Source organism: Serratia proteamaculans (assembly GCF_004684015.1).
Classification (GTDB): Bacteria; Pseudomonadota; Gammaproteobacteria; order Enterobacterales; family Enterobacteriaceae; genus Serratia; species Serratia proteamaculans_F.
Window position 1 is genome coordinate 171935 of record NZ_SRIA01000007.1, and the last position, 56521, is coordinate 228455.

Here is a 56521-nt window from a genome sequence, read left to right on the forward strand (position 1 = left end):
TTACGGTAAATGGGCAGATGACCTTTATTACCGATACGATCCAGGAAGTGGTCAACCGTAACGGCACCCGTGCTGACCTGGTAATGGTCCCGGTGCAGGGCGTTGCGGTTCAGGCAGCCCCGGCAACCATGCCGTAAGCCGGCAGCACTGAAACAGTAAACTATCAACAGCCTTTGCGCTCCGGCCAAAGGCTGTTTTGTTATTACCAGCGCCAGCCGTAAACCCGCAGATCGACCGTGCTGTGCGTGCCGAAGATAATCCCCTCCTCAAGCAAGGCCTGGCGTTGACGCTGGAAGTCCTCTCCCTGCTGTGAAATTTGGCCGTGGCGGTTAATCACCCGATGCCAGGGCAGGCTGCTTCCTTCAGGCAGGCGCCTTAATACGCCGCCGACCTGACGCGCCGCACGCGGCGAGCCGGCCAGCCGTGCCACTTCGCCATAGGTCGTGACTTTGCCATAGGGAATGGCGGCTATCACGTGGAACACGCGTTGGCTGAATGAGGCATCTTCTGGCTCCATTTCTGTTTTCCTGCTGCGGCAAAAACCAAGGATGAAAGTGTGCCACAGTCGAGGTGGGTAAGAAAACAGCGGTTGGCCCCGGTTGGCTTGCTATTTGGCTGGCCATCACCGATAATGCCCACCGCTTCAGAGTACAGAAGCCGTCAATGGGGGCCCTGTTGGTTCTCCCGCAACACTAACTTGTGAACTCGGTCAGATCCGGAAGGAAGCAGCCGTAGCAGGTGACGTGTGTGCCGGGATGTAGCTGGCAGGGCCTCCACCAATTTTAGAAACTGACCAGGTAGACCGAAGGCGTGAGCACCGTTTTGTGCATCACTCGGGCTGCTAACCGGTTCTCAGCCAACCCAACCCAACCCAACCCAACCCAACCCAACCCAACCCAACCCAACCCAACCCAACCCAACCCAACCCAACCCAACCCAACCCAACCCAACCCAACCCAACCCAACCCAACCCAACCCAACCCATCCCAACTCGTTTCTATACCTTTTTCTCGCGCTATATCGCTGTTTATGTCGAGCTGCCAATGGGGTTCCGTTTAGCGGCCTGTAGGCGTTTTTTTAAGTTTAGTGCTTTAGTTATTCCATCCCCAGTCATAATCGTGGTTCAATCATCTGCATTTAAATCGATTAGTGGTTTTTTATTTTTAAGTTTAATCGATAGTTGAATGTGCTACTTATTTGTTATAACCCTACTTAATTTAGATTATTCATCCGTTGGCTTTTTTGTTTTTTGTCTTATCGATCTGAATGTTTTTTAAATGTTTACCCTGTGTTGCAACCTTGAATTTATGTGGCCTACTATATTAATGCATGCTTTATGCAATAATTTACTTTGGCACATTTTATAAAAGGGTATTGTCATGACTAATAAATTAATTATCTCTGCCGTACTTTTAGCCACCAGCTTTAGTGTTTTGGCCGCTAAAGAAATTCGATCGTCCGAGATGGCAAACATGAAAGAGAAGATAGGGGAGATATCTGTTGATGTTCGTGAAGGGACAATTGATGAAGCTCTCCAGGCGGTATCTAAAAAGGCCGATGAAAAAGGGGCAACTTACTTCCATATTACTTCAATTGGCAAGAGTGGGATGGGATCTGACGTTTCAGCAACCGCAGAAATTTACAAATAATAATCCGTTGTTCAAACTTTGTAGTCATAGTGAAATAATATTGATGCTATTTTTTAAAGGCGCCAGCAGGTAGTTGGCTGGCGGCCGTTTATTTTTCTATTTTCCTATCGTTTATCTTAATGTTTTGATGTGTTGTAAATTTGTGTATTCGTAATTTTATCAATGTGAACACAAAAATTAATTTATCATTTCACTGGGGATATTCTGAATGAAAGATTATAAAGTAAGCGTCAGTGCTATGCTGGCAGTATTAACCCTGTCGGGTAGTGCATACGCTGCATCTGAATTCAGCGGGCATCATGTCTATGTGAATACCAATGATGTGGCCAATAAAGTCATTCATTATGCACAGACAGTTGATGGGCAGTTAACGGAAATAAGTCGGCTGCCGACATCAGGGCGAGGCACTGGGGGATATAAAGCGCTCACCAACCAGGTTTCGGCACCCGATGATATTGTCAGCGCTGGAGCTGTAGCACTGAGTGATGACCATAAATGGTTGTTTGTGGTTAATGCCGGCGATAATAGTGTTTCAAGTTTTAGTATTGGGGATAATGGTGAACCGCACTTTGTTGACAGAAAATCGGCGGGGGAGAATAGTGGGGTAAACTCAGTATCCTATAACGATAAAAAGAATGTGTTGTATATCGGACATTCTTTTGGTCCCAGCCATATTACGGTGTTTAAAGTCAATGAAGGTAAACTTTCTTTAATGCCTGGAGCCAGTACCGTGAATACGCTCGCAATGAGCGATCGTGTACTGACTCAAGTGCAGCTCGATCCCTCCGGAAAATTCCTTCTGGCGAATGTGCTTTATGACAAACGTCCTGAAAAAGTAAATGGAAAGTTTCGCCTCTGGCCATCAAATAAATCTGAGAAGAATGCTCTGGCTGTCTTCCCGGTTATGAATGACGGCAAACTTGGGGAGCCACGATTCTTTGATGCGGGGGGGGAATCTCCTTTTGGCCTGCGGTTTATCGACGGTGGAAAAGGGGATTTTGTTAATACGCTGGATCAGGATCCCGGCTTTGCCGTTCTCAGCCATCTCAATGAGGATGGCACCATCACTAACCGCTCTATAGCGACCGCGCAAGTCGCCGTTGCGGGAAAAACTGGGGTGGGTGCTTGCTGGGTCAGTTTCTCCCCCGACGGGAAGACGGCCTTTGTCACCGGTTATGACACTGGTGAAGTCGTCAGCTTCAGTATCAATGGAAACCGTATTGCTTTTGCCAAAGGGCGTCAGGGAGTACTGGAAAAGTCAGACCTGTCAAATGAGTCTTCGGCGGTCTCTACCGGAGCTCCCGTTGGCAGTTGGTCATCGAAAAATGGCTATTTCTATCAACTTTATCCAGGTGCAGCCAAATTAGTAGCCTATAAGATTTCCGGTGAAAGTCTCCATCGCCTGGAAAGTTATGCCGTGCCCTTGAATAGCACTCAAGGCATTACAGGTTTCTGATGAATACAAACTGGATCGATTTTTATAAAACAGTCAATTTAACAGGGAAATAAAATGAAAAAGCCGATGAAGACACTTGCCATGGCCATTATGCTGACATTACCTACAGTGAGTTTTGCCAGCCACCATTTTGAATCGGCAGCGGCACTGGCTGATTCAACGATTAACCAACTGGATAACTATGTATTCCAGTCCACAACCAAAGGGAATACCGTTTTCTTGATGACGGTAAACAACTCACCCAAGGCCGGCCCTGGCGGAGTATTCAACCCCAACGCACTGTATAATATTCACGTTGCAAGTGATGATGCTTATAAGGTTGGGCATACCTTCTCATTTAAATTTGATAACGAAGGTAATTTCACTGTCTATGACCTGAACCAGCCGGATGCAGCACCAGGAGTGCTGGGCGATATTATCGGGAAAGGAACTGCGGGCCACTCCATTACTTTGGCTAACGGGATAAAAGTATGGACCGGGAGCGCGGAAGATCCATTCTTTGGTAATTCTCCAGGGTTACATGCCTATCGCGCGCAGCTGGCAGCCGGGAAGCCTTACGATGCCAACGTTTGGACATCAGAAAAAGGAAATAATATTTTCGCTGCGCGCACCAGTGGCGGGATTGTTATTGAAGTGCCGGATGCCATGCTGGGGAAATCAATCAAGGTCTTTATGACTACGGCATTGTCCAAAGGCAGCAGCTGGGAGCAGGTACAGTATTCTGCCAATCCGTTGTTTTCTCACTCGATGCTGTTTGAAAATGAGGCGCTTAAGCGTGAGCATGATCAAAGTCGGCCGGAAAATAGCGCCGATATGAAGAATTTTGTTTCTGCACGTACCGCCCGCGCCAGTTTCCTTGCCAATTCACAAAATAACCCGTTTGCCTATGGTGACAAAGTGGCCGATATGTTGGTACCGGATGTGCTGACATACCGTGTCGGGACGACGGCTCATTACACCATGTCGTCTCGTAATGGTCGTGGCTTGGGTGATGATGCCATGGGCGCGATGTTGTCGTTGTTGGTGGGTAAACCTGTCAATCAGGCCATTGTCGATCAAAAGCGTTATAGCAGTACTTTCCCGTATCTGATCCCTGCGGATCTGAAGAAGTAAGAACCATTATCCGCGCCACATTAGATGTGGCGCGGATTTATATTAATGAGAAATAAAAAGCCCATGAGACCTTTATTCCGTAACAACAGCTGTCATCCGGGAATCTCAGTATTTTCTGCACTGTTAGTGATGTTGTTTTTCATGCGTGGGGCGCTGGCGCACGAATTTTGGATAGTGCCTCATGATCCCGTGATGAAAAGCAATGAAAAGGTCGTGTTCGAACTGCGTATTGGTAGCGGCCTACCGGGTAAAAAAACGGCGCGGATCCCCGGATTAATCAAGACATTTTCGGCGTGGGATACCAGAGGCTCGGTGGAGGTTGACGGGCATGACAACTCTTTTGTGGTTGGGCATCTTGATACCCGGGTATCTGGGGCGACTGTAGCTGGCTTACGGACAAACCAGGCAAAAATCACCCTTCCGGCAAGTGAGTTTGAAGCGTATTTGCATGAGGAAGGTCTGACTAAAATCATCGATATGCGCAAGAAAGAGGGTGAGTCCATTCTTCCCTCAGTAGAGATGTTTTCCCGCTGCGCCAAAAGCATCATTCTGGTCGATGGGGAAAGTAACGGATTCGATCACATCCTTGGCATGCCGCTGGAGTTAATACCACTAACCGACCCATTACATTTCAGTCCTGAGAAGCCTTTTACCTTGCAACTTTTGCAGGATGGCCGCCCTTTTGCCGGGGCGCAGGTAAAGGCGCAGATCCCCGGTACCCAACCCATCAAATTAACCGCGATCACCGATGAGCAGGGGAAGGTGTCCTTTACGCTGCCAAAAACCGGGTTCTGGCTATTCAGTACCGTTGATATGCAGCGTTCCACCGACCTGAATGCGGATTGGGATAGCTTGTGGTCTTCGCTTTCAGTGATGTTGGGACAAGGATATTCGTCATGAAACAAATTTTAAATTCGTTACTGGTGCTGGCAACTACATCGCTGTTTTCCTTTGCCTATGCGCATACCGGCTCTTCAACCGGCTGGTTGCATCCGCTCACAGGCGTTGACCATCTGTTGGCGATGATTGCCGTTGGGGCGTGGAGTGTTCAGCTAGGCGGCCGTGCCGTATGGATAGTCCCTTCGGCTTTTGTCTGTTTCATGTTAATCGGGGGCATTATCGGTTTCGAGCACTTTGAGCTGCCGGCAACGGAAGTCGGAGTTTCGTTTTCTGTGGTGCTACTCGGTCTGGCTATTTACAAACGCAAAATCTTGCCTGTTGCTGTGGCCGCAAGCGCGACAGCACTGTTTGGCATATTCCATGGCTATGCACATGGCTACGAAATGCCGGTTCAGGAAAATAAGTGGCTTTACACCCTGGGTTTTATGGCGATGACGGCAACGTTGCATCTCGTCGGCGCCTTTGGCGCGCATTTCCTGCTTAAAGCAAAATCCGGAGACAGGATCCTGCGTGCGCTTGGGGGCCTGTCCGCGTTGTGCGGAGTCTGGTTAGTCAGCACTGTTATTTAACTATCTAAGGAGATCACTATGTCTGTATCTGATTCCAATACCCTTCACTTTGGCGATGTCAGAATTAAAATTCTGAGCAATAGCGATGAGTTGACCGTTTCCGAGCTGTATTTGCCGGCAGGGGCAGTCGCCAGCATTCATCATCATCCGCATGAAGAGGTCAATTACGTGGTGTCCGGTACGCTGGATTTCATGTGTGACGGAAAAACAACCACATTAAAGGCGGGAGACTCAATGCGGATCCCGCCGAATAAACCCCACAACATTACCTGCTGGACAGAGTCTGATGCCAAGGTAGTCAGTGTCTGGACACCGTCTCGTCAGGATCTCATCAGTAAGCTGTAATCATTAGCCGAAACATACATCACCGAATAGCGGTGATGTATGTTATTTCATCTGGAAAGGAATAAAAGAATGAAACATAAGATGGTTATACTGTCCTCATCAATTCTGACCGCATTGAGTTTACTGTGCTCAGCGCCATCATTGGCGAGTACAGGCAGCATGTCATCGGCTGAGTCCGCTTATACTTTCCCCTCCGCGCCCTCCCTGAAGGCGCATAATTATACTCAGAATGAAATAAAAACGCTGAAGCATTCCGCAGCATTCCATCGCAATTTTTCAAGCCATGTTTTTTCTGCTAATGCGCCTTTAGTTGCAGAGGATCTGAAATGGTACAAAAATGGGGAGCATATTGAAGGGCGCGAAGCCTTTGTTAAAGGTATTTCCAGTTTTGTCGCCATTTTCCCCGATGTCACAATCAGCGATATCTTTACCACGGTTGACGGTAATACGGCGACTGTCCGCTATGTCATTACCGGCACGCAAAGAAATGACTTTAACTCTCCCTGGGGAATGATTAAAGCCACCAATAAAGTGGTACACATTGATGGTATTGAAATTATGACTTTCAATAGCCATGGCAAGCTTCAGGAGTTAACGACCATTGAGGATTTGGATCAGATTAGGGCCCAGCTTATCGGTGAGTAAACCTCACCCATCGGCATAAGATACGCCTGTCTTTTTACGGACCGGCACGGCGGAAATCAGGAAATGACGCATACTCTGTGTGCAGCATCACACACTTGGCATTTTACCCGGAGCGTACCTGATGAATATCCGATCTAAACTGGTTTTAGTGACACTGGCTATGATGATGACAGCACCCAACGCGTTGGCTGCGTGTGATGCGCATAAAGCGGCGCGTAACGCGGCAATGGATGCCACTGTAGGAGTCTCCGGGGGCTGTAATGCCAAAAAGGCCACTAAAAATGCAGTCAGTGACAACCTCAATGTGGGTCATAAAAAAGATAATCTCACTGAAAAGAAAGACAATGTAAAAAGCGGGGCCTCCGATGTCCGTGATACTTCTAAAAAAGTGAAGGATGCTGTTGACGGTAAATGAGGAGTGCTCCCTAAGCCCGAAGTTAACCAATTTCGGGCTGATATATCAATATGTTCACTGATCTGGATTACTGACATTATCCTGTCAACTTTTCTGCTCTTGGGGTGTTCTGAATAATGTTTTCTGCCGCTGGTGGAAAGCATGCCCTGACGTTAAAACCAACGCCGTTTTTGTTTTCAAAGCGTAAGCCCATTTAAATCAGGAGAAGTTATGAAGGACCAAGAACCCGATAAGCTACGTCGTTTATTAGTGAAAATCCCCTTGCTTGCCCCTTTGCTATCCACGCTTTCCGCCTCTGCAAATGAAAAACTGACAGTGTCGCTCAGCGAGAACAAATCTCTGAGCGGGATCCCCGCAAGCGGGAAAACGCTTTTGCTAAAAAATGCCGATAGGGTTGTCACTATGGATAAAGACAGGCGGGAAATTAAAAATGGTTGCATCTTTATCAAGGACAATATGATCGTCGCAGTCGGAACAGAAAATGAAGTGCCTCAAACTGCAGATCGGGTTATCGATCTTAAGGGGCATATTGTTATTCCTGGCTTGATTAATACCCACCATCATATGTATCAGAGTTTGACCCGCGTTGTTCCGGCAGCTCAGGATGGGGAGTTGTTCACCTGGTTGAAGTCGCTCTATCCTATCTGGGAAAGACTTACCCCAGAAATGATGAAGGTGGCGACGAAAACGGCGATGGCGGAACTGCTGCTCTCCGGTTGCACCACTTCCAGCGATCACCAGTATGTTTACCCTAATGGCATTAAACTCGATCACAGCATCGAAGCCGCTCAGCAAATGGGTATGCGCTTCCACGCCTGCCGTGGCAGCATGAGCGTGGGTCAAAAGCAGGGGGGATTACCGCCGGACTCCATTGTTGAGGATGAAAAGTTTATCCTCAAAGACACGCAACGTGTGATTGAGCAATTTCATAATGCAGAGCGCGGAGCCATGGTCCGCATTGTTGTCGCACCTTGTTCACCGTTCTCGGTGAGCGAAGGGCTAATGCGTGATTCTGCGAAACTGGCACGTGCGCACGGTGTTTCATTGCATACCCACCTGGCGGAAAACGTCAGTGATATTGAGTACAGCAAAAAGACGTTCAACAAAACCCCCGCGCAGTACGTGGAAGACCTTGAATGGGTTGGGCACGACGTGTGGCATGCCCACTGCGTGAAGCTTGATGACTATGGTATGAAGCTGTTTGCCCGCACGGGAACCGGTGTGGCGCATTGCCCTTGTTCCAACATGCGGCTGGGTTCCGGCATTGCGCCCGTTCGTCATATGCTGAATGCAGGTATGCATGTTGGGCTTGGCGTTGATGGCTCTGCTTCAAACGACAGTTCAGACATGATAGCGGAAGTACGCCAGGCTCTGTTACTTCAGCGCGTGGGGTTTGGGCCGCAAGCGCTGACCGCGCGTGAGGCGCTGGAAATTGCCACGTTGGGAGGGGCGAAAAACCTGAACCGTGATGATATTGGTGCACTGGCGCCGGGTATGATGGCGGATATCGCGGTATTCAGCCTGAATGGCATTGGCCTTGCCGGCGCGCAGCATGATCCGGTTTCGGCGTTGGTGTTTTGTAATCCCGGCAAGGTGGCATACAACATCATTAATGGGCGTATTGTCGTTGAAAACGGCAAAGTGACTACTGCGGACGTACCGGTGATTATTGAGCAACATAACCGGTTTGCACACCAACTTGCGGCAGGTTAATTCGCGTAAGCCACGCAGCGCGTGGCTTACGGGTTATTGATGGGCTATCGATCACTGGCATACAGCCCCAGATAATTACCACGCTAACTGACGTCAGCCGATGAAGTCTAAATATGGACCAAAATCATCCGTGCCATAAAACACTTCGCTGTTATATAATTCAATTAATATATAACTAAGATGAATGATGCCGTGACCGTGTCCAATTTTACTTTTAGCGTTGACGATAAACTAAAAGCCGCTTTTACGGAGGCGGTAAAGGCTAAGGGCCAGACTGAAGAACAGCTCTTACGTAATTATATGCGCTATGTCATACAAAAGCAGAGAGAATCTGACGAATATGATATATGGCTCAGTAAGCAGGGATTGATCAGCATTGATGATGCCAAACACCAGATCCTTGCAGAGGATAAGACAAAACATGCCGCACGTAGGGAGGAGATTCGCCGTCGTCTAGAGGTGCTAATATAATGGTGTTTTGGTCGAAAATTAAGATCGAGGGCGTATATACATTATCATCCTGGTGATGATAATTAATGTAAAATGTGTTGGTGTGATAATTTTTAATTAAAATGTCAACTCAGTACCTTATAAGTAAATGTACGAACATTTAAAGGATTATCTGTTAGCACTCATAAAATAATGACCATTAACAGCTTCAGAGCATAAAATAAACCAGCTGGCATAACCCTCCATCGGTGTCACTCTCTTCCTACCATACATAAAATTCATGATCTCTCTAAGGGCCTGTTAAGCTTGGCAGAGTGGTTGATGAATGCCCTTCTGTCAGATATTCAATCTGACGGTTTTTTGTCTCCTATATATAATTGCAGTTGAATTGATGAAATAGCCTGTCTTGGTTGATGCCGTGTGTCTTTAATTCTACTCTTGCGGAATAACTACGGCGGGGATTAATTGAATTCCAGCATGCGTTCTTTAACTTAATTTAAAGCAAGCATTTCTAAGATATTAGAATTCTCTGATTTTTTTGATTTATAGATCAATTATATTGATGTCGAGGATTGTTATGATGATAATTGTCTTTAATGAACTGTTGGTTTTAAAGTTAACATAGGGCTTCATGTTATGGATTATCCGTTATTTTTGCTTGCCGTTTTTTTTACATTTACTTCATTTGTGTCTTTTTTACTTCATCTAAAAGAAATAAATAAGAAGCGAATCATCTTGACGAGGGGAGTAAGACGGGTGCGTTGCTATACATAATCAAATACCATCTAAGCAAAATAGACATCTATTTTCGATATCATATCCATTCATATAGGTAGTATTGTGAAGGGAAGTGTACAGATTCATCATTAATATTCAGGCGACAGGTGATGTTCTGCAGCAACATTCCCCATAGGAATGGAATGTTTGATTTTACATGAAGGCGGAGGGCTAGGATTTCTAATGTATTTTTATGCTTGGTAAATGATGGCTGCTAGATTATTCCAATAAAAATACAGGTGCCCAAGCTTATCAGGATTGAAAAAAACCAAGAGAGTATAACCAGATCGAAAATTTTAAAAGTCATTTTTATATCTTACCTTGTAATCAGTGTTATCAGTTAGATGAGTCCTCATCGTTTTTTCTGCCAGTGCCAAATCACTCTTATTTATAACGCCAAGCTTATTTAAAGCGCTTTTTTTATGATGGTAAGTGGTTTTGTTTGATATTTTGTAGATCCTGCTTATGTTATTTATACTCTGGCCAGTAAGTATTCTTTTTAAAACAATTTTTTCCATATTTGTAAGGTGGATATTTGGTGAGAAAAAGCTCCTTGTCTCCAGCATTGTTTTGTTTAAAATAGATGCCAGGTTATCTTGTGTGTCGATATTGTCGATAATAAACTTCATCTTTAGTGTGTCAGTAATAAAGTGGTAATAGTTTTTAGGAACAAGAACCAGTAGTTTTGGTGGTAACCACTTGCGAGCTAATAGCATGGCTAAATTCATATTTGATGTGGCCAAATGCATAATGTAGATGGTGTTAATTTCATTGTCAGGTTCTTTCTGAAGAATCGTCTCGAATGCTGACGAGTCTATTTTAAGGAAAGAATGCCCACTTGATTTTAACCTGGTTTCCAAACCAAAACTAAAAAAATTATCTTCAGTTATAATATATACGGTCACTTTCTATCCCCGAAAGGTTTGTAAAAAAATCACACTTAATGTTAGGATGGAGGTGAAACTTTATGATTTGTTTGCATTCCATATTTATTTACTATAGCTATAGAATGAAAAGGAAACCCCATGCTTATTATGACGGTGATACGTTAAATAAAAGTGAATTATAAGTCGGTATCGGTCTGGTTTGTAGTGAAATAATCTTATTCATCTTTTTCTGCCTGGAGGTGTGAGGAGGCGTATGCTCAGTGTTTCATTGATTAATGTTATCTATATCATTGATATTAATTAGCACCCATCTTAATAAGTTAATCTTTGGGTTGGTTGGTTTTTTAGCACTATGGTAGGGAGTGTAACTTTGAAGATGCTGACAAATTGACATAGACCTGAGGGGATAGAGATAAATTGAGCGGCTATTATAGGTCGATGTTATCAGTGTGGACCGATATGTTCATTTGTAATGAGCATGCAACGAATGAGACCTTTCCCAATCATTGCATTTGCACATTATAATGTGGTTTGAGTTATTATATTGTTTACTCTATCACGCAAACATATGCCGGAAGATCGCCCTCAAGAAAAGTATAAGTATTATCACTTGACTTTACTATATTTACTTCATATCCACGGTTTGGATAAATGAAGAAATCGGCTATCAGTGGTCGCAAAAATTTTATTTTATCTGCTTCCAATGTTGAATCAGAAGAAACCATTAGAACCGTGTCATCTTTTCTCAGATATTTAAAATTGAAATTGATATTTATTCTTGGGAAATAATTACTTTCATCCCGATACTCACTAATCGAGCTAAAGTGTCCTTTTCCTCCATCAAAAGTAAATTTTAGTAAAGTGAAGTAGTTCGCCTTTCCTCTGGTTAGGTATACTTTTGCTCGACAACTAAAGTGATTTTGTTGGTAGTGATTAAAAACACCAACGGATATTGACGATAAAAAAATCAAAAAAAAGATTACACTGAGAATCACTTTAGTCTTCATCTTTTAGCCCTGTATAAAATAGTGAAAAGCAAGTAGACATATCGCTTGGGTTGCTATCGCAGATAATGATAGTTAATTTTGTGTTCGTCGCGTTAGCTGTGACGTATGCAGATTGATTTGGGTTACAGTTAATGTTCATCTCGCTGAAGAATGACAGGTAGCCTTCATTTTTTCGATAGATGTCATTTTTTTGTGAAAAAATCTGGCAATGGTTTACTTTGCCGATCTGTTTATAATTTTTTAAGAGCATATGATTTCTGTTATGCGCCCTATCAAGCACTCCCCAGGTAAGCGTTGTTAATGCCATAAAAAAGGTGATCCATAGCATGTATGTGATTCTATTACTCCTTTTTGGGGGCGATTCTACGTAAGTATTGGGAATGAATTCCACTTCTGCAGCGTTATCATTTTTATTTGTCGGACCCTGTTTTCCTTCATGTGGCGCATCGTCATGTTTTATGGTTTCTTGTGGCGGTTTATCATGATGTTCGTTACCGGGTAAGTTACCGTAAAGCCATGGTTCTGAAGAAATGACTACATTTTCATCGGGTGTATCAATCTCGGCATTTAGTTCCGGGCTGGATGCAACAACATCGGCCATTAATTTAATGCCTTCTTTAGGAACAGTTACGATGATGTCTTCAGTAATACCTGCAATTTTTAGCGACTTCCTAATGATGGATATATTCTGATAAAGCGTATTGTTGGTGACGTATTGCCCATTTTGTTCCCAAACGTGTTTGAAAAACTCTCCCTGACTAACAACTTCCCTGGGTTTCATCAAGAGTAAAATTAAACAGCGACTTGCAGGTACCGTGAGTGTGGTCGCACTACCTGATACATTTATTGGTTTCAATTGACGTTGTTCCGAGTCGTAGAAAACCCTGCTGTTGATAATAAAGCTGTTCACATTTTTCATGCTGGTACCGGACGTCCTGATGTTCATGAGATGACTGACTCATTTGAGTATAAACACATAAAATCAAAAGCTCTTCATCTCAAAAATAAATCTTATTAAAGTTAAATTCATTGTAAATCAATATGATATGCCTGGTTGTTTTCTCTTTATCGGTTGATTAAGAAATGTACTCTGAGTGAATAAGACTATTTCACTACGAATTTATTTTAGCGGCATTTAGAATGAATTTGAGTAAAGGGCAATGTTCCTGCTGGTAGCGAAACATATGCAATTACCATTTTATTTTTTTGCACCTACGTTTGTTCTTCTTTGATAATGTGATTCCGGGGTTAGAATGCGTAAGACAACGAAGATATACCAAGGTTTCAAATTCTCATCTTTTAAAGATGCACTGTCCATAAAAGGACAGGGCATTCGGTTTGAGCCAGGTGAAGAAATTGTGATCCCGACAGGGATGATATATTTCCTGTCACAGGGTGAAATTTCAATTAGTCGACGTGGTACTGAGCATGTGTTATGTAACATGAATCATTGTGTTCCTATTGGTTTAATGGAGCTTTATTATGAAAACGACTCATTGTGCTATCAAGCCGTCAAAGATGTAACCATATGGGCTTTAACTAAAGACCAGTGGGAATCACATCTTCACCAGATGACAAGCTATGCTTCCGATATAACGAAAATGTTGACCTTCATGCTTACATTGGTCGTTGATACTTATCATGAAAGAAGTTCACAGTCTGGTTATCAAATTGTTAAGACAATGCTGCATCGTTACAATCATCATCTTGAAAGTGGCCTTTCGCCAAAAGAAGGCGTTGCCTCATATATTCTTGCCAGAACCAAGCTTTCACGAAGCTATGTTTTCCAGATCCTTTCAGCTCTTAGGTCTGGGGAATATATAACCATAGACGGTGGGAAGTTAGTTGCAATCAACAAACTTCTTCCTGAAAACTACTAACATGCATGACTAAATTATAATGATAGATTCTCTAATGCTCATGAATATGGGTAAATATCGATGTCTGCAAGTGAAAATGTGTTTGTTTCATATAAGAGGATAAACAGTTACGAATGGGGTGGAGTTCAATTAAGTGTTTAACATCGAGCTTTCTTAGTGCATTTGTTTTGTGTACGCTGATGGTCTTTTTTGATAAACATAATTTTTTTGCGAGGTTGTCAACTTGAATGCCGCTCAATAAGTAGCACAATACTTTAATTTCCTGGTTCGTTAGAAATGGGGCTTTCATTAGTGATCCTTTCTTGTGATGCGTTGATCTAAGGCCGTTCAAGAAAGTGCCCTTTATGGTCTCGAGTGACTCGCCAATGTAAATGCTGTAAATGGGCTCGACCACTGCAGGATTAATGTTTGTAGCGCGATCGGACGTAAATGCAAATATAATGGCATTTGGGCTTTTTTTTCTATAGTGATAAATGATTTCCAGTGCCATGATAGACAGTGAATCTTCAAGTTCTACTATTATAATCTCGTACTCCTGTGCCTCTTCTTCAGCTTTAAACTCATTGATTTTTATCTCATCAAAAACATCAACATAAAGTAATTCTTTCAGCAAGCTACTGATGGCTAACCTAACTGGCCAGGTTTGATGGACAACCAAAGTTCGTCTATTTAAAAAGTTCTCTTGCATGACCATTTTAGTTACTCCTTATAATAATGTATTTATACGTTTTAGCCCGAAAGTAATAAATGCTGTTGTTCACAATAGAACGCTTGGTAGACGGAAGTGCGGTAGGGCGAGCATTTTTAAAACATAGCCAACAATTTTGATAAGCACAACGGTCTATTTGTGGACGTTGTTTTTTCTTGTTTCATATGCTGGAGAATATTGTTTGGAAATTAATGCCAAATTAAATGACAGTCCACTATTGGATAGCATTGCACGTTGCCCACGGCCATCGATTTATATAAAGTTGCTGCGTGGTTTTAGTGCGGCAAGATTTATTTGTATATGTACAAGGAATCTCTTGCCATCCACAAGCACACTCACATATATACTTTTTATTTTTAAGGATTAAATTAAATGAAACTTGCAAAATTGGCTCTGATTGTTGGTCTGGGTATGGTTGGTATTAATGCAGCAAACGCAGCTGATGCAGGTCACGGGACTGTGACTTTCAAGGGCTCAATTATTTCTGCACCATGTTCAATTACTCCAGACACTGTTGACCAGACTGTTAACCTGGGTCAGGTTTCTGATGCAGCATTGGCAAACTACGGTACTTCTACTTCTGTGCCGTTCCAGATTTCTCTGGAAAACTGTACCCTGACTGATACTTCAGCTGTGACTGTGACCTTTACCGGTCAGGCTGATGCCACCGATGCCACTATGCTGGGTCTGAACGGTTCTGCACAGGGCGCTGGTATTGTTATTGCTGACCAGTCTAACAGCGTAATTACCCTGGGTCAGGCCACCGCGCCTCAGACTCTGCAAGACGGTAATAACACTCTGGCCTTCAATGCCTACCTGAAAGGCAACTCTGCTGCCGCGGCAACACCTGGTGATTTCCAATCTGTAGCTAACTTCACTTTAGCCTACCAGTAATCTCTTACTGATTTAAATCGGAATGAACATGTGTTCATTCCGTTTTTTTCAAAAAAAAAGAGAGGTTGCCAATGAAATGTATGCAACTTGCTGCATTAGCAATACTGTTTTCATCCCCGGTTGGATTCGCTGCAGATCAAGGCCATGGGCGAGTCACAATGAATGGTTCAATTATTGATTCAGCCTGCGCGTTGGATACAGAGAGCCGCTATCAAACCATTGATATGCTCACACAGCCTGCAAGTGAAATAATCAGTGAAGGTTTTGGTCACAGTCGGCCTTTCACTCTTCATCTAATTAACTGCCAATTACAACAAGCAGATAACCCAACAGAGAGTTGGCAACATTTCGCAATAACTTTTGATGGGATAAAAAGTAGCACTGGTTTTGGTATTAATGGTGATGCAGAAGGTATTGCATTACAAATCAGGGATGCCAACGGGAATATTGCTGAGCCAGGGATGTCGATGCCAGTAAGTGATCTTACTGCTGGTGAAATGTCTTTAAACTATACCATGAGGTTGGTTGGTAATGGTGAGAACCTAAAGTCGGGGTCTTATCATTCGGCTATTCGCTACAAGCTTGACTATTATTAAACTAGATCATATAAGGTTTGAAAATGAAGGTCAGACGCCAAGTTTGTAATAGCCCACCACTATCAATGCTGTCGGTTGTGGTATCTATTGCACTAAGTAGTTATGCTTCTTGTTCGTATGCGAGCGATGATATCCAATTTAATACAGACGTACTGGATGTAAAAGATCGCAGCAATATTAACTTAAGTCAATTCTCTAAAGCAGGCTATGTCATGCCTGGCTTATATCAGTTTGCTGTGAAAGTAAACGGTCAGCAACTGGCGGACGAACGAAATATTATTTATTTGGTGAAGCCGGGTGATGCTAACGACAGTATCGCCTGCCTGTCTCCAGATGTAGTAAAGGATTTCGGCTTAAAAGAGACTTACTTTAATAAATTACGCTGGATTAATGACGGCAAGTGTTTAGATATCACTAGCCTGGATGGCATGAGCGTAAAAGGGAATATGGCGACCTCGACACTTGAGGTTGGTATCCCTCAGGCATATCTCGAATATGTCTCTGACAACTGGGACCCGCCTTCGCGTTGGGATAACGGAATTGCCGGGCTGCTGTTTGATTATAACGTAAATGCCCAGGCAAATTTTGATAACAACGATTATAACGGCGGAAGAAACTATAATCTTGGCGGTAATGGCACTACGGGCTTTAACCTGGGGGCTTGGCGTTTTCGTGCAGATTGGCAGGGCAATTTGCAGCATTATACCGGCACAGGAGAAGGTACGGACACTAATTTCGATTGGAGCCGCTACTACGCTTATCGACCAATACCCAGTTTGAAAGCGAAATTGACCTTAGGCGAGGATTATCTTTCTTCCGATATTTTTGACAGCTTCCGTTTCCTCGGGGGGAGTTTGGTTTCGGACGATAGCATGTTGCCGCCAAACTTGCGTGGATATGCACCGGAGGTCGTTGGTGTCGCCAACAGTAACGCTCGGGTTATTGTCAGCCAGCAAGGTCGTATATTGTATCAAACCCAGGTAGCACCAGGTCCTTTCCGTATTCAGGATCTCAGCAGTGCAGTATCGGGTCGGCTGGATGTACGAATTGAAGAACAAAATGGCGATGTACGGACATTCCAGGTCAGTACCTCCAGTATTCCGTACTTAACGCGTCCTGGTACCGTTCGTTATAAATTGGCGCTGGGTAAACCTCAGGGTTACAACTATAACGACAACGTTAACACTGATGATAATTCTGATGATTACGGAGACAATTATACCGATCTCCATAGTACGAAAGACGCGCAGACATTTGCATCCGGGGAGTTTTCCTGGGGGGTCAACAGCGGTTGGTCGCTCTATGGTGGCGCGATTGGTAGCAGCGACTACAATGCTCTGTCTGCAGGTATCGGTCGTGACTTGCTGTCGTTTGGTGCATTGGCCTTCGACGTCACTAACTCATGGGCTAACCTGCCCGAGTACAGTGACAAGTTGTCCGGTAGTTCATATCGTTTAAGCTATTCGAAAAATTTCGATGAGTATGACAGCCAGGTGACTTTTGCTGCCTACCGTTTTTCTCAGCGTGACTTTATGACGATGAACGAGTTCTTGAATGCCAGGCAGAATAATGGGGTATTCAATGAAAACAGCAAACAGATGTATACCGTGACCATGAATAAGCAGTTTGCTGATTTGGGCATGAGTATTTACCTGAACTATAGCCGTGAAACCTATTGGGATAGTGAAGATACCAACCGTTACAACCTGACGGCATCACGTTACTTTGATGCGTTCGGTGTCCGCAATATGAGTTTGTCGCTGACGGCATATAAAAACCAGTATAAAGGCTCGGATGATAACGGGGCTTATTTAAGCTTCAGCATGCCGATTGGTGAAAGAGATACGCTTAGCGTTAACTCATCGATTAATAACGGTGATTTCTCTAATGAGGCCAGTTATTACCGTCGTCTTGATGATAACAACAATTACCAGTTAAGCGCTGGGCATGTGGGTGAGGATATCACCACGCGTGCCAACTATAACCATTTGGGGGATATGGCGGAGGTCAACACCAACCTGAATTATCAGGCAAATCAGTCAACATCCTTTGGTTTAACCCTACGTGGTGGTGCTACGGCGACAAGAAAAGGCGTTGCGCTGCACCGTACCAATACCATGGGGGGGACGCGCTTACTGGTTGATACCGACGATACTGCAGGGGTACCGGTTCAGGGGTATGGCGCAGTGACCCATACCAATGCGTTTGGTTATGCGGTGATATCGGATATCAATAGTTATTATCGCGATAAAGCCAGTGTTGACCTCACCAACCTGGCGGATGATGTGGAAGTTACGGATTCCGTGGTGCAGGCGACGTTGACGGAAGGCGCCATTGGCTACCGCAAATTCAAGGTGATTAGCGGCAAGAAAGCGATGGCGGCCATTCGCCTGCCTGATGGAACAAGCCCACCATTTGGCGCAACAGTCACTAATGCCAGCAAGCAAGAAACCGGCATCGTCAATGATAATGGCAACGTGTATTTGAGCGGTATTAAACCTGGAGGCAAGATGTTGGTGAAATGGAATGGCGATCAGCAGTGTGAAATTTCCATGCCAAATAAACTGCCCAACTTTGCTCAAAGCAATCTGCTATTGCCTTGCGTGAAAAGCTAAGTATCAAAAGAACAGGCATTGCAGTGACCAGTAGGCTATGTGCACTGCAATGCCGAAAAGTTAATATATTTTATTAGGTAATGTTATGAACTTTAAATTTAAAGCGGCCGTTGGCGGCGCGCTAATATTAATGATGTCGTCACAGTATGCATCGGCGGCCATCGCCCTGGACCGTACGCGTGTGATATTCAATGGCAGCGATAAGTCGCTGGCGCTTAATATTGAAAACAAGAATAAGGAATTACCTTATCTTGCTCAGGCCTGGTTGGAAAATGAAAAAGGGGAAAAAATTACTTCGCCTTTTGCCATCTTGCCGCCGATTCAACGGGTCGAACCTGGTGCTAAAAGCCAGATCAAATTACAAGGTTTGCCGGCGCTAAAATCGGAGCCGCAAGATCGCGAGTCGGTCTATTATTTTAATTTGCGCGAGATCCCACCGCGCAGCGACAAGCCGAATACGCTGCAGATTGCGCTGCAAACGCGTATTAAGCTGTTCTACCGGCCTAGCGGCATTGCCGTAAAAACCTCCGATAAACCTTGGCAGGAAAAAATCACGCTCTCGAACCAAAATGGGAAATATGTGGTGAATAATCCAACGCCTTATTTCGTCACTCTGGTGGGGGCCAAAAAATCGGCGTCTGGCACTGTATTGAGTAATTTCACGCCGTTGATGGTGCCACCTAAAGGTCAGGCTGAACTGAGTGTGAGCGCCAGTGCTTTGGGCAGTAGCCCGGTGCTGACTTACGTGAACGATTACGGTGGTCGCCCAGACCTGACGTTTAGTTGCAATGGCTCGACTTGTAATGTTGCATCCGCCACTAAATAACCCAGCGTATCCATAGAAAGCAGAAATAGGGAAATGACGATGAAAATGCAAAATAACGTTGTTCAAGGAAAGAGAATAAGACGGTTTCCCGTCGCCTTTGCCAGTTTGTTAATGTTTTCTAATCTTGCCTGCGCTCAAGTGGACAATTGGCAGGTCGATGGCGAGCACGGTGAGTTACAGGTGATTGGTGAACTGACCGAGTCCGCATGTCGTTTGGATATGGCTTCCGCCAACCAGACGGTAGACCTGGGGACGACGGCAACCGGCCAATTTAACCGAGTGGGTGAACAAGCCCAGCCCGTCGCTTTCCAATTGCGTTTTAGAGATTGTATTCGGGTGGGGTCAACCCAGACGGATAATCGCAATGGCGATCTGACCAGCAGTGCCATTCAACCGGTTGTCGCCGTGACCTTTATGGCCCCGGCGGATGCCGATAATGCCGAATTGGTTAAAGTGGCCGGTAATAATGTCTCTGGCATCGCCTTGCGTTTAACGGATAACCAACACCGGGATGTTCGCCTGGGTAGCCGTGGCTTGCCGATGTTTCTGACGCCGGGCGATGACTCGCTGACTTATTATGTGGTGCCGGAGCGGACTTCTGGGGTCCTGAAGCCAGGTGCCTATCGGGCCAGTGTGAATTTTGGTCTGAGTTATGATTAAAGGCATCGTTATGAATTTAAATCAGATATTTTTTCATTCAGTCTACCTGAGTATCGCCTGTCTATTTTTTGCTTTGGGTTCTGCTCCGGCACATGCGGCCACGGTGACGGTAACGGCTACGGTGCTGATGCCGCCTTGTGAGATCAATGCCGGTAATGCCATCGATGTGGATTTTGGTAACGATGTTATGACAACGCGCATTGACGGCAACAGTTACCAGAAACGAAAAGTAAACTATACGGTTGAATGTGAAGGCACACTGAGCAGTCCTGACCTCAAGTTGCGAATTAACGGATCACCGGCGGGTTTTGATAACAGCTTATTAACCACCAATAAGGCCGGTTTGGCTGTGAGATTTAGCAGCGACTCTTCTAATCTCGCACTGAATAGCGGCGTAATTACTTTCGATTACAACGCTACCCAGCCTGCGGTATTTGCCGTGCTGGCGAAAGATCCTGCAGTGACTTTAACCGGGGGGGCTTTTGTCGCGGCTGCCACCATGTCAGTTGAATATCAATAGAGGAGTCGTAATTATGCGTTATACCACCTTTGCGGGGGTTGCGTTGTTATTAATAACGACTCAATCCGTTTGCGCGGCTGGCAATCCAGTCCAGGTTAATTTACACGGTACGTTAATTGAACCGCCGCCGTGTACCATTAATAACGGCAATGTTATTGATGTGGATTTTGGCGATCGTGTCGGCACCAGCGGTGTTGACGGCAATAGCTATAAGCAGGCTGTTAATTACCAGATCACCTGTGAAGATAATCCGCAAAATGCCCCCTGGGTATTAGGCTTGACGGTATTAGGCACCTCGACCGATTTCGATGATGCGGCGATTGCCACCAGCATCGCTGGTACGACCAACCCTGATTTTGGCATCAAACTGCTTATTGGCGGCGACAACTTTACCTTGAATCAGCGTGTCGATATCAGTGCCGGCAATAAGGTTTTAGAGGCTGTGCCGGTAAAACGGGCTGGCTCCACCTTGCCGGAAGGGGTTTTTGACGCTTACGCCACATTACTTGCTGATTATCAATAGGGATAGAGTTATGCATAGTTCAGTTTATAAACCCTTGTTGAGCGCTGTGGCTTTATTGGTTGCGGCCTCAGGGAATCTGTTTGCCGCGCAGGGCGGGACGAGCATGCACCTTCATGGCGCACTGGTGGATGAACCCTGTTATGTCCAGCCAGGCGACGAAAGCATTACCCTGGACTTTGGTACCGTAATAGACAAATACCTTTATTTGAACTCCCGTACCAACAGCCAGCCTTTCACTATTCATCTGGTTGATTGCAATATTGACAGCTGGCCGGGCGGCGGCACGGTCACGGCCCGCTTTGAGGGGACCGAAAGCCCCGAGTTACCGGGGTATTTGGCGGTGAGTAATGCCAATAGCGGTGTGGCGATTGGGCTGGAAGAGTCGGATGGCAAACTGTTGCCGTTAGGGCAAAACAGTGCCGCTATTACGCTGGCCAATGGCAGCAATGCGCTTGATTTTAAAGCCTTTGTCGCGGGAGAACCCAGCGCACTGCAAAACTCGGCGTTGGCGCTGGGGGAGTTCAGTGCGGTAACCACCTTCTATCTGGAATATCCGTGAGTTAGGTAAAGGATAAGGTTATTTGGTGGTTAGAGCTGGTTACGTATTCCGTATGCCAAAAATTTAATGCAGTGCCAGGTTTGGTACGCAAGCAGGAAAAAATATATGTTCTACCTTAGGTTAAAAAAAATTGTTGTTTTGCTTTTCGCAATAACAACGCTGTGCTGCATTAGTAATGCGGCTTTTGCTGCAAGCACCACACAGTATGGACGTCCTACAGGTTGTCTTACCGCTGGTTTTTGTATGGTTGGCGAAGGGATGGTGAATTCGACCCTGACTGGGTCAACCAACTCAGCGGCCGTTAGTATAAACGACGTGTGTTCGGGAACAATGCAAAATAATGGTTCTGTATCCGTTGAGGTATCTTGTTCAATAGTTGTTTATCCTCCGGGCGCTACCTCAGGGACCTATTATGGAGATAGTTCTTCAATTTGGATCGGTTCAGGGCAAACTGGCACACTTAATACAACGGTTTCAGCGGTGGTACCCGACCTTTGTAACGGAAGCACTACAGGTACTTATAGAATTCTCTCTAGTATTCAAGGATACTTTTATGGCCTTTATACATATGGTTTTGCTCCAACAACATTCGTCCGTACCTGTGGCGAAGGTGGGATTGGGAAGCCGCCGGTACAATGTTCGGTCTCTAACGCGATTAATATCAACCATGGCCAACTCTCACCAGCCCAGTGGCCAAATCATCAAACCTCCAGTAACGCCCGGGTTTCTTGTACCGGCAATGCCACGGTTCGCGTGTCCTTATCTACAGGTAATTTGACGCTGCAAAATACCGCAGGCGGTACGGTGGGCAGCAGTACGTTGTCGCTTTCATCGACCGGAGCACAAACCACCAGGAATGTCGGGCTTACGACAGCCGGCCTTGACGTGCCGGTATACAGCACGCTGACCGGTGTGGCCCCTGCTTCTGGCACCTATTCCGGTTCCGCCACACTGACCATTAACATCATTTAAATATTGAGAATTATGCGTAAATATCTTTTGTTTTTTATTCCACTCTTGTTAATCACAGGGGCGCAGGCCGGAGTGATTAATCCGGATTGTACGGTAAAGAAAGCGGCAAAGAGCGCCGCGCTTGATGCCAGCGTCGGGGTTAGCGGTCGTTGCGATGCGAAGGAAACGCTAAAAGATATAACGCCGGAAAAGGTGAAGGATAGCGCCGATAAGGTCAAGGATACGGCTGGAAAAGTGAGTGATACCGCCGATAAGGTGAGTCATGGGGAGGAAGACGACCAGAATAAAAATAAATAAACTTTAAATGACTATATTGCTGCTGGGTAATATCCTTGTTTTACGAATGCAATTTGTATTTCCTTGTCATGCACTTTTGGTTTGTTTTCTATATTTGCATTGTTTGGCCCGCATGGTGTTGCGGGCTTTTTTTATGGATGCAAGTCCACTATTGCACATTGATTGAAGTTCATTAATTGGTATTATTGACGGGTAGTGATTTACCACTTGGCCCGCTGTCGCGGGCATTTTTTTATCTGTTCATAAAACATTATTATATTCTCTCACCGGTTTTTCCTCTATAACCTCTCCCACATGACCAAGAGTTAAATTTATTATCAGCGCACCGCTTGCAGATTAATGCCTCACCAGCGTGGCGAAATAGTACACCAGCGGGATCGCCAGGAAATAGAGCCCGAACGGCACTTCGCGCCATTTGCCGGCAATCACTTTGATAATGATATAAAACAGCAATCCCCCGGCGATACCAGTCCCAAAGCTGTTGGCGATCAGGGTGATCATCACCATCATCAGGACTGGCAGGCCGTCGGTGAAGTTGGCCAAATCAACTTTGCGCAGCCCGCTGAACATGTTCAGGCCGATCAAAATCAGCGCCGGTGCGGTGGCTTCTTTCGGGATCATCAGCGCAATCGGTGTGAACAGCAGCATCAGCAAAAACATCACCGCCGCCGCCAGTGCAGTTAGCCCGGTTTTGCCACCGGCTTCTGCCGCTGCGGAAGACTCGATCAGAGCAGTGGCAGCGGGAATACCGACGACAGGGCCAAGCGCCGCAGCGATCGAGTCCACCATAAAGGGCCGGTTGATGTGCGGCATATTGCCATGTTCATCCAGCAGCCCGGCTTCACCGCCCACGGCCAATGTGGTGCCCATGGTGGAGAAAAATTCCGAGGCGAAAAAGACGAACAAATAAGGCAGGAAGGCAATATTCAGTGCGCCGATTAAATCGACATGACCGAGCACCGGAGCCAATGAATGCGGCATCGCCATCAGGCTGGTTGGCAGATGGGTGACGCCGAACGGAATACCGACCAGCGTCGCAAACAGAATTGCCCACAAGATAGCACCGGGAATACGTCGGGCCTGCAGCGCGATAGCCAGGAACAGGCCACACAGGGCGATCAATGCACCGGGTGCGGTGAAGTCACCCAACATCAGCGCATTGGATTTGGCATTTGCCAGCACCAACCCGGCGTTGCGGAACCCCAGTATCGCCACAAACAGCCCGATAGAGGCCGTCAGCCCCAGCTTGATCGATTGCGGTACCGAACGGGTGACTACCTCACGTAGCCCAAGCCGGGTCAGGGCGAAAAACAAAATACCGGACCAGCAGGCGATGCCCAAACCAATCTGCCAACTGATGCCTTCACTGCCTGCCAGCGTCACGCCGACCAGCACCGAACCGCCGATGCCTGGCCCGACGATAAACGGCAGGTTGCCGTAAAACGCCATCAGCAAGGTGCCCAGCACGAATACCAGAATGGTACCGGTGGTCACGGCACCTTTATCCATGCCGCCGACGGCAAGCAATCCGGGGATCACTACCAGCAGATAGGCGGCCGCCAGAAAGCCGGTGATCCCGGCCAGGCATTCGGTTTTAACCGTGCTTTGCCGCGCGTGCAGTTGAAACCGCCGTTGCAGCCAGCCCCCTGGTGTTGGAGCAGATACTGAATTTTCAGCCATTTAAATTCTCTCCGTAGCTATCTAATTATTATGATTATTTTTATACCGGGGTTTCCCAGCAGGCGATCAGCGGATCGACAATCTGGCGTGTTGAGCCGTCGGTCAGGCCGAGATCGGTCAGGTGCGGCCCGGCGTTGCACGCCAGGCAGGTGCCTTCAATCGCCTTGAAAACCCGGTAAGGCGGTTCCCAGTCGGCGATTCGTGCGCTTAGATCGCGCAGGTTTTTAAACTGTTGTGCCAGCTCGGTGGCGGGCAGGTCGGAAAGCATGCCGGCAATCGGCATTGCCACCTGCGCCAGAATTTCCCCGTTTTGACTCAAGGCCATGCCACCGCCACTGGCGATCAGCGCGTTGGCGGCCCGCGCCATATCGGCAGCATCACGCCCCAGTACCACCAGATTATGTGAGTCATGCGAGTAGCTGGTGGCGATAGCGCCGCGTAATTCTCCCCAGCCTTCCAGCAATGCCAGTTGCGGTGTGGCCTGGTGGCGACCGTGACGATGTCGCACCCAGATCAGGCTGAAGCCGTCCGGGATCTGTACTTCGCCGTTACGCACTTCGACCGTCGTCTCATTCCATTGGGTAAAGCGCGCGCCCTTAATATGGCGCAGTGTGGCTTTGCCGTGGCGGATGGCCGGGACCTTCATCACAAAATCCCCGGCAGCCAAAGGCTGCAGCCGAAGAGTGTCACGCGGTGCTGTTACGTTGGGGTTAGCCTTGAGCGGTTTGAGCATCTTGCCTTGCTGCGCCGTCAGTTTTCCTGCGACGTAGACCTGTTGCGCCCTGAGCTGTTCCAGCGAATCGAACACCACCAAATCGGCCACTCGCCCAGCGGCAATCAGCCCAAGGTCGTTGCGCTGCAAGCGAATGGCGGCATTGAGCGTGGCCATCCGCAGCACATCAGTCACCGGCAGACCTTGTTCAATCAACATATTGAGTAACGCCACGATACCGCCTTTTTCCAACAAGATATCCGGCGGGACATCATCGGTGCAGACGGTGATTTGTGAAGACAGGTGCGGCAACGTTTTCAGTGCCGCGACGATTTCCGGTAGCAGGTAAGGGTGGGATCCTCTGATCTCCAGCGTCAGACCGGCACGTAATTTCTCCAGCGCATCGGCTCCGGAGGTCAGTTCATGGTCGGAAGTGACACCTGCGGCCAGGTAAGCTTGCAGGTCGGCGCCGCTCAGCCCGCGGGCATGGCCTTCAATCAATTTTCCGCTGTTGAGTCCGGCATTGAGAATTTCCAGCATGCGTTCGCTGCCGTTCAACACACCGTGCATGTCCATCACTTCGGCAACGCCACCGACTTCTGGCCAGGCCAGCATGGTTTCCATTTCCTGGCCGGCAAAATCAGCGCCGGACATTTCCAGCCCCGGCGTTGAGGGGACGCTAGAAGGGGCTGCGCAGATCACTCTGAGCGGCAAACCACGGCTGGCGTCCACCGCATAGCGCACACCGGCAACGCCGAGCACGTTGGCCAGCTCGTGCGGATCCCAAAAGATGGTAGTGGTGCCTTGGGCAACGACGATCTCGGCATAGCGTTCCGGCGGCAGGTGGGAGCTTTCAACATGTACGTGGGTGTCTATCAATCCGGGGCTTAAATAAGCGCCGGCCAAATCTTGGGTCTGCAAGGCGTTGCTCATCGTACCGCAAGGATGAACGCTGGCGATCAGTGCGCCAAGGATGCCAACATCGGCGTTACGGATTTCACCGGTCGCCATGTCAATTAACGCGGCGTTGGTCAGCAGCAAATCAAAAGGAAGTTGGCCTAATGCGGCCTTCACCGCACGCTGGCGTTCGCCCGCGTTGGTACAATGAGTGGTCATGGTCATTACCCGGCATGATGACAGGGTTGTTACTCTAGGGGGGCGGGCTGGCTTTGCACAGATGATTTAATTTATCGCCTGATAAGAAACGTTTATGCTGTCGCAAACGTTTACTTTTTAGAGGACGGAAAACCTGACATGTCTGAACCCTGGCGCCGATTACCCGCGCTTTCTCTCAAGCAGATCCAATATTTCGTCACCCTGGCGCAGCTACGACATTTTACCGATACCGCGAACCGTCTGGCGATCAGCCAACCGGCGTTGAGTAGCGCATTACGGCAGATAGAGGCGGTGCTGGGTGGCAAGCTGGTGAACCGTACCGCTTCAGCAGTGACGCTGACTGAACAGGGCGCAGCAATTTTGCCGCATGCCGAACGACTGCTTAATGTGGCGCAGGCAGCTTTTGACGATATGCAGCGCATTATGCTGGCGGGCGGGGACGGCACTTTGCGTATTGGGCTGGTGCCCTCGGTCAGCGGGCTATTATTTCCGGGCGTGCCGCAATTGCTGGCGGCGAATTTTCCGCGTCTGCGGATAGAATTTCACGATCAAACCAATGACTCGTTGTTATTGCAATTAGAGAACGGGTTGATCGATTTTGGCATTGGGGCGCTCGACAGCTCGGTGCCGGAGTCGCTGGAGATATATCCATTGCAGGAAGATCCGTTCGTGGTGGTGATGCGCCGTGACGATCCGTTGGCTGAATCTCATCATCTGCCATGGCGGCAATTAACCCGACGAGATATCGCGGTTTTTTCGAAGGGGAATATCAGCCGATTGGTTCTGGCGCTGGCGGAAAGCCACCGTCTGAATTTAACCGCCCGCTATCAGGTGGATTTTCTGGAGACATTATATGGTTTGGTGCGTTCGAAATTAGCCGTGGCTATTTTACCGCAGCTTTACACCACATATTTGAATGACGATGAATTAACCGTGGTTCAACTGCAGCAACCTATGCTCAGCCGTACCGTGGCGTTAATGCGTAGCACGCAGCGAAACCATCCGGCGTTAATTGAGGAGTGCTTCCAATTATTATTACAGGATTTTCAACAGCGGATGAAAGTGCAGTAAGTCAATGAGATAAATACGGATGCAGAGACAACATTGAGGCCGACAAATGCATCGGCTCAACGCATTTTAGCCGGGGTTATCTTACGAATTTCCAAACGGCCGTTGGGATTTTATCGTACAGCTTATTCATGGTGAGTTCAGCCAGGCGATGATCGGCTGCAGAGTAAAACAGCTCCAGTTCGTCATCTGAAAGCTCATACTTGTTTTTTTCGATAACGCGTTCAAGCGTGTCAATCGTGGTGCATTTACGTAAACGCATCAGATAATCAATTTTAGTCATGATAACCTTTGGTGTGATAAACCGTAGAGAAAAATAATTTGGGGATAATTATCCCCTAAGTTTTCATTGTCGTACAGATGTCCTCTCCTGAGAACATTCTGAATAATCGCGCCTTGGTCTTTTGCCAACGACGCAGATCGGAATCATTGATACCGTAACTGCTGAACAGCGTGTAGGTATCATCGAGATACTCTTCGACCAGTTCCGATAAATCACTTTCGTCCATGTATTTAATTTTATAACTCATCACAAACGAAGCAATATGTTCGATCAACTCATTAAGCTGGAGATTGACGGAAGATGTCGGATCGTTCACCCAGCCGTGGTGGCTGTCGCCCAGCGTGGCGATACCTTCATCATACAGGTTTTCACACAAGAATTTCAGCTGAGCAATATCGTGCCTTTTAGGCGAATACTCATCCATATCATCCCCTCCGTAAGTCTTAATTTCGGTGTTGATAACACTCTGTGAGTAAGCTGATTTACATCATGGACAGAGATAGCTTAAAGATGATGATAAAATAAACTTCCCGTATAATGAATATAAATCATTTCTTCGCATCTGGCCTGCTGTTATTACGTAAACTTACAATTCATCTGCGGTAGATGGACGGGAGTTATCAATGATGTCAAAGATGAGACCCGCTTCGGCCAAACTGAAAGTGACGCTATCGCTGATGTATTCTTCGGCGCTGATATCCAGACAGGCATTGAAAATAGCCCATTTGTAGCGGTAACTCATTGAATACTGGCTGTTGCTCAATTCATGAATATCAAGTATTTCTAATGAACCTTCGGCATAACGCGCGCTTTCCGAATAAAAACTCAGGCCGCTGGTCAATGCTGGCGCCAACTCTGATATTTTTTCGTTAATCACTTTCTTTAATTTTTTAACAGAAAGTGCTTCCGTCATTGTGTCGCAGCGAAGAGTTACTTGCATTTAATGCCTGACAGTATAGCAATCCTATCTATTAATCTTACTCCTTTTTTATCAATTCGTCGGTAAACTTTTCGTTAACAGTCAGCTTTTTTTACACAATCCCAACATTGTTTATCGATTAATAACCCTGATATTTCTCGGTATATCCCGGAAGGAGTAGCGCTGATGTTCCCAAACCGGTGAATTACCAACGAAAGTAGCGCATTCATTGTTACGTTCAGTTGCATTAATCGCAGCGTGGGGGGCTTGAGTCAGTGAAATGTTTGTGATGTTATAATATAACGATTAACTTTCCTTCCGTCTGGCCATGAAACTGACATCTACACCGCAAGATGGCGCTATGTCGTCCTTAAATTCATTGTTCACTGCCTCTGCCGGATTGCGCTGTGGCATCGCCATTTTGTTACTGGCCATACTCTGGGCAGGCATCTACTGGGCGGTGGCGCTGCCATGATTAGCCTTCAACAGGCTGTCGTGGGCTACGGCAGTACACCGCTTTTTCCGCCGCTCAGCGGTCACTTCACCGCTGGCTCTTTGACTGCCGTCGTCGGAGTAAACGGTGCCGGCAAGTCAACCCTGTTGAAAACGTTGGCCGGGCTTTTACCACTGCAAAGTGGGGGCCTGTCTTTCAGCGGAAATAAATTACCGCGCAGGGCTTATTTGCCTCAGCAGGCCGAGTTGGATCGCCAATTCCCCATAGTGGTCAGCGATCTGGTGGCGATGGGCTGTTGGCCGAAGATGGGGATGTTTGCCGGGCTGAATAAGCGCGCTGCACGGCAGATTGCCGAGGCTCTGGACACCGTTGGGATGACTTCGATGGCCCGCAGGCCGGTTGGTGAGCTTTCCGGTGGCCAATTACAGCGGGTGCTGTTTGCCCGCCTGCTGGTCCAGCAGGCGCCGCTGATTTTACTGGATGAACCTTTTACCGGTATCGACAGCGCCACTATCCAGCTATTGCTGCAAGTGATTGCTCAGTTGCATCGGCAGGGCAAGACGGTCATCGCGGTGCTGCATGACATGTCGATGGTGGCGAACCATTTCCCGCAGGCCTTGTTATTGACGCCACAGTGTTGCCACTGGGGGGCGGCCAATCGGGTGCTGGAACACATTCCTGCGTTGAATATTGCCAGTCTGCCGCTGTGTCAAATGGCGGTGGCGCAATGACGTTAGTTGATCTCCTTGTTGATCCTTTTGCCTCGTTCGGCTTTATGCGTCGTGCGCTGGTGGCTTGCTTTGCCCTGTCACTCAGTGCCGCACCTTTGGGCGTTTTCCTGCTGTTGCGGCGCATGAGTTTGGTCGGCGATGCGCTGTCCCATGCGGTATTGCCCGGTGCAGCAATAGGCTATCTGATTTCCGGTATGTCGATGGTGGCGATGGGCGTGGGTGGCTTTATTGCCGGGCTGGCGGTGGCCATGCTATCCGGGCTGGTCAGCCGCCGAACGCCGCTGAAAGAGGATGCCAGTTTCGCCGGCTTTTATCTGGGGTCGCTGGCGCTGGGTGTCACTTTAGTCTCGCTGCGTGGGTCCAGCGTCGATTTGCTGCATGTATTATTCGGTTCGATTCTGGCGGTGGATATTCATGCGATTGTGATGGTGGGGGCGATAGCCAGCTTTTCGCTGCTGGCATTGGCCGCACTGTACCGTGCCCTGGTGATTGAATCTTTCGATGCCACCTTTTTACGCGTCAGTGCACCGCGCTGGCTGGCGCTGATACATGGATTGTTCCTGGCGCTGGTGGTGGTCAATCTGGTCGCTGGTTTCCAGATCCTCGGCACATTGATGTCGGTCGGGCTGATGATGCTTCCCGCCGCCAGTGCACGCTTTTGGGCGCGTAATCTGCCGCATACGCTGGCGGTGGCTATGGGGATCGGCATGCTCTCAAGCCTTATCGGGCTGGAATGGTCGTACTACGCGTCATTGCCGGCAGGGCCGGCGATTGTGCTCAGCGCCAGCGTGATTTTCTTTGGATCAATTTTATTTGGGACGCGTGGGGGGATTTATTCCCTGGCGCGCCGTTGAGAAGTACCAAGTGCAAGGAGAAAGTATGAAACGTTTACCTATATCGCTGGCAGTGGCTGCTCTGCTGTCCAGCCCATTGGCCATGGCAAAGACAGTGGATGCCGTCGCCAGTTTTTCCATCCTCGGCGACATCGTCAAGCAGGTGGGGGGAGAACATGTCAATGTCTCTACGCTGGTGGGGCCGGACGGCGACCCGCACAGCTTCGAACCTGCACCGAAGGACAGCAAGCTGTTGTCACAGGCTGATGTGGTGTTCGTCAGTGGTCTGGGACTGGAAGGGTGGATCGATCGTCTGGTCAGTGCCTCGGGTTACAAAGGGCAGGTCATTACCGCATCGCAGGGGATCAACTCGCGTCAGATGAACGAAGACGGCAAAGAGATCACCGATCCCCATGCCTGGAACAGCATGAAAAATGGCGTGCAGTACGCCACCAACGTGATGAATGCGCTGATTGCCGCTGACCCTGAAGATGCCAACTATTTCCGTCAGCGTGGTGCAGAGTATATCCAACAGCTGCAGAAGCTCGACCTGTGGGCCAAAACGCAGTTTGCCGCAGTGCCGCAACAAAAACGCAAGGTGCTGACCAGCCATGATGCTTTTGGCTACTTTGGTCAAGAATATGGCGTCACCTTCCTTGCCCCGGTCGGTTTCTCTACCGAGGCTGAGGCGAGTGCCAGCGACGTGGCGAGCCTGATCAAACAGATCAAGCAGGAGAAGGTTAATGCCTACTTTATTGAGAACCAAACCGATCCGCGCCTGGTGAAGCAAATTGCCACCGCCACCGGTGCCAAGGCTGGGGGTGAACTGTATCCAGAGGCATTGTCCAAAGCTAATGGTCCAGCAGCCACTTACGTGCAGGCATTTAAGCACAATGTCGATACTCTACTCGGCAGCATGAAATAACGGATCCGCCCTGTCTGTCAGGCAGGGCATTTTGGGTGTTTCCGCTTTCTCCATAAAAAAAGCCCCGTTGAGCAGCAACGGGGCTTTGACAGACAGATGGTACTGCTTTACTTAGCGCTTTTTCTTACGTCCCTGTACCGCTTTGAAGCGGGGGTTGGTTTTACAGATCACATAGATACGACCTTTACGGCGCACGACCTTGCAATCCGGATGGCGATTCTTCGCCGAACGCAATGAACTCAAAACCTTCATGGTGATCCTCTGTTACTTATTGTCAGTAAAGAAGCGGCCAAAACGCTGCTGGAAGCGTGCGGTGCTGCCTTCTTTAGAGAACTCTTTCTGCTTGCCGGTGTAATACGGATGCGAAGCGGAAGAGATGTCGAGGGTGACATACGGCCAGCTTTCACCTTCAAGCTCAATGGTGCGATCGGTGTTAATGGTCGACCCCACCTTAAAGTAGGTATCGGCACTGACGTCGTGGAACACCACGGTACGGTAGTTTGGGTGGATGCCTGCTTTCATGATGCACTCCAATGTAATGTTATACTATAACAATAATTATGCGCCGCACGGCAGGGCGGATCAAGTACAAAATGCATCAGCCGATAAATTAATGAGAGTGGTTTGCATTAAGCCGATGAAGCCAAAGAAAAAGGCCGCATAAGCGGCCTAAGATGGCTGACGAAATTACTTGCGGTTAAAGCAACAACTTAAGAATCGCTATAACCAAAGGATGCTGTCTCCGGTTTACCCCAAACATCCGAAAACCACGTTTTTCGGGTGTTTGTCGTTAAGTTAAAGGCCGCATAAGCGGCCTTTGTATTCAGAGATTCGGGATCACTACTTTAATCAGTGATGATCAACCGGATGGCTGTGTTCTACATCGTCAGACTTCTTGCTGAAGCGGCGGCGAACCACCACGAAGAACACCGGAACGAAGAAGATGGCCAGCACGGTTGCGGTAATCATCCCGCCCATAACGCCGGTACCTACCGCGTTCTGTGCGCCGGAGCCTGCACCGCTGCTGATAACCAGCGGCAGAACCCCGAGGATGAATGCCAGAGAAGTCATCAGAATTGGACGCAGACGCATACGCACCGCTTCCAACGTGGCTTCTATCAGACCCTTGCCTTCTTTATCCATCAGGTCCTTGGCGAATTCCACAATCAATATGGCGTTCTTCGCCGACAGACCTATGGTGGTCAACAGCCCCACCTGGAAGTAAACGTCGTTGTTAAGGCCGCGCATGGTGGCCGCCAGCAACGCACCGATAACCCCCAGTGGCAGAACCAGCATGACCGAGAACGGAATTGACCAGCTCTCGTACAAAGCTGCCAGACACAGGAACACCACCAGAATCGAGATGGCATACAGTGCTGGAGCCTGGTTACCGGACAGACGTTCCTGATAGGACATACCGGTCCAGTCGTAACCAATGCCGCTCGGCAGCTTGGAGGCCAACTCTTCCATCAGGTTCATGGCTTCACCGGTACTCTTGCCTGGCGTTGCCTGACCCAAGATTTCCATGGAAGGCAGACCGTTATAACGCTCCAGACGTGGTGAACCGTATTCCCATTTCGCCGAGGCGAAGGCGGAGAACGGAACCATCTGGCCGCTGGTGCCGCGGACAAACCATTTATTGATATCTTCCGGCAACATACGGAACGGAGCATCAGCCTGCACGTACACTTTCTTCACACGACCGCGGTCAATAAAGTCGTTGACGTAAGACCCCCCCAACGCGGTGCTCAGCGTGCTGTTAATGGTGGTGATGCTAACGCCCAGTGCCTTGGCTTTTTCCTGGTCGATAATCAGCTTGAACTGCGGCGTATCTTCCAGACCGTTAGGGCGCATACCCACCAGCATGTCCGGATGTTTGGCAGCCATGCCCAACAACTGGTTACGTGCTTCGGTCAGTTTTTCATGCCCCAGGCCACCCTGGTCGATCAGCTGGAAGTCAAAACCGGTCGCGGTACCCAGTTCGATAATCGCCGGCAGGTTGAACGGGAATACCAGGCCGTCTTTGATTTGCGAGAACGCACCCATTGCCCGGCCAGCAATCGCCGGTACCTTATTTTCTTCGCCTTTACGTTCAGACCAGTCTTTCAGGCTGACGAACGACAGACCGTTGTTCTGGCCGTTACCGTTAAAGCCGAAGCCTGCAACGGTAAACACCGAAACCACGTTATCTTTTTCTTTGGTCAGGAAGTAGTCGGTGACTTCTTCCAATACCTTAGAGGTACGGGCTTCGGTCGCCCCTGCAGGCAACTGCACCATGGTCAGCAAAATACCCTGGTCTTCGTCCGGCAGGAACGAGGAAGGCAAGCGCAGGAACAACAGCGCCATGCCGACAACGATCAGCAGGTAGATCACCAGATAACGACCGGTGCTGCGCAGGATGTTGGCTACGCTGTCGGTATAGTGGTGGGTACTCTTTTCGAACATGCGGTTAAACCAGCCGAAGAAGCCGGTTTTAACCCCGTGGTCGCCTTTCGGTATCGGTTTGAGCATGGTGGCGCACAGCGCCGGCGTCAGAATCAATGCTACCAGTACCGACAGCGCCATCGCAGAAACGATGGTGATGGAGAACTGACGATAGATGGCACCGGTTGAGCCGCCAAAGAACGCCATTGGTATGAATACCGCCGACAGCACCATGGCAATACCGACCAACGCGCCCTGGATTTGTTCCATCGATTTCTTGGTGGCTTCTTTCGGCGGCAGTCCCTCTTCGGACATGACACGCTCGACGTTCTCGACCACCACGATGGCATCATCCACCAACAAGCCTATCGCCAGCACCATGCCGAACATCGTCAGGGTGTTTATCGAGAAGCCGAAGGCCGCCAGAATGGCAAAGGTCCCCAGCAACACCACCGGTACTGCAATGGTGGGGATCAAGGTTGCGCGGAAGTTTTGCAGGAACAAATACATCACCAGGAACACCAGGATGATGGCTTCGATCAGCGTTTTTACCACTTCGTGAATCGAGATTTTAACGAACGGCGTGGTGTCGTACGGATAAACTATTTTCATCCCCTGCGGGAAGAAAGGCTCCATTTTGGTCAGCGTGTCTTTCACCCCTTGCGCCGTGTTCAGGGCGTTGGCACCGGTGGCCAGTTTGATACCCAGACCCGCAGCAGGCTTGCCGTTATAACGTGCGGTCACGGCATAGCTTTCAGCTCCGCGCTCAATATGCGCCACGTCGCTCAGGCGAACCTGAGAACCGTCGGCATTCACCTTCAGCAGGATCTTGCCGAACTCTTCTGGAGAGGTCAGACGGGTCTGCGCAATGATGGAGGCGTTAAGCTGTTGACCCGGCACCGGTGGCAGACCACCCAATTGCCCTGCGGCAATCTGGTTGTTTTGCTCGGTGATGGCCGACGTTACGTCCGTAGTGGTCAGTTGGAAGTTATTGAGCTTGTTCGGATCGAGCCAGATACGCATTGCATACTGAGCACCGAACAGCTGCACTTCACCCACACCGGATGAACGGCTGATCGGGTCCTTGATGTTGGAGGCCACATAGTCCGCGATGTCATCCTGAGTCATGCTCGGATCGTCGGAAATGAAGCCGGCCACCATCAGGAAGCTGCTGCTGGACTTTTCAACTTTCAGACCCTGTTGCTGCACTTCTTGCGGCAGCAACGGCGTAGCCAATGACAGTTTGTTCTGCACCTGAACCTGCGCGATGTCAGGATCAGTACCAGAGTTAAACGTCAGTGTAATGGTCACGCTACCAGAGGAATCACTGGTGGAGGACATGTACATCAGATTATCGATACCGTTCATGTTCTGTTCGATAATCTGAGTCACGGTATCCTGCACCGTTTTTGCATCTGCGCCCGGATAGGTTGCGGAAATACTTACCGCTGGTGGTGCAATCGTTGGATACTGCGCAATGGGCAGTTTCATTATTGACAGCACACCCGCCAACATGACGATGATGGCGATTACCCAGGCGAAAATCGGGCGATCTATAAAGAACTTAGCCATGTCTTACCGGCTCCTTTTTATGACTTCTGCGCTTCAGACTGCGGCTGCTTTTGCGCCTGAGTGTCAACTTCCTGCACTTTTACCTGAGCACCTGGGCGAGCTTTCATCAGACCTGTGACAATCACGCGGTCGCCGGCTTTCAGGCCGTCGGTAACCAGCCATTTGTCGCCAATCGCCTGATCCGCTTTCAGTGTGCGCAATTCGACTTTATCGTCAGCGCCCACCACCATCGCGGTAGCTTCGCCACGCGGGTTACGCGTTACACCCTGTTGTGGCACCAGCAAGGCATCGCTGCGCACGCCTTCGTCCAAACGCGCGCGAACGAACATGCCCGGCAACAGCGTATCGTTCGGGTTCGGGAACACTGCACGAATGGTGATGGAACCGGTGGTTTCATCAACAGTGACGTCAGAGAATTCCAGCGAGCCTTCCTGAGCGTATTGCGTGCCATTCTCCAGCAGCAGTGTCACCTTGGCCTTGCCGTTTTCCTGTTTCAGCGCACCGCTGGCCAGTTCTTGTTTCAGGCGCAGGAAATCGTTGCTTGACTGAGTCACGTCGACGTACATCGGATCCAACTGCTGCACGGTGGAAAGCGCAGTAGTTTGGCCGTTGGTGACCAACGCACCTTCAGTCACGGCAGACTTGCCGATGCGACCGGAGATTGGTGAAGTCACTTTGGTGTAGGCCAGGTTGATGCGTGCGGTTTCCACTGCAGCTTTAGAGGCCACTACTGCGGCTTCTGCCTGTTGCAGGTTGGAAACGGCAGTATCGTAGTCCTGCTTACTGATATAGCTGGTACCCAGCAAGGGTTTATAGCGGTTTACCGTAACGCGCGCGATCGACGCGCTGGCCTGTGCTTTGGCCAGATCGCCTTTGGCGCTGTCATAGGTTGCCTGATAGGTAGCAGGATCGATCTGATACAGGGAAGTACCTGCCTTGATATCACTGCCTTCAACAAAGTTACGTTTCAGGATAATACCGCTGACCTGAGGGCGAACTTCGGCGATACGATACGCAGCGGTACGGCCAGGAAGATCGGTAGTCATATTGAGAGGCTCGGCCTTCAATGTCACTACACCCACTTCGGGAGCCGGTGGTTGGGCGCCTTGCTGTTGGGTTTCTTTATCGTTACATCCTGTAAGCATTAAGCTGCCTGAAAGCATCAGAACTGCCGCCAGAGGCGTTAACCCTCTGTTTTTGTTCATAGAAAAACCTCAAGTGTCCGATTTCAAAATGATCAATGGATCACAAGCTTTAAAACCCATTGCTGCGTTAATTATATGTGCGTGCTATGGTACATACATACGCGAATGTATGTAAATCACACTCCCCCGAAAAAACAACGTCATGGCACGAAAAACCAAACAGCAGGCGCTAGAAACTCGACAGCACATACTTGATGCTGCGGTGCAAGAATTTTCTGAACGTGGCGTTTCCGCAACGTCACTGACAGATATTGCCACTGCTGCCGGAGTTACCCGTGGTGCAATTTATTGGCACTTCAAGAACAAGGTAGACCTGTTTAACGAAGTTTGGGAATTATCAGAGTCAAAAATTGGTGATCTGGAACTAGAGTATCAGGCAAAGTTCCCTGAGAATCCACTGCGTATTTTACGAGAAATTCTGATTTACATTCTGACGGCTACGGTCGATGACAGCCGCCGACGAGCGCTGATGGAGATCGTTTTCCACAAGTGCGAATTTGTAGGTGAGATGATGCCGCTGCATGAAGCGCGTAAAGTCTTGTACCTGGCAGGTTATGAACGCATTGAGTCGGTGTTGCGTGACTGTATGGACCATGGTCAACTGCCGGTTGATTTGCACACCCGCCGCGCGGCCATTAGCCTGCATGCTTATATTACCGGCCTGATGGAGAATTGGCTGTTTATGCCGGAAAGCTTTGATCTGAAAGCCGAAGCGACGGCGCTGATTGACTCTTTCCTCGAAATGGCCAAATTCAGTCCTGCCTTACGAGTCAAGCCGGAAGAACTGGCGACGCAGCCATGCCGCGTTGAAATCCATCCTTTATAGGAGAAACACCATGTCATCCGTTGTATTGATTGCCAATGGCGCCGCCTATGGCCACGAATCCCTGTTTAACGCCCTGCGTCTGGCCATTACCCTGAAAGAGCAGCAAAGCGATCTCGACCTGAAACTGTTTCTGATGTCCGATGCGGTGGTGGCCGGGCTGGCAGGGCAGCAGCCGCGCGAAGGCTACCATTTGCAGCAGATGCTGGAAATTCTCACGGCGCAACAGGTACCGGTGAAGTTGTGCAAGACCTGTGCCGACGCGCGTGGCGTGAGCCAACTGCCGCTGGCGGACGGGGTCGAGATCGGGACTCTGGTGGAGTTGGCGCAGTGGACACTGGCGGCCGGGAAAGTACTGACGTTCTAATCCTGCGACATCTGTTCATCACCAGCAATGCTTTTCTTATTCTTTGGCTCTCTGCTGTCGTGATAACCTTTACGCTTCCTTATTGATTCGAAGCCAAATCATGTATCGCAGGTTAGCTAAAGGTTCTGTTCTGACGTTCCCCTCGTTTTTGAGTGCGGGTCTTTCCCGCACCCTTGCTCTGTTTTTACTGATCGTGGTTTGTGCGGTCTGCCAACCTGCGGCTTATGCGACGCTCAATGGCGATCTGCCATCACGTGGCGAAATCCAAAGCCAGCTTGAAGCGCTGAACAAGCAAAAGACGCTGACCCCGATCAATAAACTCACTCAGCAAGATTTAACCCGCACGCTTGAGCTGCTCGATGCCATTGACCGCACCAAACAAGATGGCGCTCAGCTTAAACAGCAGTTGCAGTTGGCGCCGGGAAAATTGCGTCAGGTCGTCGCCGATCTCGATGCACTGAAGACGCCAGTCGACAGCGCGGCCGCCAGGGCCGAATTGCTGCCGCTTTCGCTGCGCCAGTTAGAAACCCGCCTTTATCAGACGCTTGACGATCTGCAGACCGCGCAGGAAAACCTGTCGACCTATAACAGTCAATTGGTTTCACTGCAGACCCAGCCGGAGCGGGTGCAGAGCAGTATGTATACCGCTTCACAGCGCCTGCAGGAGATCCGCAACCAGATCAACGATCAGACGCCGGGCCAAAACTCACTGCGCGACAGCCAGTTAGTGATGTTGGCAACCGAACAGACGTTGCTCAATGCGCAAATTGATTTGCAGCGTAAAAGCCTGGAAGCCAATACCACCCTGCAGGATTTGCTGCAGAAACAGCGCGATTACACCACCGGGCACATTGATGCGCTGGATCATAACGTGCAATTGCTGCAAGAGGTGGTTAACAGCAAGCGCCTGACGCTGTCGGAAAAAACCGCCAAAGAGGCGCAGAACCCGGAAGACGCGACGGATATTCAGCACAATCAACTGGTGAGCAAAGAACTGGACGTCAATCGTCAGCTCAGCCAGCGGCTGATTGCCGCCACCGAAGAGAGCAATGTGTTGTTCCAGCAAAATATCCGGGTGAAAAACTGGCTCGATCGTGGCCTACAGGCGGAGCGCAATCTAAAGGAACAAATCCAGGTGCTGAAAGGCAGTCTGGTGCTGTCGCGCATTCTGTATCAGCAGCAGCAAAGTCTGCCGCAGGGCACGCTGGTGGCGGACATGGGAACGCGCATCGCCGATCTGCGTCTGGAGCAGTTTGATATCAACCAGCAGCGTGACGACCTGTTCAAAGGCGACGATTACATCACCAAGCTGGTTGCCGGCAGTAAAGAAAAAGCCAGTGCGGACGTGCTGGACGCTTTAAACGAAATCGTCGATATGCGCCGTGAGCTGCTGGATCAGTTGAACAAACAACTGAGCAATCAGTTGGCGCAATCTATCAGCCTGCAGATCAACCAGCAGCAGTTGACCAGCGTAAACAGTTCGCTGCGGGATACGCTGACCCAGCAGATTTTCTGGGTTAACAGTAACAAACCGATCGATCTGGCCTGGTTGAAAGCCCTGCCGGGGGCGGTCAGAGATCAGCTTGCCACCCTCGATTTTAAATTAGACCTTGGAAAAATAGTGCAGGGTGGTTTGAATTCACTGGTGGTGCTGATCCCGTTGCTGATGTTGCTCGGCCTGTTGCGCTGGCGCTACAAGTTGATCGACAAGCACTTGCAAAAACTGGCCAACGATGTCGGCCAGTTAAAGCGTGATGGTCAATTGCACACGCCCAAGGCCATCTTACTGACCTTGCTGAAAGTATTACCCGGCTCGGCGTTGCTGCTTGGCGCCGGTTTCTGGTGTTATCGTGCGGAAATCGGCCTCAGTGATTTTCTTTGGGCGCTGTCGCAGCAGTTGGCGCTGTTTTGGCTGATTTTCGGTTTCACCTACCGCATGTTGGCTGTGGGAGGTATTTGCGAACGGCACTTCAATTTTGCCGTTGAGCTTTGTGCGCATTACCGCCGTCAGACGGTGCGTTTGAGTCTGGCGCTGCTGCCGCTGATCTTCTGGTCGGTACTGGGTGAGAAAGCGCCGCTGCGGCTGGTGGAAGACGTGATAGGTCAGGTGGTGGTGATGCTGACTCTGGCGCTACTGGCCGTCCTGGTGTTCCCGTTGTGCCGTGACAGCTGGCGCGAGAAAGGCTCGCACGCGGTGCGGCTGGTGATTGTTACCGCCATTGCGGCCACGCCGTTAATCCTGCTTGGGCTGATGTTTGCCGGTTATTTCTACACCACGCTGCGGTTGGCCGGCCGCTGGATCGACAGTCTGTACCTGTTTTTCCTGTGGAATATTGTTTATCTGACCGCGATCCGTGGGTTGAGCGTCGCGGCGCGCCGTCTGGCCTATCGCCGTGCGTTGGCCCGTCGCCAAAGCCTGACGAAAGAGAAAGAGGGGGCCGAAGGGCTGGAGCCGGTTGAAGAACCGCCTTTGGCACTCGATCAAATCAACCAGCAGTCGCTGCGGCTGACTACCATGGCGCTGTTTATTATCTTCGCCAGCGCCTTTTATGCCATTTGGTCCGATCTGGTGACGGTGATCTCGTATCTGGACAGCATCACGCTATGGCATTACACCGCCACCGTTGCCGGCAGCAGCGTGGCGCAGGCGGTAACGCTGGGTAATATGATGGTGGCAGTGGCCGCGGTGATCGTCGCCTACGTCATGACGCGCAACTTGCCTGGGCTACTGGAAGTGGTGGTGTTGTCGCGGCTGCAGTTGCGGCAGGGGACCTCTTATGCCGTCACCACCATACTGACCTATCTGATCACCACCGTGGGCGCAGTGACCGCTCTCGGGTCGCTGGGCGTATCCTGGGATAAGCTGCAGTGGCTGGCGGCCGGTTTGACCGTCGGGTTGGGCTTCGGTTTGCAGGAGATTTTCGCCAACTTTGTCTCCGGCCTGATTATCCTGTTTGAACGGCCGATCCGTATCGGCGATACCATTACTATCGGTAGTTTCTCAGGCTCGGTCAGCAAAATTCGCATTCGTGCCACTACTATCACCGATTTTGACCGCAAAGAAGTGATCATCCCGAACAAGGCGTTTGTCACCGAGCGGTTGATCAACTGGTCGCTGTCAGACACCATCACCCGCGTATTAATCAAGGTTGGCGTAGCCTACGGGTCTGATCTGGACAAGGTGAAAGCGGTGCTGTTGCAGGCGGCGCGTGATAACCCGCGGGTGATGACCGATCCCGAGCCGCAGGTGTTCTTCCTTAATTTCGGCGCCAGCACGCTGGACCATGAACTGCGCCTTTACGTGCGTGAATTGCGTGACCGCAGCTATACCGTTGACGAACTGAACCGCTCGATCGAACGCCTGTGCCGCGAGAACGATATCAATATCGCCTTCAACCAGCTTGAGGTGTATTTGCACAATCAGCAGGGCAACGAGGTGCAGGAAGTGAAACGGACTTTATCGCCGGATGAAGGCGGTACGTCGGCAGGATAGTGGGATGGGGATCAAGGGTTCAGCGCAGGCTGTAAACCCTCCAGACTGCTGACAAACCTCATTCCTGCACAGAGCGAGTAGAGTTCGATAAATAAAAAATTAGGAAAATCAATTTATTGATTTTCGGCTGATCACCACAAAGTAGGAAAAACCACGTTTTTTCCTGCTTTGTCGGCAACCTAAACCCTTTTACTGGTCGACGGGCAGGTAAGGGGAGGTGACACCGTTGCGTTGCAATTTTTCCTGATAGTCCCGTTTGACAATATCCAGCGCCGCCAGCGCGGTAGCCGGATCGATCTCATTACATTCCAGCAGATAAATCAGATCTACCGCCAGTTGCAATTCTGCTGAGGCATTTTCCAGAGACATAAAACCCACGTTTAAATTGAGATGAATAAGTGATGCTTCGCTTCGGCTGAGTATAGTGAACAAGATCCGCGGAGGGGAATAATCATTAAAATATTGTGATAAATCTTCAAAAACCGTTTTCTTTACGTTCGATACTGCGCTCAATCCTTGCCAGCGCCTGACGGCAACGCATCAATCGACCTTCCAGCGCCGCCAGCTCATGCTGCAATTTTTGTTGTGCCGCCAGCGTGGTCTGCCTGCCCAACAGGCTTTCCCGATCCTGGATCATCGAAATGATCCGGCGCTCATAATCCTGATGCTCAGCCAGCTTATGGTACAAATCGGCTGCTGCGACTTCCTTGGGCTGATTTTTCCGGCGCAGTGCCTGGGTGGCCAATTCGCGTTGCAGGGCGGTAATCTGCGCCACCAGTCTCTCGGCCAAAAAGGCCACCTGGGTGGTGCGGCTGTCGTTGGCGGCGGTCTGCAACTGGGCGAAGTTCTTTTGTACTTCAGTCAGGTAATCGCGCAGCCGGGTGCCGCGATTGGAAAATAACGCAGCGTCAAAGCGTGCCTGAGGGATAGGTGCGTCGCCTTGCGGTGTGATTTCGCCGGCTAACACCGTAATCTGTTGTTCTAACACTTGTAAGAGACGCTGAGTGCTCACGTTGGCTCCATGATGATGATAGTGGGCTCAGCTTGCCCGCGTTCACGCCGCGAAACAAGCGCTGTGCGCATATTCCGGCCGTTGCGACTGGTGGCGCAGGTGATGCCGATGATAAAGTAACGTCAGACAGATTGATGGACAAGGACCCCCATGACGCGTTGGTTATTGATAATCCTCGGTTGGCTGGCGGTGGTACTGGCGACGCTGGGCGTGGTATTGCCGCTGCTGCCCACCACGCCCTTTCTGCTGTTGGCCGCCTGGTGCTTTGCCCGTTCGTCGCCGCGATTTCACGCCTGGTTGCTGTACCGTTCATGGTTTGGCTCCTATCTGCGCCACTGGCAACAGCACCGCGCCTTGCCGCCAGGGGCCAAATGGAAGGCCGTATTGATGATTGTACTGACGTTTGCGGTTTCGCTGTGGTTGGTGAAGCTTTGGTGGGTGCGTGGCTTACTGTTAGTGATGCTGGCCATTTTGCTGATCTTTATGTTGCGGCTGCCGGTTGTTGACCTGCCGCAACAAAAACAGCGCTGATCGCACACCGCCGGTTGCATTTGTCCGCCAGTTTGCATAAATTTGAGCGTTTTCGTGTGCGGGTTACAGATGACCTGCGCGCAAGTCATTCAGGCAGTTTTATCAGGCAACAATTATGACCGCTACTGCGCAGCAGCTTCAGTTTATTAAAGACAGTATCAAAACCATTCCGGATTACCCTAAGCCGGGCATACTGTTCCGTGACGTCACCAGCCTGCTGGAAAACCCGCTGGCCTATGCCGCCAGCATTGAATTGCTGGTTGAGCGTTTCCGCGAAGCGGGCGTCACCAAAGTGGTTGGCACCGAAGCGCGCGGCTTCCTGTTTGGCGCCCCGGTTGCGTTGGCGCTGGGCGTGGGTTTTGTACCGGTGCGTAAACCGGGCAAACTGCCGCGTGCCACCCTCAGCGAAAGCTATGAGCTGGAATACGGCACCGACAAGTTGGAAATCCACACCGATGCTATCAGCGCCGGTGATAAAGTGCTGGTGGTGGACGATCTGCTGGCCACTGGCGGCACCATCGAAGCCACCGCAAAACTGATCCGCCGTCTGGGTGGTGAAGTGACAGACGCCGCTTTCATTATCAATCTGCCGGATCTCGGCGGTGAAGCGCGTTTAAACTCCCTGGGTATTGAATGCTACAGCCTGGTCAACTTCTCCGGCCACTGATCTGCATTACCACAACGGCCTCGCGGATCGCCGCGGGGCTGTGTTAGCATGACCCTCCAGATTACTCGACTTTTCCGGTATTAATGAGCTATCAGGTTCTAGCCCGTAAGTGGCGCCCTCAAACGTTTGCAGATGTTGTCGGACAGGAACATGTCCTGACGGCACTGGCTAACGGCCTCTCGCTGGGGCGGATCCATCACGCCTATCTGTTCTCGGGTACGCGCGGCGTGGGTAAAACCACCATTGCGCGCCTGCTGGCCAAAGGCCTGAACTGTGAAACCGGCATCACCGCCACGCCGTGCGGTCAATGTGATAACTGCCGCGAGATTGAGCAGGGGCGTTTTGTCGATCTGATTGAGATTGACGCCGCGTCCAGAACCAAGGTGGAAGATACCCGCGATTTGCTGGATAACGTCCAGTACGCCCCCGCCCGTGGCCGCTTCAAGGTTTACCTGATTGACGAAGTGCACATGCTCTCGCGCCACAGCTTCAATGCGCTGTTGAAAACGCTGGAAGAGCCGCCTTCGCACGTCAAATTCCTGTTGGCAACCACCGACCCGCAAAAGTTGCCGGTAACCATTTTGTCACGCTGTCTGCAATTTCATCTGAAGGCGCTGGACGTCGATCAGATCCGCAGTCAGTTGGAAACGGTGCTGCAGGCAGAACAGATCACCAGCGATCAGCGTGCGTTGCAGCTATTGGCGCGTGCCGCCGATGGCAGCATGCGTGATGCACTGAGCCTCACTGACCAGGCGATTGCCATGGGACAGGGGCAGGTGACCACGGCCACCGTCAGCCAAATGCTCGGTACGCTTGACGATGAACAACCGCTGGCAATTCTCGAAGCGCTGGTCAGTGCCGATGGCGAAAAGGTGATGGCGCAGGTCGCGCAGGCTGCTTCGCGCGGTGTCGATTGGGAAAATCTGCTGATCGAGACGCTGGCGTTGCTGCACCGTATTGCGATGGTGCAGTTGCTGCCGTCGGTGTTGGATAATCATTACGCCGCCATTGAACAGCGGCTGCGTGAGCTGGCGCGCACCTTGCCGCCGACTGACGTACAACTCTATTACCAAACGCTGTTGGTTGGCCGCAAAGAGCTGGCCTTTGCGCCGGATCGCCGCATGGGGGTTGAAATGACCCTGCTGCGCGCGCTGGCGTTTCACCCGAAAGCGGTGATCCCGGAGCCGGTAGCCCTGGTGCAAACCGCACCAGTGCAGATGGCGCAGCCACAGGCTCAGGTGGCTCAGCCGCCACAATTTCAGGACGCACCGCCGCCGTTAGGGCAGGTTGCGCCGCAGAACCATCAGCAAGCGAATTTACCGGATGCCACCGCGCAATTATTAAAGGCGCGTACCCAACTGCTGAGGCAGCAGGGAGCATCCACAACAAAAAAGAGTGAACCGGCGGCGCCTGGAAAAGCGCGGCCGGCGAACTCGGCACTGGAGCGGTTGGCTTCCGTGACTGAGCGCAGCCAGCAGCGCCAGGCGGAAAAGCTCGTACAGGAAAAACCGGCCAAGCCGGAGGCTTACCGCTGGCGCGCACTGACCGAGCCGGAGGCCGAACCAGAGCCGCTGGCTACGCCGAAAGCGTTGCGCACCGCGCTCGAGCATGAGAAAACGCCCGAGCTGTCGGCCAAACTGGTGGTTGAATCGCTGGAACGCGACGCCTGGGCGGCGGAAATCGATAAGCTTAAAATTCCAAAACTGGTGCAGCAACTGGCATTAAACGCGGTTAAACAACAGTTGGAACCCGGTAAGATTTGTCTTCACCTGCGGTCGTCGCAGCGCCATCTGAATTCGCCTTCGGCGCAGAAGGTACTGACCGATGCGCTCAGCGAGCTGTACGGCAGCCCGGTTGAGTTGACCGTGGTGGAAGACGATAATCCGGCGGAGCGGACTCCGCTGGAGTGGCGACAAGCCATTTATGAAGAAAAACTGGCGCAGGCGCGCCAGTCGATCGTTGCGGATACCAATATCCAGACCCTGCGCCGTTTCTTCGACGCGGACCTGGATGAAGAGAGTATTCGCCCCATTTAAACGCTGCGTAAAGTGCGCGGCCCTAGCGACGAGAGACGACTATGTTTGGTAAAGGCGGTCTGGGCAACCTGATGAAGCAAGCCCAGCAAATGCAAGAAAAAATGCAGCAGATGCAGGAAGAAGTCGCCAAATTGGAAGTGACTGGCGAATCCGGTGCCGGCCTGGTGAAAGTCACCATCAATGGCGCGCACAACTGCCGTCGTGTGGAGATCGATCCGAGCCTGATGGAAGACGATAAAGATATGCTGGAAGACCTGATCGCTGCGGCGATCAACGACGCCGCACGTCGTATCGACGAAACCCAGAAAGAGAAGATGGCGTCTGTGTCCAATGGCATGCAACTGCCACCTGGCTTTAAGATGCCGTTCTGATGCAAACCAGCCCGCTCCTTGAAACACTGATGGAGGCATTGCGTTGCCTGCCGGGCGTTGGCCCGAAGTCGGCGCAGCGCATGGCATTCCAACTGTTGCAGCGCGATCGCAGCGGTGGCATGCGTTTGGCGCAGGCGCTTACCCGCGCCATGTCGGAAATCGGTCACTGTGCCGATTGCCGCACCTTCACCGAGCAGGATATCTGCACCATTTGCGCCAATCCGCGCCGTCAACAAAACGGCCAGATCTGCGTGGTGGAAAGTCCGGCTGATATTCACGCCATCGAGCAGACCGGCCAGTTCGCCGGGCGCTACTTTGTGTTGATGGGCCACCTGTCGCCGATGGACGGCATTGGCCCAGGGGATATCGGTCTGGATCGGCTGGAGCAACGGCTGGAAAAAGAAAGCATTACCGAAGTGATCCTGGCCACCAACCCAACGGTGGAAGGCGAGGCAACCGCCAACTACATCGCCGAGATGTGCGGGCAGTATGGCGTAGTGGCCAGCCGCATTGCCCACGGCGTGCCGGTGGGTGGCGAACTGGAGATGGTCGACGGCACCACGCTGTCGCATTCCCTGGCCGGTCGCCACGTGATCAAATTCTGATGCTGAGCGGGGCCATCGCGGCCCCGTTACTTTCCAAAAAAATTCCCACCACTCGCTTGAAAAACAACACCCTGACCCCCACTTGATCCTCATTGTCCGATTTTGGTAGCTATATCTTTGAGGTAATCAATGAGTATGAAAGGTCAAGAAACCCGTGGTTTCCAGTCTGAAGTAAAACAACTGCTTCATTTGATGATTCATTCGCTGTACTCCAATAAAGAAATTTTCCTGCGCGAGCTGATCTCCAACGCCTCAGACGCCGCCGACAAGCTGCGTTTCCGCGCGCTGTCCGCGCCTGAGCTGTATGAAGGCGACGGCGAGCTGCGTGTGCGTCTTTCCTTCGATAAAGACCAGCGTACGCTGACCATTGCCGACAACGGCATTGGCATGAGCCGCGAAGAAGTGATTGAAAACCTCGGGACCATCGCAAAATCAGGGACCAAAGCCTTCCTGGAATCTATCGGTTCCGATCAGGCCAAAGACAGCCAACTGATCGGCCAGTTCGGCGTGGGCTTCTACTCCGCGTTCATTGTGGCGGATAAAGTCACCGTGCGTACCCGTGCTGCCGGCGCAGCTGCCGATCAGGGCGTGTTCTGGGAGTCTCTCGGCGAAGGCGATTACACCATTGCCGATGTCGAAAAAGAAGATCGCGGTACTGAAATTACCCTGCATCTGCGCGAAGGCGAAGATGAATATCTCGACGCCTGGCGTCTGCGTTCGGTGATCGGCAAATACTCCGACCACATCGCACTGCCGGTTGAGATTGAAACCAAAAACGAAGAAGACGGCACCGTTACCTGGGAAAAAATCAACAAGGCGCAGGCCCTGTGGACCCGCAGCAAGGCTGACGTCACCGACGAAGAATACAAAGAGTTCTACAAACACATTGCTCACGACTTTACCGATCCGCTGAGCTGGAGCCACAACCGGGTGGAAGGCAAGCAGGAATACACCAGCCTGCTGTATATCCCAGCCCAGGCCCCGTGGGATATGTGGAACCGCGATCACAAGCACGGTCTGAAGCTGTACGTACAGCGCGTATTCATCATGGACGACGCTGAGCAGTTCATGCCGAACTACCTGCGTTTCGTGCGTGGTCTGATAGATTCCAACGATCTGCCGCTGAACGTCTCGCGTGAAATTCTGCAAGACAGCCGTGTGACGCAAAACCTGCGCGGCGCGCTGACCAAGCGTGTGCTGCAGATGCTGGAAAAACTGGCCAAAGACGACGCGGAAGGCTACCAGAAGTTCTGGCAGCAGTTCGGTCTGGTGTTGAAAGAAGGCCCGGCGGAAGACGCGAACAACAAAGAAACCATCGCCAAGCTGCTGCGTTTCGCCTCTACCCAGAGTGACAGCTCGGCGCAGACCGTTTCGCTGGAAGAATACGTTGGCCGCATGGCCGAAGGGCAGGAGAAGATTTATTACATCACTGCCGACAGCTATGCCGCCGCCAAGAGCAGCCCGCACCTGGAGTTGTTCCGTAAGAAAGGCATCGAAGTGTTGCTGCTTTCCGACCGTATCGATGAATGGATGATGAGCTACCTGACCGAGTTTGACGGCAAGCCGTTCCAGTCGGTCAGCAAGGCAGACGACGCGCTGGACAAGTTGGCGGATGAAACCGAAGAGCAGAAGGCCGCTGAGAAGCAGCTGGAGCCGTTTGTTGACCGCGTGAAGACCCTGTTGGGCGAGCGTGTGAAGGATGTGCGCCTGACGCACCGCCTGACCGATACGCCGGCCATCGTCATCACCGACGCCGATGAAATGAGCACCCAGATGGCAAAACTGTTTGCCGCTGCGGGCCAGGAAGCGCCGGCCGTGAAATACATTTTCGAACTGAACCCGGAGCATGCGCTGGTCAAACGCGCATCCGATGTGGGCGATAACGAACAATTCGCCGAATGGATTGACCTGTTATTGGATCAGGCGCTGCTGGCAGAACGTGGCACGCTGGAAGACCCAAATCAGTTTATCCGCCGCATGAATAAGCTGTTGTCCGCATAATTGTCACTTTATACGCCTCTGACCTAAAGGTTGGAGGCGTTTTTTTTTGCTTTTCTCACTGATTTTCAGCGTTTTATCCTCTTTCTTGCCCTTTCTGCTCCGCAATCGATTTCCTCGCGTACCTTGAGCCAGCCCCCCCTGAAATGGTATGGTTGAGCGTTTTCGCAATTTTATAAAAACTACATAGCAAGGGGATTTACGCAATGCGTATCATTCTGCTGGGCGCTCCGGGCGCTGGTAAAGGTACTCAGGCTCAATTCATCATGGAGAAATACGGTATTCCGCAAATCTCTACGGGTGATATGTTGCGCGCAGCCGTGAAGGCCGGCAGTGAACTGGGCAAGCAGGCGAAAGAAATCATGGATGCCGGCAAGCTGGTGACCGATGAACTGGTTATTGCACTGGTTAAAGAACGCATCACCCAGGAAGACTGCCGTAACGGCTTCCTGCTGGACGGTTTCCCACGCACTATTCCACAGGCTGACGCGATGAAAGAAGCCGGCATCAACGTGGATTACGTGCTGGAATTCGACGTGCCGGACGAACTGATCGTTGATCGCATCGTTGGCCGCCGCGTGCATGCGCCATCTGGCCGCGTGTACCACGTTAAATTCAATCCGCCGAAGGTGGAAGGCAAAGACGACGCGACCGGCGAAGACCTGACGACCCGTAAAGACGATCAGGAAGAAACCGTGCGTAAACGTCTGGTTGAATACCACCAGATGACGGCACCGTTGATTTCCTACTACAGCAAAGAAGCTGCAGCAGGCAACACCCAATACCGTAAAATCGACGGCACCCGTAAAGTGACCGAAGTGAGCGCTGAACTGGCGACCATCCTCGGCTGATCGGTTTTTCATTGCGGTGTATAGCGCCAGGCCTAACGGTCTGGCGTTTTTTTTCGCCATTTTCCAGCTGAACTGTGATCGCCGTGGCTTGTTGCGTCAGTGCGCTTTAATCACCCACGATAAATGGCGTATAACTGCCTCCATGACAACCCACGGGGACTCTCCTGATGCTCAGAACCACCAATTTGCTGGCCGAATCCACCGCGCGCCAGATAGTGCAGCGGGCGATGGGCATCATCAACCATTCCGTCAACGTGATGGACAGCAACGGTGTCATCATCGCCTCCGGTAATCCCTCACGCCTGTTCCAGCGCCACGAGGGCGCGGTATTGGCGCTAACCGAGAACCGGGTGGTGGAAATCGATGCGGTGACCGCCGCGCATCTCAAAGGTGTACAGCCAGGTATTAACCTGCCCTTTAGCTTTCGCAGTGAACAGGTGGGGGTGATCGGCATTTCCGGCGAGCCCACTCAGGTGCGTGCCTATGCCGAACTGGTGAAAATGGCGGCTGAACTGATGGTGGAGCAGGCGGCATTGCTCAGCCAAAACCAGTGGGAAAAGCGTTATCGCGAGGAACTGGCGAATCAGTTACTGCAGCCGCAACCGGCATCGGCCTCGCTGGAGGCGATGGCTGCTTACCTGGGCCTGGATCTGCAACTGCCGCGTATCGTCTGGATCCTGGCGTTACAGGATCCCCAGCCGAATTTGTTGCGTGAACTGTTGGCGGAGCTGGAACACACCCAGCGTGAAGCGCTGCTCGCCATCACTGGCCTTAACGAAATGGTCCTGCTGCGGCCCGCCAGCCTGGTGCAGGGTGAATGGAGTTTGAAACAGGAACGCAAGCAGGCACAACAGTTGCAAAGCCAGCTCCAGTCGCGTTTCAATCTGCGTTTGATTATCGGTGGCTTCTTTAGCGGTGAGGCGGGGTTACATCGTTCAAACCTGACCGCCCGCGCCACGCAGGCGATGGCGCAGCGGTTGAAACTGCGCCACAAGACGCTGTTCTACCAAGATTATCCGCTGCCGTCCTTGCTGTGCGATTTGGGTGACGACTGGCGTGCGCAGGAGCTTTCACGCCCCTGGCAGGTACTGGGTGCCAGCGATGAAAAAGGCGTACTGCGCAGTACCCTGCGGCACTATTTTTCGCGGAATTGTGATCAGACGCAGACCGCCGCCGAGCTGCATATTCACGTCAATACCCTGCGCTATCGCCTGCAGCGCATCGAGGCGATTACCGGATTTAAAATCAACCAGTTAACGGATGCTTTGCAGCTATATATCGGCATGCTGATGCACGACTGAGTTGTGTAAAACCACAATTTTCCGGCGCGCCACCCGGCGGGTTTTTGTGGCTTCCTCTCACGCTAATGTTCGACGCTCAGGATATGTTTTCCCCACACCAACAACGGGGAAAACAATAATGATAACGGTATCCACATTGGGGGCGCTGGTGGCATTGGTCGTCGCTATCGTTCTGATTTTACGCAAGGTTCCGCCAGCCTACGGCATGATTGCCGGTGCGCTGGCCGGTGGGCTGTGTGGCGGCGCCGATCTGGTACAGACCGTGACGCTGATGATCACCGGGGCTCAAGGCATCACCAACGCCGTGATGCGCATTCTGGCTGCGGGGGTATTGGCCGGGGTGTTGATTGAGTCCGGAGCGGCACACACCATTGCTGAAACCATTGTCCGCAAGGTCGGGGAAACCCGTGCGCTGCTGGCGCTGGCGATAGCTACACTGATCCTGACGGCGGTTGGGGTATTTATCGACGTGGCGGTGATCACCGTAGCGCCGATCGCGCTCTCCATCGCCCAGAAGGCCGGGATCTCGCGCGGTGCCATCCTGTTGGCGATGATCGGTGGCGGCAAGGCCGGTAACGTCATGTCACCCAACCCGAACACCATTGCGGCCGCCGATAACTTCCACGTGCCCCTGACCTCGGTGATGATGGCCGGCATCGTGCCTGGCCTGTGTGGGCTGGTGGTGGCCTATCTGCTGGCCCGGCGTTTGAGCAACAAGGGTGACAAGGTGATGGCAGAGGAGCTGACGCAGCATGCTGAAGGCTCTCGCCCAGGTTTTGCGGCGGCGATCAGCGCACCGTTGGTTGCCATAGTGCTGTTGTCGCTGCGGCCGATCGCCGGTATCGCTGTCGATCCGCTGATTGCGTTACCGGCCGGCGGATTGGTGGGGGCGTTATTGATGGGCCGTATTCGCCAGTGTAATCAATTTATGGTTTCCGGCCTGAGCCGCATGGCACCGGTGGCCATTATGCTGCTCGGCACGGGGACGCTGGCGGGCATTATCGCCAACTCGGCGCTGAAAGACGCGTTGATTAACGGATTGACCCACTCCGGCATGCCGGCCTGGCTGTTGGCTCCGCTTTCCGGGGCGCTGATGTCGATGGCGACCGCTTCCACCACCGCCGGTACCGCTGTGGCATCCGGCGTATTCAGCAGCACCTTGCTGGAACTGGGCATCAGTGGGCTGGCAGGGGCGGCGATGATCCATGCCGGTGCCACGGTACTGGATCACCTGCCACACGGCAGTTTCTTCCACGCTACCGGCGGCAGCGTCAATATGGTGGTTCATCAACGGCTGAAGTTACTGCCGTATGAAACCCTGATCGGCTTTACCATCGCGGCCGTCTCGGCGTTGATGTTTGGCGTATTTAATCTGGCGGGATAAGGAATACTGATGAAAACGCTGAAAAAAGTGGTTATTGCCCCGGACTCGTTTAAAGAGAGCCTGAGTGCGATGGAGGTGGCCGAGGCCATCGAACGCGGATTCCGCCAGATTTACCCGCAGGTGCAGTATGTAAAATTGCCGATGGCGGACGGCGGCGAAGGCACGGTGGATTCGATGGTGGCGGCCACCGGCGGAGAAATTGTCAGGGTTGAGGTTACCGGCCCACTGGGCCAGCCGGTATCCGCCTTTTACGGCTTGCTGGGAGAGGGGGAAACGGCCGTTATCGAGATGGCGGCGGCTTCCGGCCTGCATTTGGCACCTAACGGGCAGCGCGATCCGCGCATTACCACCAGTTACGGTACTGGCGAACTGATCCTGGCGGCGCTGGAGCGCGGCGTGAAGGCGATTATTCTGGGTATCGGTGGTAGCGCCACCAACGACGGCGGGGCCGGTATGATGCAGGCGCTGGGGGCCAGGCTGTTGGATGATCAACAACAACCGCTGCCGCCGGGCGGGGCGGCGCTGGCCCGGTTGGCGCAAATTGATCTTTCAGGGGTAGACCCACGTCTGCAGCAGGTGAGCGTAACGGCTGCCTGTGACGTGGATAACCCTTTATGTGGCCCTCATGGGGCTTCGGCGGTGTTTGGCCCGCAGAAGGGGGCCACGCCGGAGATGGTGGCGCAGTTGGACGCGGCACTAAACCATTTTGGCCGTTTGCTGCAGCAGGCCACCGGCCGTGAGGTGCTCAACGCACCGGGTGCCGGTGCCGCGGGTGGAATGGGGGCGGCCCTGCTTGGCATGCTCGATGCCCGTTTACGGCCGGGCATTGAGATCGTGATTGAAACTTTGCGGCTGGAAGAGGCGCTTCGCGACGCCTGTCTGGTGATCACCGGAGAGGGGCGACTGGACAGCCAGTCGATCCACGGCAAAACGCCGATTGGTGTGGCAAGGGTGGCCAAACACTATGGCTTGCCGGTGATCGGCATCGCCGGCAGCCTGTCGAAAGATTATCAGGTGGTGCATCAGCATGGCATTGACGCCGCTTTTTCGGTGCTTGACCGTGTCGTCACGCTGGAAGAAGCCCTGACGGACGCGGCCACCAACCTGGAGGTCACGGCCCGCAATGTGGCGGCAGTCTGGCAGCTGGCGCAATCCTGAGGTTCATACCCTTTACCTGTTGCTGATATCGGTTCCGATGAGGCGCTTTTCCGTTACAATGGGCGCCATTAATTGACGTTAACCCCCTGACCCAGAACGGGGGGTTAGCTTGCAAGGAACCAAGGGGAACTGTGATGAAGCAAGAGAAACACGGAGTATTGCTGGTGAACCTGGGCACGCCGGATGCTCCGACCTCGTCGGCGGTAAAACGCTATCTAAAGGAATTCCTCAGTGACGACCGCGTGGTGGATACGGCCCCTCTGATTTGGTGGCCGATCCTCAACGGCGCCATCTTGCCGATCCGTTCACCGCGGGTCGCCAGGTTGTATCAGTCGGTATGGATGGACGAAGGTTCTCCGTTGCTGGTTTACAGCCGCCGTCAGCAGCGTGCGCTGGCCGCACGTATGCCCAACACGCCGGTCGAACTGGGTATGAGCTACGGCTCCCCAAGCCTGGCCGAAGCGATTGACAAGCTGCTGGCGCAAGGGGTGACCAATCTGGTGGTGTTGCCGCTGTACCCGCAATACTCCTGCTCGACCAGCGCCGCGGTGTGGGACGGGGTGGCCCGTGTACTGAAGGGGTATCGCCGTCTGCCGTCAGTCAGCTTTATTCGCGACTATGCCGAGCACCCGGCCTATATTGCCGCGTTGCGTCAGAGCGTTGAGCGGTCGTTTGCCGAACATGGTCAACCGGATAGACTGGTCTTGTCGTTCCACGGCATTCCCAAGCGTTATGTGCGTCTCGGTGATGACTACTCGCAGCGCTGCGAAGATACGCTACGGGCTTTGACCGACACCCTGCCACTGGCAGCGGATCGGGTCATGTTGACCTACCAGTCGCGCTTTGGCCGTGAGCCCTGGCTGACGCCTTATACTGACGAAACCCTCAAAGGCCTGCCGGCTCAGGGCGTTAAGCATATTCAGCTGATCTGCCCCGGTTTCTCGGCGGACTGCCTGGAAACGCTGGAGGAGATCAAGGAGCAGAACCGCGAGATCTTCCTTAAGGCCGGTGGTGAGAAGTTTGAGTACATTTCGGCGCTCAACGACGAGCCGGCGCACATTGATATGATGCAGCAACTGGTGGCACAGCGCCTCTGATCCTCAGAACGCAAAATGGTGACAGCCATCATCAATCGGGCAGGAATGTGCTAACATTCTCTGCCTGTTAACTGCCACTGCCGCCAATTAAATGAAATTTCCTGGTAAACGTAAGTCCAAACACTATTTTCCGGTGAACGCCCGCGATCCGCTCTTGCAGCAGGCTCAGCCCGAAAATGAAGTCAGCACCTCTTATGTCGTCGGTATTGACCAGACGCTGGTGGATATCGAAGCCAAAGTGGATGACAGCTTTGTCCAGCGCTATGGCCTGAGTCTGGGACATTCTCTGGTGATCGAAGATGACGTCGCCGAGGCGCTATACCAGGAACTGCTAGACAATAACTTAATCACCCATCAGTTTGCCGGCGGCACCATCGGCAATACTCTGCACAACTATTCCGTGCTGGCCGATGACCGCTCGGTGTTGCTTGGCGTGATGTGCAGCAATATCAAGATTGGCAGCTACGCCTACCGCTATCTGTGCAATACCTCCAGCCGTACCGATCTTAACTACCTGCAGGCGGTTGACGGTGCTATTGGCCGTTGCTTCACGCTGATCGGTGAAAGCGGTGAGCGCACCTTTGCCATCAGCCCCGGGCAGATGAACCAACTGCGGCCGGAAAGCGTGACGGAAGAGGTGATTGCCGGTGCCTCGGCATTGGTACTGACGTCCTACCTGGTGCGCTGCAAGGAAGGGGAGCCTATGCCAGCGGCTACCATGCAGGCGATCGAGTTTGCCAAAAAGCACGACGTGCCGGTGGTACTGACGCTGGGCACCAAGTACGTGATCGCCGACAACCCGCAGTGGTGGCGCGACTTCCTGAAACAGCACGTTTCTATTCTGGCGATGAACGAAGATGAAGCGCTGGAACTGACCGGGCTAAGCGATCCGCTGACGGCTTCTGACATGGCGCTGGAGTGGGTCGATCTGGTGCTGTGCACCGCCGGGCCAAGCGGCCTGTATATGGCGGGCTACACTGAAGAAGCCAACAAGCGAGAAACTCAGCATCCGCTGCTGCCTGGGCATATCGCCGAATTCAACCGCTATGAGTTCAGCCGCGCGATGCGTCGTGAAAGCTGCGAGACCCCGCTGCGCATCTATTCGCATATTGCACCTTACATGGGCGGGCCGGAAAAAATCATGAACACCAACGGTGCCGGTGATGGGGCGCTGTCTGCGCTACTGCATGATATTGCCGCCAACGGTTTTCACCGTAATAACGTGCCGAACTCCAGCAAGCACGTTCGCAGTTACCTGACTTACTCCTCGCTGGCGCAGGTGTGTAAATACGCCAACCGCGTCAGTTATCAGGTGCTGAACCAGCATTCGCCGCGTCTGACGCGCGGCCTGCCGGAAAGGGAAGACAGTCTGGAAGAGTCTTACTGGGAACGGTAATAAAAGCAAAAAGGTCCGGCGAGCCGGACCTTTTTTACATCGTTTGTCACATCAAATCGGGCAGCCGCCCATTTTCTCTTCTTCAGTCAGCGTATCCAGCTTAAGGATATTCAGCATGCTGTTGGCGATTTCTCGTTCACCCATCACCACCTGATTGGCGCCACGATCGGAGATATACGACACTTCGTCATCGTAGTGCGCCCGGGCGATAATCTCGATGTTGGGCCGCTTGGTTCGTGCAGAGGCCACAATCTCACCGGCTTCGTAACCGTTGGGGATGGTCAACAGCAGCCAGCGCGCGCAGTCGAGCCGTGCCAGATCCATGACTTCCGGATTGGCAGCGTTGCCCAATACCGTTTTAATCCCCTGTTCACGCAATGCTTCCACCCGTGGTCGTGAGTTCTCGATCACCACCAGCGGAATACCGGCTTCGGCCAGCTTGGCCCCCAGCAGGCTGCCGACGCGGCCATAGCCGACCACCAACGCGTGGTTGCACATATCAACCGGGATCTGCTTCTCGTCTTCTACTGCT

The 56521-nt window shown here is 51.1% G+C and carries 59 protein-coding genes, 1 other RNA gene and 1 other annotated feature (2 of these 61 cut by a window edge); of the genes, 42 read left to right on the plus strand and 18 right to left on the minus strand.

The window, feature by feature from the left end; all coding sequences use genetic code 11:
* On the plus strand, positions 1 to 137 hold the 3' portion of the coding sequence (locus E5C26_RS05505; RefSeq protein ID WP_135315400.1) for a YbaY family lipoprotein. The gene continues 355 nt to the left of window position 1, outside the view; the window shows 137 of its 492 coding nt (coding positions 356-492); the start codon falls outside the window, past its left edge; the stop codon is at positions 135 to 137.
* Positions 138 to 202: 65 nt separating this feature from the next.
* Here the strand turns inward: E5C26_RS05505 and E5C26_RS05510 are convergent, their stop codons facing one another.
* Complete coding sequence (locus E5C26_RS05510) at positions 203 to 517, minus strand: MGMT family protein (protein ID WP_135315401.1); 315 nt, start codon at positions 515 to 517, stop codon at positions 203 to 205.
* 156 nt (positions 518 to 673) lie between these two features.
* Between E5C26_RS05510 and ffs the strand changes: the two genes are divergently transcribed.
* Positions 674 to 770, plus strand: an RNA gene (ffs, locus tag E5C26_RS05515) — signal recognition particle sRNA small type.
* 12 nt (positions 771 to 782) lie between these two features.
* On the opposite strand, the gene E5C26_RS05520 is transcribed toward ffs, so the two are convergent.
* Positions 783 to 980: a hypothetical protein gene (locus E5C26_RS05520; RefSeq protein WP_135315402.1), complete on the minus strand. Its 198-nt coding sequence runs from the start codon at positions 978 to 980 to the stop codon at positions 783 to 785.
* Positions 981 to 1379: 399 nt separating this feature from the next.
* Here E5C26_RS05520 and E5C26_RS05525 point away from each other — a divergent pair, with 399 nt between their 5' ends.
* The 10 genes from E5C26_RS05525 to E5C26_RS05570 all read left to right on the plus strand — a co-directional run bounded on the left by E5C26_RS05525 (position 1380) and on the right by E5C26_RS05570 (position 9276).
* The gene (locus E5C26_RS05525) at positions 1380 to 1649 is read left to right on the plus strand and encodes a DUF1471 domain-containing protein (RefSeq protein WP_135315403.1); all 270 of its coding nucleotides are present in this window, start codon (positions 1380 to 1382) and stop codon (positions 1647 to 1649) included.
* 208 nt (positions 1650 to 1857) lie between these two features.
* The gene (locus E5C26_RS05530) at positions 1858 to 3105 is read left to right on the plus strand and encodes a beta-propeller fold lactonase family protein (RefSeq protein ID WP_135315404.1); all 1248 of its coding nucleotides are present in this window, start codon (positions 1858 to 1860) and stop codon (positions 3103 to 3105) included.
* Positions 3106 to 3159: 54 nt separating this feature from the next.
* Positions 3160 to 4218, plus strand: a complete 1059-nt coding sequence (locus tag E5C26_RS05535; protein ID WP_135315405.1) for a DUF4331 family protein — start codon at positions 3160 to 3162, stop codon at positions 4216 to 4218.
* A 45-nt stretch (positions 4219 to 4263) separates the two neighbouring features.
* Positions 4264 to 5118 (plus strand): DUF4198 domain-containing protein, encoded by an 855-nt coding sequence (locus E5C26_RS05540; protein ID WP_167796612.1) that lies wholly within the window; start codon positions 4264 to 4266, stop codon positions 5116 to 5118.
* Positions 5115 to 5687, plus strand: coding sequence for a HupE/UreJ family protein (locus tag E5C26_RS05545; RefSeq protein WP_135315407.1), 573 nt, complete (start codon positions 5115 to 5117; stop codon positions 5685 to 5687). Before E5C26_RS05540 ends, E5C26_RS05545 begins: the two co-directional genes overlap by 4 nt.
* An 18-nt stretch (positions 5688 to 5705) precedes the next feature.
* On the plus strand, positions 5706 to 6032 hold the full coding sequence (locus E5C26_RS05550; RefSeq protein WP_135315408.1) for a cupin domain-containing protein: 327 nt from the start codon (positions 5706 to 5708) through the stop codon (positions 6030 to 6032).
* Between the two features lie 69 nt (positions 6033 to 6101).
* Positions 6102 to 6677 carry an ester cyclase gene (locus E5C26_RS05555; protein ID WP_167796613.1) on the plus strand — a complete coding sequence of 192 codons (576 nt, stop codon included), beginning with the start codon at positions 6102 to 6104 and terminating at the stop codon, positions 6675 to 6677.
* Positions 6678 to 6798: 121 nt separating this feature from the next.
* Positions 6799 to 7092: a hypothetical protein gene (locus E5C26_RS05560; RefSeq protein WP_135315410.1), complete on the plus strand. Its 294-nt coding sequence runs from the start codon at positions 6799 to 6801 to the stop codon at positions 7090 to 7092.
* A 210-nt stretch (positions 7093 to 7302) separates the two neighbouring features.
* A complete protein-coding gene (locus E5C26_RS05565) occupies positions 7303 to 8805 on the plus strand; it encodes an 8-oxoguanine deaminase (protein WP_135315411.1) in 1503 nt (500 codons plus the stop codon).
* Positions 8806 to 8997: 192 nt separating this feature from the next.
* Positions 8998 to 9276, plus strand: coding sequence for a hypothetical protein (locus E5C26_RS05570; protein WP_206194240.1), 279 nt, complete (start codon positions 8998 to 9000; stop codon positions 9274 to 9276).
* A 1052-nt stretch (positions 9277 to 10328) separates the two neighbouring features.
* On the opposite strand, the gene E5C26_RS05575 is transcribed toward E5C26_RS05570, so the two are convergent.
* The 3 genes from E5C26_RS05575 to E5C26_RS05585 form a co-directional block, all read right to left on the minus strand.
* A complete protein-coding gene (locus tag E5C26_RS05575) occupies positions 10329 to 10937 on the minus strand; it encodes a helix-turn-helix domain-containing protein (protein WP_135315413.1) in 609 nt (202 codons plus the stop codon).
* 530 nt (positions 10938 to 11467) lie between these two features.
* On the minus strand, positions 11468 to 11926 hold the full coding sequence (locus E5C26_RS05580; RefSeq protein ID WP_135315414.1) for a hypothetical protein: 459 nt from the start codon (positions 11924 to 11926) through the stop codon (positions 11468 to 11470).
* On the minus strand, positions 11916 to 12845 hold the full coding sequence (locus E5C26_RS05585) for a winged helix-turn-helix domain-containing protein (RefSeq protein WP_167796614.1): 930 nt from the start codon (positions 12843 to 12845) through the stop codon (positions 11916 to 11918). The genes E5C26_RS05580 and E5C26_RS05585 overlap by 11 nt, the downstream gene beginning before the upstream one ends.
* Positions 12846 to 13179: 334 nt before the next feature.
* Between E5C26_RS05585 and E5C26_RS05590 the strand changes: the two genes are divergently transcribed.
* The gene (locus tag E5C26_RS05590) at positions 13180 to 13806 is read left to right on the plus strand and encodes a helix-turn-helix domain-containing protein (RefSeq protein WP_135315416.1); all 627 of its coding nucleotides are present in this window, start codon (positions 13180 to 13182) and stop codon (positions 13804 to 13806) included.
* Between the two features lie 31 nt (positions 13807 to 13837).
* Here the strand turns inward: E5C26_RS05590 and E5C26_RS05595 are convergent, their stop codons facing one another.
* Positions 13838 to 14500, minus strand: a complete 663-nt coding sequence (locus tag E5C26_RS05595) for a helix-turn-helix domain-containing protein (protein ID WP_135315417.1) — start codon at positions 14498 to 14500, stop codon at positions 13838 to 13840.
* 387 nt (positions 14501 to 14887) lie between these two features.
* Between E5C26_RS05595 and E5C26_RS05600 the strand changes: the two genes are divergently transcribed.
* The 10 genes from E5C26_RS05600 to E5C26_RS05645 all read left to right on the plus strand — a co-directional run bounded on the left by E5C26_RS05600 (position 14888) and on the right by E5C26_RS05645 (position 22977).
* Positions 14888 to 15409, plus strand: coding sequence for a fimbrial protein (locus tag E5C26_RS05600; RefSeq protein ID WP_135315418.1), 522 nt, complete (start codon positions 14888 to 14890; stop codon positions 15407 to 15409).
* Positions 15410 to 15480: 71 nt separating this feature from the next.
* Positions 15481 to 16005 carry a fimbrial protein gene (locus E5C26_RS05605; RefSeq protein ID WP_240775901.1) on the plus strand — a complete coding sequence of 175 codons (525 nt, stop codon included), beginning with the start codon at positions 15481 to 15483 and terminating at the stop codon, positions 16003 to 16005.
* A gap of 23 nt (positions 16006 to 16028) precedes the next feature.
* Positions 16029 to 18620 (plus strand): outer membrane usher protein, encoded by a 2592-nt coding sequence (locus E5C26_RS05610; protein ID WP_167796615.1) that lies wholly within the window; start codon positions 16029 to 16031, stop codon positions 18618 to 18620.
* An 85-nt stretch (positions 18621 to 18705) separates the two neighbouring features.
* Positions 18706 to 19446 carry a fimbria/pilus periplasmic chaperone gene (locus tag E5C26_RS05615; RefSeq protein ID WP_135315419.1) on the plus strand — a complete coding sequence of 247 codons (741 nt, stop codon included), beginning with the start codon at positions 18706 to 18708 and terminating at the stop codon, positions 19444 to 19446.
* A gap of 39 nt (positions 19447 to 19485) precedes the next feature.
* Positions 19486 to 20106 (plus strand): fimbrial protein, encoded by a 621-nt coding sequence (locus tag E5C26_RS05620; RefSeq protein ID WP_240775902.1) that lies wholly within the window; start codon positions 19486 to 19488, stop codon positions 20104 to 20106.
* Positions 20099 to 20626, plus strand: a complete 528-nt coding sequence (locus E5C26_RS05625; protein WP_240775903.1) for a fimbrial protein — start codon at positions 20099 to 20101, stop codon at positions 20624 to 20626. Before E5C26_RS05620 ends, E5C26_RS05625 begins: the two co-directional genes overlap by 8 nt.
* A gap of 13 nt (positions 20627 to 20639) precedes the next feature.
* A complete protein-coding gene (locus tag E5C26_RS05630) occupies positions 20640 to 21149 on the plus strand; it encodes a fimbrial protein (RefSeq protein ID WP_135315420.1) in 510 nt (169 codons plus the stop codon).
* Positions 21150 to 21159: 10 nt separating this feature from the next.
* Positions 21160 to 21708: a fimbrial protein gene (locus tag E5C26_RS05635; RefSeq protein WP_135315421.1), complete on the plus strand. Its 549-nt coding sequence runs from the start codon at positions 21160 to 21162 to the stop codon at positions 21706 to 21708.
* Positions 21709 to 21813: 105 nt separating this feature from the next.
* Positions 21814 to 22680 (plus strand): hypothetical protein, encoded by an 867-nt coding sequence (locus tag E5C26_RS05640; protein ID WP_135315422.1) that lies wholly within the window; start codon positions 21814 to 21816, stop codon positions 22678 to 22680.
* Positions 22681 to 22692: 12 nt separating this feature from the next.
* Complete coding sequence (locus E5C26_RS05645; RefSeq protein ID WP_135315423.1) at positions 22693 to 22977, plus strand: hypothetical protein; 285 nt, start codon at positions 22693 to 22695, stop codon at positions 22975 to 22977.
* A gap of 336 nt (positions 22978 to 23313) precedes the next feature.
* Here E5C26_RS05645 and E5C26_RS05650 read toward each other — a convergent pair whose 3' ends face one another.
* Entirely contained in the window at positions 23314 to 24657 is a 1344-nt protein-coding gene (locus E5C26_RS05650; protein WP_135315424.1) for an NCS2 family permease, read from the minus strand.
* Positions 24658 to 24697: 40 nt separating this feature from the next.
* Positions 24698 to 26485 (minus strand): adenine deaminase, encoded by a 1788-nt coding sequence (locus E5C26_RS05655; RefSeq protein WP_135315425.1) that lies wholly within the window; start codon positions 26483 to 26485, stop codon positions 24698 to 24700.
* Between the two features lie 138 nt (positions 26486 to 26623).
* Between E5C26_RS05655 and E5C26_RS05660 the strand changes: the two genes are divergently transcribed.
* Entirely contained in the window at positions 26624 to 27556 is a 933-nt protein-coding gene (locus E5C26_RS05660; RefSeq protein ID WP_135315426.1) for a LysR family transcriptional regulator, read from the plus strand.
* 76 nt (positions 27557 to 27632) lie between these two features.
* On the opposite strand, the gene E5C26_RS05665 is transcribed toward E5C26_RS05660, so the two are convergent.
* The 3 genes from E5C26_RS05665 to E5C26_RS05675 form a co-directional block, all read right to left on the minus strand.
* Positions 27633 to 27836, minus strand: a complete 204-nt coding sequence (locus E5C26_RS05665; protein ID WP_044548719.1) for an HHA domain-containing protein — start codon at positions 27834 to 27836, stop codon at positions 27633 to 27635.
* 55 nt (positions 27837 to 27891) lie between these two features.
* Positions 27892 to 28260: an Hha toxicity modulator TomB gene (tomB, locus tag E5C26_RS05670; protein ID WP_004940312.1), complete on the minus strand. Its 369-nt coding sequence runs from the start codon at positions 28258 to 28260 to the stop codon at positions 27892 to 27894.
* A gap of 162 nt (positions 28261 to 28422) precedes the next feature.
* Positions 28423 to 28776 (minus strand): hypothetical protein, encoded by a 354-nt coding sequence (locus tag E5C26_RS05675; protein ID WP_409513902.1) that lies wholly within the window; start codon positions 28774 to 28776, stop codon positions 28423 to 28425.
* Positions 28777 to 29226: 450 nt separating this feature from the next.
* On the opposite strand from E5C26_RS05675, the gene E5C26_RS05680 reads away from it, so the two are divergent.
* From E5C26_RS05680 to E5C26_RS05690, 3 genes are read left to right on the plus strand one after another with little or no spacing between them, the layout of a single operon-like run.
* Entirely contained in the window at positions 29227 to 29940 is a 714-nt protein-coding gene (locus E5C26_RS05680) for a metal ABC transporter ATP-binding protein (protein WP_135315427.1), read from the plus strand.
* Positions 29937 to 30794 (plus strand): metal ABC transporter permease, encoded by an 858-nt coding sequence (locus E5C26_RS05685; protein ID WP_135315428.1) that lies wholly within the window; start codon positions 29937 to 29939, stop codon positions 30792 to 30794. Before E5C26_RS05680 ends, E5C26_RS05685 begins: the two co-directional genes overlap by 4 nt.
* 25 nt (positions 30795 to 30819) lie before the next feature.
* Entirely contained in the window at positions 30820 to 31698 is an 879-nt protein-coding gene (locus E5C26_RS05690; protein ID WP_135315429.1) for a metal ABC transporter substrate-binding protein, read from the plus strand.
* Between the two features lie 111 nt (positions 31699 to 31809).
* On the opposite strand, the gene ykgO is transcribed toward E5C26_RS05690, so the two are convergent.
* The 4 genes from ykgO to sdeX all read right to left on the minus strand — a co-directional run bounded on the left by ykgO (position 31810) and on the right by sdeX (position 36899).
* Positions 31810 to 31950 carry a type B 50S ribosomal protein L36 gene (gene ykgO / locus E5C26_RS05695; RefSeq protein ID WP_135315430.1) on the minus strand — a complete coding sequence of 47 codons (141 nt, stop codon included), beginning with the start codon at positions 31948 to 31950 and terminating at the stop codon, positions 31810 to 31812.
* Between the two features lie 12 nt (positions 31951 to 31962).
* The gene (locus E5C26_RS05700; RefSeq protein WP_135315431.1) at positions 31963 to 32220 is read right to left on the minus strand and encodes a type B 50S ribosomal protein L31; all 258 of its coding nucleotides are present in this window, start codon (positions 32218 to 32220) and stop codon (positions 31963 to 31965) included.
* Positions 32221 to 32547: 327 nt separating this feature from the next.
* Positions 32548 to 35694 (minus strand): multidrug efflux RND transporter permease subunit SdeY, encoded by a 3147-nt coding sequence (gene sdeY / locus E5C26_RS05705; protein WP_135315432.1) that lies wholly within the window; start codon positions 35692 to 35694, stop codon positions 32548 to 32550.
* Between the two features lie 17 nt (positions 35695 to 35711).
* Positions 35712 to 36899: a multidrug efflux RND transporter periplasmic adaptor subunit SdeX gene (gene sdeX / locus E5C26_RS05710; protein ID WP_135315433.1), complete on the minus strand. Its 1188-nt coding sequence runs from the start codon at positions 36897 to 36899 to the stop codon at positions 35712 to 35714.
* A 142-nt stretch (positions 36900 to 37041) separates the two neighbouring features.
* Between sdeX and acrR the strand changes: the two genes are divergently transcribed.
* The 3 genes from acrR to mscK all read left to right on the plus strand — a co-directional run bounded on the left by acrR (position 37042) and on the right by mscK (position 41582).
* Positions 37042 to 37725, plus strand: a complete 684-nt coding sequence (gene acrR, locus E5C26_RS05715; protein ID WP_135315434.1) for a multidrug efflux transporter transcriptional repressor AcrR — start codon at positions 37042 to 37044, stop codon at positions 37723 to 37725.
* 10 nt (positions 37726 to 37735) lie between these two features.
* The gene (locus E5C26_RS05720; protein WP_012005568.1) at positions 37736 to 38089 is read left to right on the plus strand and encodes a DsrE/DsrF/TusD sulfur relay family protein; all 354 of its coding nucleotides are present in this window, start codon (positions 37736 to 37738) and stop codon (positions 38087 to 38089) included.
* Between the two features lie 100 nt (positions 38090 to 38189).
* Positions 38190 to 41582, plus strand: coding sequence for a mechanosensitive channel MscK (gene mscK, locus E5C26_RS05725; protein WP_135315435.1), 3393 nt, complete (start codon positions 38190 to 38192; stop codon positions 41580 to 41582).
* A 189-nt stretch (positions 41583 to 41771) separates the two neighbouring features.
* On the opposite strand, the gene rsmS is transcribed toward mscK, so the two are convergent.
* Both rsmS and priC read right to left on the minus strand, forming a co-directional pair.
* Positions 41772 to 41951: a pleiotropic regulatory protein RsmS gene (gene rsmS, locus E5C26_RS05730; protein WP_112347671.1), complete on the minus strand. Its 180-nt coding sequence runs from the start codon at positions 41949 to 41951 to the stop codon at positions 41772 to 41774.
* Between the two features lie 106 nt (positions 41952 to 42057).
* Positions 42058 to 42594 (minus strand): primosomal replication protein PriC, encoded by a 537-nt coding sequence (priC, locus tag E5C26_RS05735; protein ID WP_135315436.1) that lies wholly within the window; start codon positions 42592 to 42594, stop codon positions 42058 to 42060.
* 150 nt (positions 42595 to 42744) lie between these two features.
* On the opposite strand from priC, the gene E5C26_RS05740 reads away from it, so the two are divergent.
* The 12 genes from E5C26_RS05740 (at position 42745) to E5C26_RS05795 (ending at position 55989) form a co-directional block, all read left to right on the plus strand.
* Positions 42745 to 43125, plus strand: coding sequence for a DUF454 family protein (locus E5C26_RS05740; RefSeq protein WP_135315437.1), 381 nt, complete (start codon positions 42745 to 42747; stop codon positions 43123 to 43125).
* 115 nt (positions 43126 to 43240) lie between these two features.
* A complete protein-coding gene (gene apt / locus E5C26_RS05745; RefSeq protein ID WP_135315438.1) occupies positions 43241 to 43792 on the plus strand; it encodes an adenine phosphoribosyltransferase in 552 nt (183 codons plus the stop codon).
* Between the two features lie 83 nt (positions 43793 to 43875).
* A complete protein-coding gene (gene dnaX / locus E5C26_RS05750; protein ID WP_135315439.1) occupies positions 43876 to 45828 on the plus strand; it encodes a DNA polymerase III subunit gamma/tau in 1953 nt (650 codons plus the stop codon).
* Positions 45161 to 45225: a sequence feature (DnaX frameshifting element), on the plus strand. It overlaps the preceding gene by 65 nt.
* A gap of 41 nt (positions 45829 to 45869) precedes the next feature.
* Positions 45870 to 46199 carry a YbaB/EbfC family nucleoid-associated protein gene (locus E5C26_RS05755; RefSeq protein ID WP_012005575.1) on the plus strand — a complete coding sequence of 110 codons (330 nt, stop codon included), beginning with the start codon at positions 45870 to 45872 and terminating at the stop codon, positions 46197 to 46199.
* Positions 46199 to 46804 (plus strand): recombination mediator RecR, encoded by a 606-nt coding sequence (gene recR / locus E5C26_RS05760; protein ID WP_061806810.1) that lies wholly within the window; start codon positions 46199 to 46201, stop codon positions 46802 to 46804. The genes E5C26_RS05755 and recR overlap by 1 nt, the downstream gene beginning before the upstream one ends.
* Positions 46805 to 46939: 135 nt before the next feature.
* Positions 46940 to 48805, plus strand: coding sequence for a molecular chaperone HtpG (gene htpG, locus E5C26_RS05765; RefSeq protein WP_167796616.1), 1866 nt, complete (start codon positions 46940 to 46942; stop codon positions 48803 to 48805).
* Positions 48806 to 49008: 203 nt separating this feature from the next.
* Positions 49009 to 49653, plus strand: a complete 645-nt coding sequence (adk, locus tag E5C26_RS05770; protein ID WP_012005578.1) for an adenylate kinase — start codon at positions 49009 to 49011, stop codon at positions 49651 to 49653.
* A 167-nt stretch (positions 49654 to 49820) separates the two neighbouring features.
* Positions 49821 to 50954: a sugar diacid recognition domain-containing protein gene (locus tag E5C26_RS05775; RefSeq protein WP_135315441.1), complete on the plus strand. Its 1134-nt coding sequence runs from the start codon at positions 49821 to 49823 to the stop codon at positions 50952 to 50954.
* A gap of 118 nt (positions 50955 to 51072) precedes the next feature.
* The gene (locus E5C26_RS05780; protein ID WP_135315442.1) at positions 51073 to 52338 is read left to right on the plus strand and encodes a GntP family permease; all 1266 of its coding nucleotides are present in this window, start codon (positions 51073 to 51075) and stop codon (positions 52336 to 52338) included.
* 9 nt (positions 52339 to 52347) lie between these two features.
* Positions 52348 to 53496, plus strand: a complete 1149-nt coding sequence (locus tag E5C26_RS05785; protein WP_135315443.1) for a glycerate kinase — start codon at positions 52348 to 52350, stop codon at positions 53494 to 53496.
* 134 nt (positions 53497 to 53630) lie between these two features.
* Positions 53631 to 54593, plus strand: a complete 963-nt coding sequence (gene hemH / locus E5C26_RS05790; RefSeq protein WP_135315444.1) for a ferrochelatase — start codon at positions 53631 to 53633, stop codon at positions 54591 to 54593.
* Positions 54594 to 54684: 91 nt separating this feature from the next.
* Positions 54685 to 55989 (plus strand): inosine/guanosine kinase, encoded by a 1305-nt coding sequence (locus E5C26_RS05795; protein ID WP_135315445.1) that lies wholly within the window; start codon positions 54685 to 54687, stop codon positions 55987 to 55989.
* Between the two features lie 51 nt (positions 55990 to 56040).
* Here the strand turns inward: E5C26_RS05795 and ybaL are convergent, their stop codons facing one another.
* Positions 56041 to 56521: the 3' end of a YbaL family putative K(+) efflux transporter gene (ybaL, locus tag E5C26_RS05800; RefSeq protein WP_135315446.1), read on the minus strand. It continues 1211 nt past the right edge of the window; 481 of the gene's 1692 nt are visible here — the last part of the coding sequence; the start codon falls outside the window, past its right edge — the gene reads right to left on this strand; the stop codon is at positions 56041 to 56043.

Bases quoted from the DNA above. Each gene is read 5' to 3' on its own strand.
- E5C26_RS05510 (WP_135315401.1), bottom strand. From the start codon at position 517: ATGGAGCCAGAAGATGCCTCATTCAGCCAACGCGTGTTCCACGTGATA.
- E5C26_RS05525 (WP_135315403.1), top strand. From the start codon at position 1,380: ATGACTAATAAATTAATTATCTCTGCCGTACTTTTAGCCACCAGCTTT.
- E5C26_RS05530 (WP_135315404.1), top strand. From the start codon at position 1,858: ATGAAAGATTATAAAGTAAGCGTCAGTGCTATGCTGGCAGTATTAACC.
- E5C26_RS05535 (WP_135315405.1), top strand. From the start codon at position 3,160: ATGAAAAAGCCGATGAAGACACTTGCCATGGCCATTATGCTGACATTA.
- E5C26_RS05540 (WP_167796612.1), top strand. From the start codon at position 4,264: ATGAGAAATAAAAAGCCCATGAGACCTTTATTCCGTAACAACAGCTGT.
- E5C26_RS05545 (WP_135315407.1), top strand. From the start codon at position 5,115: ATGAAACAAATTTTAAATTCGTTACTGGTGCTGGCAACTACATCGCTG.
- E5C26_RS05550 (WP_135315408.1), top strand. From the start codon at position 5,706: ATGTCTGTATCTGATTCCAATACCCTTCACTTTGGCGATGTCAGAATT.
- E5C26_RS05555 (WP_167796613.1), top strand. From the start codon at position 6,102: ATGAAACATAAGATGGTTATACTGTCCTCATCAATTCTGACCGCATTG.
- E5C26_RS05560 (WP_135315410.1), top strand. From the start codon at position 6,799: ATGAATATCCGATCTAAACTGGTTTTAGTGACACTGGCTATGATGATG.
- E5C26_RS05565 (WP_135315411.1), top strand. From the start codon at position 7,303: ATGAAGGACCAAGAACCCGATAAGCTACGTCGTTTATTAGTGAAAATC.
- E5C26_RS05580 (WP_135315414.1), bottom strand. From the start codon at position 11,926: ATGAAGACTAAAGTGATTCTCAGTGTAATCTTTTTTTTGATTTTTTTA.
- E5C26_RS05585 (WP_167796614.1), bottom strand. From the start codon at position 12,845: ATGAAAAATGTGAACAGCTTTATTATCAACAGCAGGGTTTTCTACGAC.
- E5C26_RS05590 (WP_135315416.1), top strand. From the start codon at position 13,180: ATGCGTAAGACAACGAAGATATACCAAGGTTTCAAATTCTCATCTTTT.
- E5C26_RS05595 (WP_135315417.1), bottom strand. From the start codon at position 14,500: ATGGTCATGCAAGAGAACTTTTTAAATAGACGAACTTTGGTTGTCCAT.
- E5C26_RS05600 (WP_135315418.1), top strand. From the start codon at position 14,888: ATGAAACTTGCAAAATTGGCTCTGATTGTTGGTCTGGGTATGGTTGGT.
- E5C26_RS05605 (WP_240775901.1), top strand. From the start codon at position 15,481: ATGAAATGTATGCAACTTGCTGCATTAGCAATACTGTTTTCATCCCCG.
- E5C26_RS05610 (WP_167796615.1), top strand. From the start codon at position 16,029: ATGAAGGTCAGACGCCAAGTTTGTAATAGCCCACCACTATCAATGCTG.
- E5C26_RS05615 (WP_135315419.1), top strand. From the start codon at position 18,706: ATGAACTTTAAATTTAAAGCGGCCGTTGGCGGCGCGCTAATATTAATG.
- E5C26_RS05620 (WP_240775902.1), top strand. From the start codon at position 19,486: ATGAAAATGCAAAATAACGTTGTTCAAGGAAAGAGAATAAGACGGTTT.
- E5C26_RS05625 (WP_240775903.1), top strand. From the start codon at position 20,099: ATGATTAAAGGCATCGTTATGAATTTAAATCAGATATTTTTTCATTCA.
- E5C26_RS05630 (WP_135315420.1), top strand. From the start codon at position 20,640: ATGCGTTATACCACCTTTGCGGGGGTTGCGTTGTTATTAATAACGACT.
- E5C26_RS05635 (WP_135315421.1), top strand. From the start codon at position 21,160: ATGCATAGTTCAGTTTATAAACCCTTGTTGAGCGCTGTGGCTTTATTG.
- E5C26_RS05640 (WP_135315422.1), top strand. From the start codon at position 21,814: ATGTTCTACCTTAGGTTAAAAAAAATTGTTGTTTTGCTTTTCGCAATA.
- E5C26_RS05645 (WP_135315423.1), top strand. From the start codon at position 22,693: ATGCGTAAATATCTTTTGTTTTTTATTCCACTCTTGTTAATCACAGGG.
- E5C26_RS05650 (WP_135315424.1), bottom strand. From the start codon at position 24,657: ATGGCTGAAAATTCAGTATCTGCTCCAACACCAGGGGGCTGGCTGCAA.
- E5C26_RS05655 (WP_135315425.1), bottom strand. From the start codon at position 26,485: ATGACCACTCATTGTACCAACGCGGGCGAACGCCAGCGTGCGGTGAAG.
- E5C26_RS05660 (WP_135315426.1), top strand. From the start codon at position 26,624: ATGTCTGAACCCTGGCGCCGATTACCCGCGCTTTCTCTCAAGCAGATC.
- E5C26_RS05665 (WP_044548719.1), bottom strand. From the start codon at position 27,836: ATGACTAAAATTGATTATCTGATGCGTTTACGTAAATGCACCACGATT.
- tomB (WP_004940312.1), bottom strand. From the start codon at position 28,260: ATGGATGAGTATTCGCCTAAAAGGCACGATATTGCTCAGCTGAAATTC.
- E5C26_RS05675 (WP_409513902.1), bottom strand. From the start codon at position 28,776: ATGCAAGTAACTCTTCGCTGCGACACAATGACGGAAGCACTTTCTGTT.
- E5C26_RS05680 (WP_135315427.1), top strand. From the start codon at position 29,227: ATGATTAGCCTTCAACAGGCTGTCGTGGGCTACGGCAGTACACCGCTT.
- E5C26_RS05685 (WP_135315428.1), top strand. From the start codon at position 29,937: ATGACGTTAGTTGATCTCCTTGTTGATCCTTTTGCCTCGTTCGGCTTT.
- E5C26_RS05690 (WP_135315429.1), top strand. From the start codon at position 30,820: ATGAAACGTTTACCTATATCGCTGGCAGTGGCTGCTCTGCTGTCCAGC.
- ykgO (WP_135315430.1), bottom strand. From the start codon at position 31,950: ATGAAGGTTTTGAGTTCATTGCGTTCGGCGAAGAATCGCCATCCGGAT.
- E5C26_RS05700 (WP_135315431.1), bottom strand. From the start codon at position 32,220: ATGAAAGCAGGCATCCACCCAAACTACCGTACCGTGGTGTTCCACGAC.
- sdeY (WP_135315432.1), bottom strand. From the start codon at position 35,694: ATGGCTAAGTTCTTTATAGATCGCCCGATTTTCGCCTGGGTAATCGCC.
- sdeX (WP_135315433.1), bottom strand. From the start codon at position 36,899: ATGAACAAAAACAGAGGGTTAACGCCTCTGGCGGCAGTTCTGATGCTT.
- acrR (WP_135315434.1), top strand. From the start codon at position 37,042: ATGGCACGAAAAACCAAACAGCAGGCGCTAGAAACTCGACAGCACATA.
- E5C26_RS05720 (WP_012005568.1), top strand. From the start codon at position 37,736: ATGTCATCCGTTGTATTGATTGCCAATGGCGCCGCCTATGGCCACGAA.
- mscK (WP_135315435.1), top strand. From the start codon at position 38,190: ATGTATCGCAGGTTAGCTAAAGGTTCTGTTCTGACGTTCCCCTCGTTT.
- rsmS (WP_112347671.1), bottom strand. From the start codon at position 41,951: ATGTCTCTGGAAAATGCCTCAGCAGAATTGCAACTGGCGGTAGATCTG.
- E5C26_RS05740 (WP_135315437.1), top strand. From the start codon at position 42,745: ATGACGCGTTGGTTATTGATAATCCTCGGTTGGCTGGCGGTGGTACTG.
- apt (WP_135315438.1), top strand. From the start codon at position 43,241: ATGACCGCTACTGCGCAGCAGCTTCAGTTTATTAAAGACAGTATCAAA.
- dnaX (WP_135315439.1), top strand. From the start codon at position 43,876: ATGAGCTATCAGGTTCTAGCCCGTAAGTGGCGCCCTCAAACGTTTGCA.
- E5C26_RS05755 (WP_012005575.1), top strand. From the start codon at position 45,870: ATGTTTGGTAAAGGCGGTCTGGGCAACCTGATGAAGCAAGCCCAGCAA.
- recR (WP_061806810.1), top strand. From the start codon at position 46,199: ATGCAAACCAGCCCGCTCCTTGAAACACTGATGGAGGCATTGCGTTGC.
- htpG (WP_167796616.1), top strand. From the start codon at position 46,940: ATGAAAGGTCAAGAAACCCGTGGTTTCCAGTCTGAAGTAAAACAACTG.
- adk (WP_012005578.1), top strand. From the start codon at position 49,009: ATGCGTATCATTCTGCTGGGCGCTCCGGGCGCTGGTAAAGGTACTCAG.
- E5C26_RS05775 (WP_135315441.1), top strand. From the start codon at position 49,821: ATGCTCAGAACCACCAATTTGCTGGCCGAATCCACCGCGCGCCAGATA.
- E5C26_RS05780 (WP_135315442.1), top strand. From the start codon at position 51,073: ATGATAACGGTATCCACATTGGGGGCGCTGGTGGCATTGGTCGTCGCT.
- E5C26_RS05785 (WP_135315443.1), top strand. From the start codon at position 52,348: ATGAAAACGCTGAAAAAAGTGGTTATTGCCCCGGACTCGTTTAAAGAG.
- hemH (WP_135315444.1), top strand. From the start codon at position 53,631: ATGAAGCAAGAGAAACACGGAGTATTGCTGGTGAACCTGGGCACGCCG.
- E5C26_RS05795 (WP_135315445.1), top strand. From the start codon at position 54,685: ATGAAATTTCCTGGTAAACGTAAGTCCAAACACTATTTTCCGGTGAAC.